The sequence below is a fragment of the Rhodopseudomonas sp. BR0G17 genome (assembly GCF_010907025.1).
GTDB lineage: Bacteria > Pseudomonadota > Alphaproteobacteria > Rhizobiales > Xanthobacteraceae > Rhodopseudomonas > Rhodopseudomonas palustris_H.
In genome coordinates, this window is sequence record NZ_QUML01000006.1 from 115,344 (window position 1) to 172,777 (window position 57,434).

Genomic DNA, 57,434 nt, shown 5'->3' on the forward strand with positions numbered 1-57,434 from the left:
CTGGTGGTGTTCTTCCGCAACCGCGGCACCATCGCGGTGCAAGATATCAACTTGATGAAGGGCTAGGGCATGATCGGCAATCGTTTGCGGATTGACGGCATGTCCGGGGGGCTGAAGGCGCGCGCATGATCCAGGCTATCGTATTCCTGCCGCTTGTCGGCGCGCTGATCGCGGCCGTCATTGCGCTGGTGGGCGCCCACGCCCGCAACCCGAGCGGCGACACCGTCGAGCATCACGATGATCACGGCCACGACGCCCATGGCCACGCGGCGCACGGTCATGACGCTCACGCGCATGAGGCTCACGGTCACGACGACCACGCGCACGACGATCACGCTCACGGTCCGGTCGAACCGGCCGCCGCCGGCTCGCGTCTCGCCGAGATCGTCACCACGACGCTGCTGCTGATTTCCTGCGCGCTGTCCTGGGTGACGCTGGTCGAAGTCGGCTTCATGCACCACGATTCACGCGTGGCGTTGTTGCCGTGGATCAATTCCGGCGAGCTGCAGGTCGCCTGGGCGCTGCGTGTCGACACGCTCACCGCAGTAATGCTGGTGGTGGTGACGACGGTGTCGTCGCTCGTCCACCTGTATTCGATCGGCTACATGCACGAAGATCCGCATCGGCCGCGGTTCTTCGGCTATCTGTCGCTGTTCACCTTCGCGATGCTGATGCTGGTGACCGCCGACAACCTGCTGCAGCTGTTCTTCGGCTGGGAAGGCGTCGGTCTGGCGAGCTACCTGCTGATCGGGTTCTGGTACCAGAAGCCGTCGGCCAACGCCGCCGCCATCAAGGCCTTCGTGGTCAACCGCGTCGGCGACTTCGGGTTCCTGCTCGGCATCTTCACGGTGTTCGTGTTGGTCGGCTCGACCGATTTCGACACCATCTTCTCGGCGGCGCCGGGCCTCACCGGCAAGACCATCAACTTCTTCGGCTGGCACGCCGACGCGCTGACGCTGGCCTGCCTGATGCTGTTCATGGGTGCGATGGGCAAGTCGGCGCAGTTCTTGCTGCACACCTGGCTGCCGGACGCGATGGAAGGCCCGACTCCGGTGTCGGCGCTGATCCACGCCGCGACCATGGTCACCGCCGGCGTGTTCATGGTGGCGCGGATGTCGCCGCTGTTCGAACTCGCCCCGAACGCCCAGGCCGTGGTGATGTTCTTCGGCGCCACCACCGCATTCTTCGCGGCGACGATTGGTCTCGTCCAGAACGACATCAAGCGGATCGTTGCGTATTCGACCTGTTCGCAGCTCGGCTACATGTTCGTGGCGATGGGGGCGGGCGCTTACTCGGTCGGCATGTTCCACCTGTTCACGCACGCCTTCTTCAAGGCGCTGCTGTTCTTGGGCGCCGGCTCGGTGATCCACGCGATGCATCACGAGCAGGACATCCGCAACATGGGTGGCCTGAAGGACCGCATCCCGTTCACCTACGGCGTAATGCTGATCGGCACCCTGGCGCTGACCGGCTTCCCGCTGACCGCCGGCTACTTCTCGAAGGACGCGATCATCGAGGCGGCGTTCGTCTCGAAGAACCCGCTGGCGTTCTACGGCTTCCTGATGACCGTGGTCGCTGCGTTGCTGACCTCGTTCTATTCGTGGCGCCTGGTGTTCAAGACGTTCCACGGCGAGCCGCATGATCGGAAGCATTACGAGGCGGCGCATGAGAGCCCGCTGGTGATGACGATCCCGCTGTTCGTGCTCGCTTTCGGCGCGCTGGCGGCCGGCTATCCGTTCAAGGAGCTGTTCGCCGGTCACGGCATCGAGGAGTTCTTCCGCTCGTCGCTGAAGATGCACCCGCACATCATCGAAGAGATGCACCACATCCCGGCCTGGATTGCGCTGCTGCCGACGGTGATGATGGTGGTGGGCTTCCTGGTGTCCTGGTTCTTCTACATCCGGCGCCCGGATATCCCGATGGAGCTCGCCAGCCAGCATCGGCTGCTCTACCAGTTCCTGCTCAACAAGTGGTACTTCGACGAATTGTACGAGATCATCTTCGTGCGTCCGGCGAAGTGGATTGGCCGCCAGCTCTGGAAGAAGGGCGATGGCATGCTGATCGACGGCTTCGGCCCCGACGGCATCTCCGCCCGGGTGCTCGACGTCACCCGCGGGGTGGTCCGGATGCAGACCGGCTACCTCTACCACTACGCATTCGCGATGCTGATCGGCGTGGCCGGTCTGATCACCTGGTTCATCCTCGGCTTGGGGGGCCGGTAAATGTCGGCTTCGATCATGACCTGGCCGGTGCTGTCGGTCGTTACGTTCCTGCCGGTGCTCGGTGCGGCACTGGTCTATCTCGCCCGCGGCGAGGACGAGGCGGCGCGACGTAACGCCCGCTGGATCTCGCTGTGGACCACGCTGATCACCTTCGCGGTGTCGCTGCTGCTGGTGTGGCACTTCGATCCCGCCAACCCGGGCTTCCAGTTCGTCGAAAAGGCGCCCTGGCTCGGCAACACCATCACCTATCACATGGGGGTCGACGGCATATCGCTGCCGCTGGTGATCCTGACCACCGCGATCATGCCGTTCTGCATCATCGCGAGCTGGCGCTCGGTGACAGTGCGGGTGCGCGAATACATGATCGCGTTCCTGATCCTCGAAACGCTGATGATCGGCACCTTCTCGGCGCTGGATCTGGTGCTGTTCTATCTGTTCTTCGAAGGCGGCCTGATCCCGATGTTCCTGATCATCGGCATCTGGGGTGGTCCGCGCCGGGTGTATGCTTCGTTCAAGTTCTTCCTGTACACGCTGCTCGGCTCGGTGCTGATGCTGCTGGCGATCATGGCGCTGTACTGGAACGCCGGCACCACCGACATTCCGACCCTGATGCGCACCTCGGTGCCGAGCGGACTGCAGACCTGGGCGTGGCTGGCGTTCTTCGCTTCGTTCGCGGTGAAGATGCCGATGTGGCCGGTGCACACTTGGCTGCCGGACGCGCACGTCGAAGCGCCGACAGCAGGTTCGGTCGTGCTGGCCGCGATCCTGCTGAAGATGGGTGGCTACGGCTTCCTGCGGTTCTCGCTGCCGATGTTCCCCGACGCCTCGGTGTATTTCGCGCCGCTGATCTACACCCTGTCGGTGATCGCGATCATCTACACCTCGCTGGTCGCGCTGATGCAGGAGGACATCAAGAAGCTGATTGCGTACTCCTCAGTCGCGCATATGGGCTTCGTCACCATGGGCATCTTCTCCGGCACCACCCAGGGCGTTGCCGGCGCGGTGTTCCAGATGATCAGCCACGGCATCGTGTCGGGCGCGCTGTTCCTCTGCGTCGGCGTCGTCTACGACCGGATGCACACCCGCGAGATCGCCGCCTATGGCGGCTTGGTCAACCGGATGCCGCTGTACGCGCTGGTGTTCATGGTGTTCACCATGGCCAATGTCGGTCTGCCCGGCACCTCCGGGTTCATCGGTGAATTCCTGACGCTGCTCGGTACCTTCCGCGTCAACATCCCGACCGCGACGCTGGCGACCACCGGCGTGATCCTGTCGGCCGGCTACGCGCTGTGGCTGTATCGCAAGGTGGTGTTCGGGGCGATGACCAAGCCGGCGCTCGCCAGCATCAAGGATCTGACCTGGCGCGAAGGTCTGATGATGGCGCCGCTGGTGGTTCTGACGATCCTGTTCGGCTTCTATCCGAAGCCGGTTCTCGACATTTCGGCCGCCTCCGTTCAGCAACTCGTCAACAACTACGCCGCCGCCGTGACTGCCGTGAAGGCAGCGGCGCTGCCTTGACCGGCAAGGACTGATCCAGATGAACTTTGAAACAGCCGGTTACCCGCTGCTTCCGATCCTGCCGGAACTGGTTCTGGTGGTGGGGGCGATGCTGCTCCTGATGCTCGGCGCCTATCGTGGGCCGAAGGCCACCGGCACCGTCACGGTGCTGGCGATCCTGCTGCTGGTCGCCACCGGCGCGCTGGAACTGTTCGCGCTGCCGGCCGGCAAGCTGGTCACCTTCGGAGGCAGCTTCATCGTCGACGACTTCGCCCGCTTCCTGAAGGTGCTGGCGCTTATCGGCTCGGCCGTGACGCTGATCCTGTCGCTCGAAGTGCTGACTCATCCGACGCGGCGGATGTTCGAATACGCCATCCTGGTGTTGCTGTCGTCCGCCGGCATGCTGCTGCTGATCTCGGCCGGCGACCTGATCATGCTGTATCTCGGCCTCGAGCTGATGAGCCTTGCGCTCTACGTGGTTGCGGCCAGCAACCGTCAGGATGCCAAGTCGAACGAAGCCGGCATGAAGTACTTCGTGCTCGGCGCGCTGTCGTCGGGCATGCTGCTGTACGGCGCCTCGCTGATCTACGGCTTCACCGGCACGGTGCAGTTTTCGGGCATTGCGGCTGCGGCCAAGGACGGCAATGTCGGCCTGGTGTTCGGCCTCGTGTTCTTGCTCGCCGGGCTGTGCTTCAAGGTCTCGGCGGTGCCGTTCCACATGTGGACGCCGGACGTTTATGAAGGTGCGCCGACCCCGGTCACTGCGTTCTTCGCCTCGGCGCCGAAGGTGGCGGGCATCGCGATCTTCACCCGCGTCACGCTGACGGCGTTCCCGAGCATCGCGCCGCAGTGGCAGCAGATCGTGATCTTCGTGGCGATCGCTTCGATGGCGCTAGGCTCGTTCGCGGCGATCGGCCAGAAGAACATCAAGCGCCTGATGGCGTATTCGGCGATTGCCAATATCGGCTTCGCGCTGGTCGGCCTGTCGGCTGGCACGGTCGAAGGCGCGCAGGGCGTGATCGTCTACATCTCGATCTATGTGGCGATGACGCTGGGCGCGTTCGCGGTGATCCTGGCGATGCGTCGCAACGGCATGCACGTCGAGAACATCAGCGACTTCGCTGGCCTGTCGCGGACCAATCCTCCGCTGGCGTTCTTCTTCGCGATGCTGCTGTTCTCGTTCGCCGGCATCCCGCCGCTCGCCGGGTTCTTCGCCAAGTTCTACGTGTTCATGGCCGCGATCAAGGCTGGCATGTTCGTGCTGGCTGTGGTCGGCGTCGTCACCAGCGTGGTGGGTGCCTACTACTATCTCGCCATCGTCAAGGTGATGTACTTCGACGAGCCGGCGCCGGGCGTCGATCCGGTGCGGCCGGAGCTGCGCGGCGTCCTGATGGTCGCCGGCCTGTTCAATATGCTGTTCTTCGTCTACCCGGCACCGCTGGTGAACGCAGCAACAGCGGCAGCCAAGTCGCTGTTCTAAATGACAGCGCTGCATCTCGGATCAAAGGCGGCAGCGGCGGGCTATAGGCTCGCCGCTTTCGATTCCACGGGCTCGACCAATGCCGAGGCGCTGACCAGCGCGCGAGCAGGCGAGGTGGGCCCGATGTGGTTCGTCACCACCGAGCAGACCGCCGGCCGTGGCCGCCGCCAGCGCGCCTGGATCGCGCCGCGGGGCAATCTCGCCAGCAGCGTTCTCGAAGTCATGCGAGTGCCGCCCGGCACCGCGGCGACGCTCGGCTTCGCTGCCGGGCTGGCGCTCGAAGCCGCGCTGCAGCAGGTCAGTCTGGAAGCGCGGGCGCGCTCAGGGATCGATTTTGGTTTCCGGCTGAAATGGCCGAACGACGTGCTGGCGTCGGGCAAGAAGCTCGCCGGCATTCTGCTCGAAGCCGAGAACGTCGGTGATCGCCTCGCTGTGGTGGTCGGCATCGGCACCAACGTCATCGCGGCGCCGACCGATACGCCGTATCCGGCGGCCTCGCTGCACGACCTCGGCATCTCGGTGAGCGCCGAGGATCTGTTCGCGGCGCTGTCCGACGCCTGGATCGAGCTGCGCGGCATCTGGGACGACGGCCGCGGCTTTCCCGAGATTCGTCGGCGCTGGCTGGAGCGCGCCGCCGGTCTCGGCGAACCGGTGTCGATCCGGTCGGGCGACAGCGCGCTCGAGGGCGTGTTCGACAGCATCGACGACACCGGCTGTCTGATCGTGCGCACCACCGACGGAAGAAGGGTGCCGGTTTCGGCCGGTGACGTGTATTTCAAAGGCGTCGCATCAATGGGAGCGGCGTGATGGCCCGTCCGGACGAGTTTACATTTGCGCCGCTCGGCGGCGTTGGCGAGATCGGCATGAACCTGTCGATCTACGGTCTCGGCAATCGCGCTCAGCGGAGCTGGCTGGCGGTCGACCTCGGCGTGTCGTTCGGCGACGAGGAGCATCTGCCCGGCATTGATTTGATCATGCCGGACATCCGCTTCCTGGAAAAAGAGAAGAAGAACCTCGTCGGCCTGGTGCTGACCCATGCGCACGAGGATCATTTCGGCGCGATCATCGATCTGTGGCCGAAGCTCGGCTGCCCGATCTACGCCACCAAATTCAGCGCCTCGCTGTTCGCCGCCAAGCTGGCGGCTGAACGCACCACGCTGAAGATCCCGATCACCGAAGTGCCGTCGGGCGGCACCATCGATCTCGGTCCGTTCAGCGTCGAGTTCATCCCGGTGGCGCATTCGATTCCGGAAAGCCACGCGCTGGCGATCCGCACCTCGGTCGGCACCGTGCTGCATACCGGCGACTGGAAGATCGATCCGACGCCCGTCGTCGGTCCGCCGACCGACGAAGCACGACTGCGTCAGCTCGGCGACGAAGGCGTGCTCGCGCTGATCGGCGACTCCACCAATGCGGTGCGCGACGGCCGCTCGCCGTCCGAAGCTGAAGTTGCAGTTTCGCTCGCCGGCCTGATCAAGTCGGCGAAGGGCCGCGTCGCGGTGACGACCTTCGCATCCAATGTCGGTCGCATCCGTGCCGTCGCCGATGCGGCGAAGGCGGCCGGGCGCGAGGTTGTTCTGGTCGGACGCGCGATGGACCGCGTTGCGCAGGTCGCGCGCGAGACCGGGCATCTCGACGGCGTGCAGAGTTTCCGCGGGCCCGAGTATTACGGGCACTTTCCGCCCGACAAGGTGCTGGCGCTGTGCACCGGCAGCCAGGGCGAGCCGCGCGCCGCGCTGGCGCGGATCGCCAGAGACGACCATCCCGAAATCACCCTCAACAAGGGCGACTGCGTGATCTTCTCGTCGCGCACGATTCCGGGCAACGAGAAGGCGGTCGGCAGCATCATCAACGGGCTGGTGACGCAGGGCATCGAAGTGATCACCGATCGCGATCACCTCGTCCATGTCTCGGGCCATCCGCGCCGTGACGAACTGCGCGAGATGATCTCCTGGGTGCGGCCGCAGCTCTTGATCCCGGTGCACGGCGAAGCGCTGCATCTGAACGCACACGCCAAGCTGGCGCGGCAGATGGGCGTGCCCAAGGTGATGACCTGCCGCAACGGCGACCTGATCCGTCTCGGACCGGGCGATCCGGCGGTGATCGATCAACTGCCGTCGGGCCGGCTGTACAAAGACGGCACCATCCTCGAGCAGGACACCTCTCGCGCCGTGGTCGAGCGCCGCAAGATGGCGTTCGCCGGCTGTGCCTTCGTGGCGCTGGCGCTGACCGAGGCCGGCGAACTGGCCGACGATCCCGAGGTCGATCTGGTGGGCATGCCGGAGAACAACACCGCGGGCGAGCCGCTCGAAGACATCGTGTTCGATGCCGTGGTTGCCACCGTCGAGGGGCTGCCGCGAGCGCGGCGACGCGACCCGGACTCGGTGGCGGAATCGGTGCGACGCACGGTCCGCTCGATCGTTCAGGCAGAATGGGGCAAGAAACCTTTGTGCACGGTGCACGTGCTGACGGTTTGAGATAAACACCAACAAGAACACGACAACGAAAGAGGGTGACCATGCTCGGGCGGCTCAACCACGTGGCGATCGCGGTGAAGGATGCGGTGCAGGCCGCCAAGGTCTATGGCGCCGGCTTCGACGCGGCGATCTCGGAAGCGGTGCCGCTGCCGGAGCACGGCGTCATCACCGTGTTCGTGACCCTGCCGAACACCAAGATCGAGTTCATCCAGCCGCTCGGCGAAGCCTCGCCGATCGCCAAGTTTCTCGAGCGCAACGCGGACGGCGGCATTCACCACGTCTGCTACGAAGTGCCGGACATCATCGAAGCGCGCGACCGCCTGACCAAGGAAGGCGCGCGGGTGCTCGGCGACGGCAATCCGAAGATCGGCGCGCACGGCAAGCCGGTGCTGTTCTTCCATCCGAAGGATTTCTCCGGCGCGCTGGTCGAGATCGAACAAGCCTGATCGATGGCCTCCACCATCGCCGGGCTGCTCGCGATCTACTTCGTCTTATGGTGGATCGTGTTGTTCGTGACGCTGCCGTTCGGCGTGCGCAGTCACGCCGAGAGCGAAGGTGAGGGGCCGTCTCCCGGCACCGATCCCGGCGCCCCAGTGGCAACGCTGCTGGCGCGCAAGGCGCTGTGGACCACGCTGATCTCAGCGGTGATCTTCGCCGTCGCACTTTACGCGTATCGTTCCGGCTGGCTCGGTATCGATCGTCTCGCCAAGCTGATGAATCTGCCTCTGTAGGGCCGCACACCGCGTTAATCGCTGTCGTGGCGACATGCTGTGGTTCGGCGCTGCGTGTTGAGCGCAGCGAGCCTCACGGGCGCATGCACGATTCGCGGCGATGAATTTCGCTGCGTTCAATCGATCCTACGAGTCGCGGACGCGCAGCGGCTCTTTTTGCCAAATGTATCTGGGTTGGATTCGCCCGCGAGCGGTGTCGGCTGCTTGGCGATTCGTCGAATGAAAAATAGTGCCGAAATGGCGCTGAAAAAGAAAAAGCAGGGCGCGGCGCCCTGCTAAAAAACTTGTCGACCCTATAATTTCCCCGAATAGTTGTTCGTATTGTTTGGCCGGGCGACGTTCGTTGGTGAACGTCAGGGTTCCTCCCGAGACTTGGACCACTCAGACCTTCGCCGCAAGGCTCAGCCTGTAGCCACATTGGTAGCCTATTCTAAGCGTCTTGTCATCATTCACGGCAACGAATGTTCAAATTTAAGGCAAGACGTGAAATGAACGAGAACTCGCCAGCTGCACGCGGTTTGCAGTTTCGTTTGGCGCGGTTGCCGAGCTGTGCGATGCTGCGTTGGTCAACCGAACGCAACCGACCTGCATGATAATTCACTCGCCCAAAGGACTGTCTGCGCTGCGCCGACGCCTCGGGCGGCTGATTCCGTTGGTTGCTGTGGTGGTGCTGGTGCAGCTTTTGGCGCCAATCGGCGCGGTGCGGTTCATTGCCAGCACGATCGCCGATCCGGTCGGCGTCGCGCCGCTGTGCGCCGAGATGGCGAAGCCGGGGCAGGCGTCACATGCCGCTTTACCGTCGGCGCACGACTCCGGCTGCTGCGCGATCTGCGCCGTCGGCCTCAGCGGTGCGCCGGTGCCGGCTCTGCCGCCGCAGGATTTCGTGGTGGCGCGGTTTGCCGAAGTGGTGGTCTGGCACCTTGCCGATTCGGCGCCGGCCGACCGTCGCTCGTTCGCTCACGCCCAGGCGCGCGGGCCGCCGGTTCTGGTCTCAGCCTCTGCCTGACCGCGGCGTCCGCCGCTCTTTTCAATGTTCGACAATCGCCGGACGGCGCGTGCCCCGCAATCGCCGGGAACGCGCCTGACGTGGCTTTCGTTCTGACTTCCTCAACTGACAGAAAGACCCACCCATGAAGATGTTCATCCGCAGCGTTGCGTCCGTCGCCGTCGCCACTTTGCTGTCGACCGCCGCCGTGCAGGCCGCCGAGGTCAAGGCCGGCGATCTGGTGATCAGCCAGTCGTGGAGCCGCGCCACCCCGGGCGGCGCCAAGGTTGCCGGCGGCTTCCTCACCATCGAGAACAAGGGCAGCAGCGCCGACCGTCTGGTGTCCGGCACCGCCGACATCGCCGGCAAGGTCGAGATCCACGAGATGTCGATGGACAACGGGGTGATGAAGATGCGCCCGCTCGACAAGGGGCTGCCGATCGAGCCCGGCAAGACCGTGACGCTGATGCCGGGCAGCTACCACATCATGCTGATGGATCTGAAAGGCCCGCTGAAGCAGGGCGACAAGGTGCCGATGACGCTGCAGTTCGAAAAGGCCGGCAAGGTGCAGGTGACGCTCGACGTCGAAGGCGTCGGTGCCAAGGCGCCGGGCGATGCCGGCGGCAGCATGATGAAGATGGACCATGGCACGATGGATCACAGCGGCCACGGGATGAAGAAGTGATGCGGTTGCGATCCGTATCGGCAGCGGCGGCCCTCGCGGCCGCCGCGCTCGGCGCCGCGCCGGCGCTGGCTCACGTTACGCTGCAGCCGAACGAGGCCACGGCGGGCAATTACTTCCAGGCGGCGTTCAGCGTGCCGCATGGCTGCGACGGCAGCGCAACGCTTGCGGTCCGGGTCAAGATTCCGGACGGCGTGCTGTCGGTGAAGCCGCAGATGAAGCCGGGCTGGTCGGTCGACATCAAGACCCGCAAGATTGAGGGCGAACAGCCGAAGCTGCACGGCAAGACCATCACCGAGACCGTCGACGAGGTGACCTGGCGCGGCGGGCCGCTCCCGGACAACCTCTACGACACCTTCGGTCTGGTGATGAAACTGCCCGACGCTGCCGGGAAGACGCTGTACTTCCCGGTGGTGCAGGAATGCGAAAAGGGCGTTTCGCGCTGGATCGAGATTCCTGCCTCGGGACAGAAGTCCGACGCCCTGCATGAGCCGGCCCCGGCGCTGCGGCTGAAGCCGAAGGCGCCGTGACGGCGGGCTATATTCACACGCGCCGCCGCGGGCGCTGGCTGGCCTGGATCACGGCGATCGCCGTGCTGCTGTGGCCGGCGCTCGCGGCCGCGCATGCCAGCCTCGTCGCCAGCGATCCCGCTTCTGAAGCGGTGCTGGCAACGCCGCCCAACACTTTCTCGCTGACCTTCAACGAACCGGTCATCGCGCTGCTGCTGCAACTGATCGACGCGCGCGGCCGCAGCCAGGCGATCACGGCGATCGACCAGGATGGCGCGACCCTTCGGTTTGCGCCGCCGGCCGCGCTCGGCGAGGGCGCCCATGTGCTGAGCTGGCGGGTGGTCTCCGCCGATGGCCACCCGATTGGCGGCGCGCTGACGTTCTGGATCGGCACGCCCGGCCAAAGGCTGCCGCCGATCATCGTGCCGGACGACCCGGCGCGCCGCACCGCGATTTGGGCGACGCGCATCCTGGTCGGCTTCACGCTGCTCACCGCCGTCGGCGGCGCGGCGTTCCTGGCCTGGATCGCAGCGGCACCGGTCGCGGGCGCAGCGATGCTGACCACTGGACTCGCGCTGCTCGGCTTGGCCACCGTCGTGTTGTCGGCCGGCCTGCAAGGGCTGGACGCGCTCGATCTGCCGCTGGCCCGGCTCGGCGAGGCCGCGGTGTGGCGCGCCGGTGCTTCGGGTTCGTTCGGCGATGCGGCCGCGCTGTCCGGGATGGCCTTCGTCCTGACACTGTTGGCGCTGCGCTGGCGCGGCTGGAACGCGCGGCTGTTGTCGCTCGGCGCCGTGGTGAGCCTCGGCACAGCGTTCGCCGTCAGCGGACATGCGGCCACAGCCGAGCCGCGCGCGCTCTCCGGTGCCGCCGTCTGGCTGCATGGCGTCAGTCTGGCGCTATGGATCGGCGCACTGTTGCCGTTGGCGATTGCGGTCGGTGGGCGCGATGCGGCGCCGGCGACGCTGCGGCGGTTTTCCAAGGCCATCCCGCTGGCGATCGTAATGCTGCTGATCAGCGGCATCGCTTTGGCGGCGATCGAACTCGGCCGGATCGATGTGCTGTGGCAGAGCGATTATGGCCGCGTGCTGATCGCCAAGCTGGCGCTGGTTGGCGTCCTGCTCGCTCTGGCGCTGTGGAACCGGGTGCGGCTGACGCCGCTGCTGCTGGCCGGCGAGGTGTCGGCGGTGCGGAGAATGCGGGCCAGCATCGTGGCCGAGCTGGTGCTGGTGATTGCCATCCTGGGCGTGGTCGGGCTGTGGCGGTTCACGCCGCCGCCGCGCAGCGCTGCACCTCAGTCGGTGGCAGCCTCGGAGATGGTGCATCTCCACGCTGAGCGGGCGATGGCCACGGTGACGCTGGCGCCCGCCCGAGCCGGGCCTGTCGAGATCGAGGTGCTGCTGCAGACGGCCGAGGAGGCGCCGCTTGCCGCGCAGGCGCTGACCGTGACGCTGGCTAAGCCTGATGCCGGGATCGAGCCGCTCAGCGCCGAGGCGCGGAGGACGGCGGACGGACCCTGGCGAGCACGGCTGACGGCGCCCGTGCCTGGAAAATGGACGCTGACGCTCGGCATCCTGATCTCGGATTTCGAGAAGGTGAACCTCGAAACCCCGATCGTGATTCGATAGTCGGGTGCCGAGCACCCGGTCGCCGTGCTAGACCGCAAGTGTCCCGCACCGACCTGAGCACCGGCCAATCCGGCCCGAATTGCAGAGTTGCGCGGCTCCCGCCCTTGTGTTTTCGCGTCCGATCCGGTTTCACTGGCGCAAAATTAGCTTCCACCCGATTCTCCGAGCAAATCCCATGCGTTTGTCGCGATTCTTCCTGCCGATCCTGAAGGAAAACCCGAAGGAGGCCGAGATCGTCTCGCACCGGCTGATGCTGCGTGCCGGCATGCTGCGGCAGGAGGCGGCCGGCATCTACGCCTGGCTGCCGCTCGGCCATCGGGTGTTGAAGAAGATCGAGCAGATCGTCCGCGAGGAGCAGAACCGCGCCGGCGCGATCGAACTGCTGATGCCGACCCTGCAGCTCGCCGACCTGTGGCGCGAAAGCGGCCGCTACGATGCCTACGGTCCGGAGATGCTGCGGATCGCCGACCGGCATAAGCGGGAATTGCTGTACGGCCCGACCAACGAGGAAATGATCACCGAGATCTTCCGGGCCTACATCAAGTCCTACAAGAGCCTGCCGCTGAATCTCTATCATATTCAATGGAAATTCCGCGACGAGCAGCGTCCGCGTTTCGGCGTGATGCGCGGCCGCGAATTCCTGATGAAGGACGCGTACTCGTTCGACGTCGACGAAGCCGGCGCGCGCAAGTCCTACAACAAGATGTTCGTCGCTTACCTGCGCACCTTCGCGCGGATGGGCCTGAAAGCGATCCCGATGCGCGCCGAGACCGGCCCGATCGGCGGTGATCTCAGCCACGAATTCATCGTGCTGGCCGAGACCGGCGAGTCTGGCGTCTACATCGACCGCGACGTGCTGAACCTGCCGGTGCCGGACGAGAACGTCGACTACGACGGCGACCTGACCCCGATCATCAAGCAGTGGACCTCGGTCTATGCGGCGACCGAGGACGTTCACGAGGCGGCGCGCTATGAGAGCGAAGTGCCGGAGGCCAACCGCCTCAACACCCGTGGCATCGAGGTCGGCCAGATCTTCTACTTCGGCACCAAGTATTCCGACTCGATGAAGGCGAACGTCACCGGTCCGGACGGGACCGATGCGCCGATCCACGGCGGCTCCTACGGCGTCGGCGTGTCGCGGCTGGTCGGCGCGATCATCGAGGCCTGCCACGACGACAACGGCATCATCTGGCCGGAGGCAGTGGCGCCGTTCCGCGTGACGATCCTCAATCTGAAGCAGGGCGACGCCGCGACCGACGCGGCCTGCGACCAGCTGTATCGCGAGCTGTCGGCCAAGGGCGTCGACGTTCTGTACGACGACACCGATCAGCGCGCTGGCGCCAAGTTCGCGACTGCGGACCTGATCGGCATTCCGTGGCAGATCCACGTCGGTCCGCGCGGGCTCGCCGAAGGCAAGGTCGAACTCAAACGCCGCAGCGACGGGTCGCGCGAAAATCTCGCGCTCGCCGATGTGGTCGCACGTCTGACGTAATAGGCACTTATCCACCGCGGGCCTGAACGGCGAGGGCGGCGTCGGCCAGATAAAGCCCGAATCGTGTGAAATTCGGACTATGGATCACGCCATGAACGAGCCAGTTCGAACTCCTCCTTTTGCGCCATTCGAATGGCTCATTTCCGGGCGCTATCTGCGCGCGCGCCGGCGTGAGGGGTTCATCTCGGTGATCGCCGGGTTCTCGTTCCTCGGCATCATGCTCGGGGTGGCGACGCTGATCATCGTCATGGCGGTGATGAACGGCTTCCGCAAAGAGCTGCTCGACAAGATCCTCGGCCTCAACGGCCACCTCCTGGTGCAGCCGCTGGAAAGCCCGCTGACGGACTGGAAGGATGTTGCCGACCGGCTCAGCGGCGTGCAGGGCATCAAGCTCGCAGCTCCGGTGGTGGACGGCCAGGCGCTGGCATCGTCGCCGTTCAACGCCTCGGGCGTGTTCGTGCGCGGCATCCGCGCCGACGACCTCAATCATCTGTCGTCGATCGCCAATCACCTCAAGCAGGGCACGCTGGAAGGCTTCGACGACAGCCAGGGCGTCGCAATCGGACGCCGGCTCGCCGATCAGCTGTCGCTGCACGCCGGCGACAGCATCACGCTGGTGGCGCCGCGCGGCGCCGTGACGCCGATGGGCACCACGCCGCGGATCAAGCCCTATAAGGTGGCGGCGGTGTTCGAGATCGGCATGTCCGAATACGACTCGACCTTCGTGTTCATGCCGCTGAAGGAAGCGCAGGCGTATTTCAACCGCGCCAACGACGTCACCGCGATCGAGGTCTATACCGACATTCCCGACCGCATCGACGTCTTCCGCAAGGCGGTGACCGAAGCCGCCGGGCGGCCGGTGTTCCTGGTCGACTGGCGCCAGCGCAATTCGACGTTCTTCAACGCGCTCCAGGTCGAGCGCAACGTCATGTTCCTGATCCTGACGCTGATCGTGCTGGTGGCGGCGCTCAACATCATCTCCGGCCTGATCATGCTGGTGAAGGACAAGGGCGCCGATATCGCAATCCTGCGCACCATGGGCGCGAGCCAGGGCTCGATCATGCGGGTGTTCCTGATCACCGGCGCGGCGATCGGCGTGGTCGGCACGCTGACCGGGTTCTTCGTCGGCGTGCTGGTGTGCATGAACATCGAGTCGATCCGGCAGTTCCTGTCCTGGGTCACCAACACCGAGCTGTTCTCGCCGGAGCTGTATTTCCTGTCGAAGCTGCCGGCTGAGATCGATTTCGCCGAGACCAGCGCGGTGGTGATCATGGCGCTGACGCTGTCGTTCCTCGCCACGCTGTACCCGTCTTGGCGCGCCGCGCGCCTCGATCCGGTCGACGCGCTGCGCTACGAGTAAGGCGAAACACGATGGAGCAGGGCGCCGAAGACATCCCGGTCGTGTACCTTCACGACATCAAGCGCCAGTATTCGCAAGGCGAGGCGACGCTCACAATCCTCGACGGCGCCAGGCTGGCGCTCTGGGCGGGGCAGTCGGTGGCGCTGGTGGCGCCGTCCGGTTCGGGCAAGTCGACGCTGCTGCATATCGCCGGGCTGCTCGAGCATCCCGATGAGGGCGAGGTCTATGTCAGCGGCGCGGCGACGTCGGCGCTGACCGATGCCGAGCGCACCCAGATCCGCCGCACCGACATCGGCTTCGTTTACCAGTCGCACCGGCTCTTGCCGGAATTCACCGCGCTGGAAAACGTCATGCTGCCGCAGATGATCCGCGGCCTGAAGCGCAAAGAGACGATCAGCCGCTCCAAGGAAATCCTGTCCTATCTGGGGCTCGCCGACCGCATCACCCATCGGCCGTCGGAATTGTCGGGCGGTGAGCAACAGCGCGTCGCGATCGCCCGCGCGGTGGCCAATGCGCCCCGCGTGCTGTTCGCCGACGAGCCGACCGGCAATCTCGATCCGCACACCGCTGATTACGTGTTCAACGCGCTGATGCAGCTGGTCAAGGCGACCCAGGTGGCGATGCTGATCGCCACCCACAACATGGAGCTCGCCGCCCGCATGGACCGCCGCGTCTCGCTGCAGGACGGCGTCGTGGTCGAGCTGGAATAGGGCGCTCGGCTTCAGCCCATTATTAGCACGTCATTCCGGGCGCTCGCGTTAGCGAGCGGACCCGGAATCTCGCGGTGCGGGGTGAAGCGCCTCAACGCAGAACATCTCGGGATTCCGGGTTCGCGCTTGCGCGCGCCCGGAATGACAGGGCATGGGAAGAGCCGCGCTCGTCCTCAGTTCTGACGGCGATGCTTGCGCTTCTTCTTGGTCGGCTGCTGCTGGGGCGCGGTGTACCACGGGTTGGTCATGCAATCGGCGCTGCGGCCCGAGGCCGACATCCGGCACTGCGCCATGGTGTCGTAGCTGCACTCGTCGTACCAGTCGTGATAGCTCTGATACACCCGCAGGCAGACCGGATAATCCCGCGCCTCGGCGGTGGTGGTCAGGCCGAGGCCGGCGAGCATCGCGATCAGGAGCAGCTTGCGCATCTTCGTTCGGATCCTTGTTGAGCAGCCGGTCGCGGTGGCGGCGACTCGGCGCACCCGAGAGTGTGACAGAAATCTATGACGGCGCAGGGTCGGCGCACATGCGCCGGCTCAATGCCGCCGGGCGCGGCGCGAACCGGCCCCCGCCGGCGGCTGATACCACGGATTGGTCAGACACTGAGCGGCGATCCCGGATGCGGCCGGTTTGCACTGGTCGATCGATGTGTAGCGGCACTCGTCGTAGCGCACCGGGCCATACACCCGCAGGCATACCGGGTAGTTGTCGTAAGGCTGTGCCGAAGCTGCTCCCGGCAGCGCCAGCCCGGCCAGCAGCACCATCGCTCCAATCCGCATCGTCGCCTCCGCTGCTGCGCGGTTCATAAGCCGCGCGCCTTTCGTTCCGTGCGCCAATCCCGAATGACCGTCAATGCGGGGCCGGGCCGGTGAATTCCGGGGATAGTAACGTCTCATTAACGGTCCAGGTTGCTGCGCCGGCCGCTTGCTTGACTCTAGAACGAAATGAGAACATTGTTCTTGTTATGTTCACAAGGTCAGGGAGGCGGACGATGTTGAAGATCTTCATCCAAGAAGCTGCGGCGCTGACGTCGATTGCACTGTTCATCGGCATGGTGGCGGTGTGGGCTCAGGTGTTGGCGCAGGCCTAAGCGCGGGCAAGCGTTGCGACCGCTTCGGCATAGCGGGGATAAGGTCGCCGCCGATGCTTGCGGTGAAGGGTGAGGGAGCCCACCATTGGGCTTCCGAGTCGGTTGCCGTGACGGCGACCGGTTCCGCAAACCACTCGTCCCAACCCGCACGTTTGTCTGAAGAGCCGCCGCGCCGATGAGCAACGCCGGATTCGTCCATCTGCACGTCCACTCGGCCTATTCGTTGCTGAAAGGCTCGATGAAAGTCGCCAAGCTGGCCGAGCTGGCGAAGGCCGACCGGCAACCGGCGCTGGCCCTGACCGACACCGACAACATGTTCGGCGGTCTGGAATTCTCCGACAAGCTGTCGGGCTATGGCATTCAGCCGATCGTCGGCCTCGAACTCGGCATCGACTTCGGCGACCAGGATCCGAACTCGCGCCATGGCGCCTTGGCGACGCCGGCGCGGATCGTGCTGCTGGCAGCGCGCGAGCAGGGCTATCGCAGCCTGATGCGGCTGAACTCACGGGCGTTCCTGGAGACGCCGGTCAATCAGGTGCCGCACGTCAAGCTCGAATGGTTGGCGGGCGAAACCGACGGCGTGATCGCGCTGACCGGCGGCCCGGACGGGCCGATCTCGCTGGCGATGCTGACCGATCCGGCGCTCGCCGCGCAGCGCTGCGAGCGGCTGCAGCAGGCGTTCGGCGATCGGCTGTATGTCGAACTGCAGCGTCATGGCACCGAGGCCGAGCGCCGCGCCGAAGGCGGCCTGATCGATCTCGCTTACGACAAGGGCCTGCCGCTGGTCGCGACCAACGAGCCGCATTTCGCCAGCACCGAGGATTACGAGGCGCACGATGCGCTGCTGTGTATCGCCTCCGGCAAGCTGATCGCCGAGACCGATCGGCTCCAGCTTACTCCTGACCACCGCTTCAAGACCCGCGCCGAGATGGCGGTGCTGTTCGCCGATCTGCCCGAGGCACTCGCCTCGACGGTGGAGATCGCGCAGCGCTGCGCCTATCGGCCGCTGACCCGCAAGCCGATCCTGCCGCTGTTCACCGTCGGCGCCAGCGTCAGCGACGCGGCGGAAGCGGCCGCCGCCGAAGCGGCCGAACTGCGCCGCCAGGCCGAGCAGGGCCTCGCCAAGCGGCTCAGCGTTCACGGCCTGTCGCCGGGGACGACCGAAGAGGACTACAACAAGCGGCTCGCCTTCGAGCTCGACGTCATCACCCGCATGAAATACGCGGGCTACTTCCTGATCGTGTCGGACTTCATCAAATGGGCCAAGGCTCACGGCATTCCGGTCGGTCCGGGCCGTGGTTCGGGCGCAGGCTCGCTGGTGGCGTATTCGCTGACGATTACCGACCTCGACCCGATCCGGTTCGGCCTGCTGTTCGAGCGCTTCCTCAATCCCGAACGCGTCTCGATGCCGGACTTCGATATCGACTTCTGCCAGGATCGCCGCGGCGAAGTGATCGAATACGTGCAGCATCGCTATGGCCGCGATCAGGTGGCGCAGATCATCACCTTCGGTACGCTGCAGGCTCGCGGCGTGCTGCGCGACGTCGGCCGCGTGCTGCAGATGCCGTACGGTCAGGTCGACAAGCTGACCAAGCTGGTGCCGCAGAATCCCGCGGCGCCGATCACGCTGAAGCAGGCGATCGAAGGCGAGCCGAAGCTGCAGGCGGCGCGCGACGAAGACCCGATCGTGGCGCGCGCATTCGACATCGCGCAGAAGCTCGAAGGTCTGACCCGTCACGCCTCGACCCACGCGGCCGGCATCGTGATCGGCGATCGCCCGCTCAGCGACCTGGTGCCGCTGTATCGCGATCCGAAATCCGACATGCCGGTGACTCAGTTCAACATGAAATGGGTCGAACCGGCGGGCCTGGTGAAGTTCGACTTCCTCGGCCTGAAGACGCTGACCACGCTCGACGTGGCGGTGAAGCTGCTCAAGCAGCGCGACATCCATGTCGACCTGCACACGCTGCCGATCGACGACGCGCCGAGTTATCAGATGCTGGCCCGCGGCGACGTCGTCGGCGTGTTCCAGGTGGAAAGCGCGGGCATGCGGCGGGCGCTGATCGACATGCGCCCCGACCGGTTCGAAGACATCATCGCGCTGGTGGCGCTGTATCGCCCGGGCCCGATGGCCAACATCCCGACCTATTGCGCCCGCAAACACGGCGACGAGGAGCCCCAATATCTGCATCCGATGCTGGAGCCGATCCTGAAGGAGACGTTCGGCGTCATCATCTACCAGGAACAGGTGATGCAGATCGCGCAGGTGATGGCCGGCTACTCGCTCGGCGACGCCGACCTGCTGCGCCGCGCGATGGGTAAGAAGATCCGCGCCGAGATGGACAAGCAGCGCGCCATCTTCGTCGAAGGCGCGGTGAAGAATGGCGTCGCCAAGGACGCTGCAGACACCATCTTCGACCTGCTCGCCAAGTTCGCCGACTACGGCTTCAACAAGAGCCACGCGGCCGCCTATGCGCTGGTGTCGTACCACACCGCGTATATGAAGGCGCACTATCCGGTGGAATTCCTCGCCGCGTCGATGACGCTGGAAATCCACAACACCGACAAGCTGTCGGAATTCCGCGCCGAGGCGCAGCGGCTCGGCATCAAGGTCGAAGCGCCGTCGGTCAACCGCTCCGGTGCCACCTTCGAGGTCGGTCCGAACACGATCTACTACGCACTCGCCGGCCTGAAGGGCGTCGGCATGCAGGCGGTGCAACAGATTGTCGAGGCGAGGGGCGATCGGCCGTTTGCCTCGCTCGCCGACTTCGCCGCACGGGTCAATCCGCGCGCCATCAACAAGCGCGTCATCGAATGTCTTGCGGCGGCCGGTGCGTTCGATTGCCTCAACTCGAACCGTGCGGCAGTGTTTGCGGGTGCCGACGCCATCGTCGCGGCCTGCCAGCGCAATCATGAAGCCGCCACCAGCGGTCAGAACGACATGTTCGGCGGTCTGTCGGATGCGCCGTCGATCATTCTGCCGCAGCTCGAGCCGTGGCTGCCGGCGGAGCGGCTGCGCCGTGAATACGATGCGATCGGCTTCTTCCTGTCCGGCCATCCGCTCGATGACTACGCCACCGCCTTGAAGCGGTTGCGGGTGCAGTCCTGGACCGAGTTCTGCAAGGCGGTGAAATCCGGCGCCACCGCCGGCAAGGTCGCCGCCACCGTGGTGTCGCGGATGGAGCGGCGGACCAAGACCGGCAACAAGATGGGCATCATGGGCCTGTCCGACCCAACCGGGCATTTCGAGGCGGTGCTGTTCTCCGAAGGTCTCGCACAGTATCGCGAGGTGCTGGAGCCGGGGGCTGCGGTGCTGATGCAGCTCGGCGCCGAACTCCAGGGTGAGGATGTGCGCGCCCGGGTGCTGCACGCCGAGCCGCTCGACGCCGCGGCGGCGAAGACTCAGAAGGGCCTGCGTATCTTTCTGCGCGATACCAAATTCCTCGACTCGGTCGCCAAGCGGCTGCAGCCGCCGGAGACCAAGGTGGCGGGCGGCAACATCGCGCTGGTGCTGCGGCTCGATCCGCAGACCGAGGTCGAGTTCGATATTCCCGGGCGCTACCATGTGTCGCCGCAGATCGCCGGCGCGATCAAGGCCGTGACCGGCGTCGAGCACGTCGAAACGCTTTGACCATCGCCTTGTTCTCGCGTCACGGAAAACGGACGGCGAGGGCGGTATTTGTCCGCGAACCGGTCGCGGATTGTTCAATCGCCGTTCAGATTGGGACGCGCTGAAATGCGATCCGCGGCGCTGCGCCGGTTCCGGCTGCGCCCTTGCAATGGGTCCCGGCCATGCGTCTCAATCATCTTTTTTCGGTCGTCTCCACCATCCTCGTTGTGCTGATCGCCGGGCCGGTTGGTCCCGCGGCTGCGCAGCAGCAGGAAAAACGCATCGCGCTGGTGATCGGCAATGGCGCCTATGCCAAGGCGCCGCTCTCCACCGCCGCCAATGATGGCGGCCTGATCGCGCAGACCTTGCAGGCGGCCGGCTTCGACGTCAGCGGCGCGCGGGACCTCGACGGCGACACGCTGCGGGGCGCGTTTCGCGACTTTGTGAAGAAGGCCGAGGACGCCGGTCCCGACACGGTCGCAGCGGTGTATCTCGCCGGCTACGGCGTGCAATACGCCGGCGAGAATTACTTCATCCCGGTCGACTCGCGGCTGTCGCGCGATACGGAAATTCCCACTGAAGGCCTGCGCATCAGCGACTATCTACGCCAGCTTGCGGCGCTGCCGCTGAAGACCAGCGTCGTGGTGCTCGATCTGGCGCGCGAGCAGCCGTTCGTGCCCGGCGGATCGATCGCCTCGGGGCTGGCGATGGTCGAGCCGAACCCGAAGATGCTGATCGCCTTCAACGCCGCGCCCGGCACGGTGGCGCCGGAGGAGCGGGGCGCTTACGGCGTCTATGCGCAAGCACTGGCCGAGATGATCCGCACCGGCGGCCTGACGCTGCCGCAGCTTTTTGATCGTGTGCGGCTGCGCGTCAATGAAACGACCAAGGGCGCGCAGGTGCCGTGGGATACGCAGAGCGTGGAGTCGAACTTCATGTTCTTCGATCGCGCGCCCGATGCGCCGCCGCTGCCGGCGCCGGATCAGGCGCTGCGCAGCAAGCCGATCCGCGACATGGGCGCCGCAGAAGCTTATGCGGCTGCGCTCGATCGCGACACGCTGCAGGCTTACGAAGACTTTCTCGCGGCCTATCCCAATGATCCGCTGGCCAAGCGGGTGAGGGCGATCGTCGCCGCGCGGCGTGAGGCGATTACTTGGCGGCGGACGTATCGCGTCGATACGCCGGACGCCTATTGGTCGTATCTGCGCCGCTATCCGCGCGGCCCGCACGCCGCGGACGCCCGGCGCCGGCTGGAAATCCTCTCCGCTGCGCTGGAGCCGCCGCCGAGCTTCACGGTGATCGACTACGACGTGCCGCCGCCGCCGCCGGACGAGATCGTCTATGTCGACCGGCCGGTGCTGATGTTCAGCGATCCGGTGTTCGACTTCGCGCCGCCGCCACCGCCGCCGGTGTTCTTCCTGCCGCCACCGCCGCCGGACTTCGTGGTGCTGCCGCCACCGCCGCCGCCGATCGGCCTGTTCTATCTGCCGCGGCCGTTGTTCGTGCCGATCCCGGCCTATGTCCGGCCGCCGGTCTATGTGCAGCCGCCGCCGAACAACATCATCTTCGCCAACATCCACAACACCACGGTCATCAATCAGGTGATCAACCAGCCGCCGGCTGCTCCCGCTAACCCGGCCGCGCCGGTGGTGAGCCCGCCGGCGACCGGGCCTGCAATCGCAACGCCCGGCGCGCCGGCAGCGACGGCGGCTGCTGTGGCCACCGGCGCTGTGCTGGGCGCGGCGCTGCCGGCCGCCGCGCTGCATCGCGCCACGCTGATCCAGCAAGGCAAAGCGCCGGTGCCGCAGAGCGCGTCGATCGCCACGACGCCGCCCGGCGGGTTTGCACAACGTCCGGGCGTTCAGCCGCAGGGCCCGCGGCTGGCGCAGCCCGCCGCCGCACCGACACAGGCTCCGACTGCGACCGCGCCGAACTCCGCTTCCACGCCCGCTCCTGGCACGCCGCCGAGCCAACCGACCGGACCAGCCGTTGCGCCGCCGACGGTGCAGGGCCGGCCGGGGTCAGGCGCGCCCGGCGGCGCAGCACCGGCCGGCCAGGAGCTGCCGGTCCCTGGAACCAAGGGATTGCCACCCGCGCCGAGTGTCGCTGCTCGCCCGGGGGCTTCGTCGGGCGCTCAGCCGCAACCTCCTGGTCGGCCAGTGCTCGGTCCAGGCGGACCGGCCGCCGCCAAAAACGGGGCCATCGCGCCACCGGCCGGACCGGCGCCGAAGCCGACCGCAGCTCAGCCGCCAGCCGGTGCAGGTCCGGCCGTGCGTCCGGAAGCCGTTCGCCCGCAGCAGGCTCCCGCCCGGCTGCGGCCGACCCCGCCGGTGACGGCGCCCGCCAGACCGGCGGGACCGCCGCCCGGCGCAGCCGTCGACCGTCGCCCGCCGCCTGCGGCTCCCCGGATCCAGCGGCCAGCGCCACCGACGGTGTCCCGTCCGGTGCCGCCGCCGATGCACGTGGCTCCTCGGGTTGCTCCGCCGCCGCCGCCCCAGCATGCGGCTCCGCGGATGGCGCCGCCGCCGGCTCCGGTTCGCGCGGCACCGCCGCCGCCCCATGTGGCTCCGCCGCGGCCGCCGGCACCGCCAAGAGCTGCCCCGCCGCCGCGGCCGCCGGGCCCCGCCAAACGGTGCCCGCCGGGCGTGAAGGAGTGCTGATAAGGGCGAGGGCAGGTCAAACTGGCGGATCGCGGCCATCGCGGTCCGCTACTCCCAGGCGCGATCTCGGCCGCTCCGCCTTGCGTTATCGGGGAATCCCGCTATAACGCGCGCCATCTCACACGGAAACATGGCTCACAAGGCCGTCCGGTGGCACCGGGCCGCGCAGGGATTCGTCCCCAGTTCGGCACGGTTGCCCACACGTTTCCGGAGGAACCAACCGGAGAAGATACAATGGCGCTTCCTGAATTCTCTATGCGTCAGCTGCTCGAAGCTGGCGTGCATTTCGGTCACCAGTCGCATCGCTGGAACCCGAAGATGGCGGACTACATTTTCGGCGTCCGCAACAACATCCACATCGTCGACCTGACCCAGACCGTTCCGCTGTTGCATCGCGCGCTGCAAGCGATCAGCGACACCGTCGCCAAGGGCGGCCGCGTGCTGTTCGTCGGCACCAAGCGCCAGGCGCAGGACGCCGTGGCTGACGCCGCCAAGCGTTCGGCACAGTACTTCGTCAACTCGCGCTGGCTCGGCGGCACGCTGACCAACTGGAAGACGATCTCGGGCTCGATCCGCCGCCTGCGTCACCTCGAAGACGTGCTGAGCTCGGCCGACGCCAATGCCTACACCAAGAAGGAGCGTCTGGAGCTGCAGCGCGAGCGCGACAAGCTCAATCGCTCGCTCGGCGGCATCAAGGACATGGGCGGTCTGCCCGACCTGATCTTCGTGATCGATACCAACAAGGAAGACATCGCGATCCAGGAAGCCCAGCGTCTCGGCATCCCGGTCGCTGCGATCGTCGATACCAACTGCGATCCGAAGGGCATCACCTATCTGGTGCCGGGCAACGACGACGCCGGCCGCGCGATCGCGCTGTACTGCGACCTAGTCGCTCGTGCGGTGATCGACGGCATTTCGCGCGCGCAGGGCGACATGGGTGTCGACATCGGAGCGGCGTCGCAGCCGCTGCGTGAAGACCTGCCGGCGGCGCAGGCGACCACCTTCCAGGGCCTGCCGGGTCCGCGTGGTACCCCGGACGACCTCAAGAAGCTGCCGGGCGTGTCCGGCGCGATCGAAAAGAAGTTCAACGACCTCGGCATCTTCCACTACTGGCAGCTCGCCGAGCTCGATCAGGCCACCGCGCATCAGATCGGCGAAGAGCTCGGTCTGCCGAGCCGGGCCGATGCCTGGGTGGCGCAGGCCAAGTCGCTGACCGCCGAGGCGGAGTAATACGAGGCGATGTGGCCGGCTTCCGGCCGCATCGTTCCGTCGTCAAAATCTGAGATGTGTTCCTGATTGCGAACCGCGGGCTTCGGCTGCGCGGTCGCACTCACAGGCAGAGGGCTTATTAGCGATGGCAACGATTACTGCAGCAATGGTCAAGGAGCTGCGCGAGACCACCGGCGTCGGCATGATGGATTGCAAGCAGGCGCTCGCCGAGACCGACGGCAACATCGACGCCGCGATCGATTGGCTGCGCAAGAAGGGCCTGTCGAAGGCCGCCAAGAAGGCCGGCCGCGTCGCCGCGGAAGGTCTGATCGGCGCGCTGACCGACGGCACCAAGGGCGTTGTCATCGAGGTCAATTCCGAGACCGACTTCGTCGCGCGCAACGAGCAGTTCCAGGGCCTGGTCAAGATGATCGCCCAGGTCGCGCTCAAGGTCGGCGCCGATATCGACGCGATCAACGCAGCTCCGGTCGGCTCGACCAACGTGGCCGGCGCGATTGCCGACGCGATCGCCACCATCGGCGAGAACATGACGCTGCGCCGCGCCGCTGCGCTGAGCGTGTCGCAGGGCGTGGTCGCCAGCTACATCCACAACGCGGTGATCGACGGCGCCGGCAAGATGGGCGTGATCGTCGCGCTCGAATCCGCCGGCAAGGCCGACGAGCTTGCGACCCTCGGCCGCCAGCTCGCGATGCATGTCGCCGCTGCGAACCCGCAAGCGCTCGATCCGACCAGCCTCGATCCGGCTGTCGTGCAGCGCGAGCGCGAGGTGATGGCCGACAAGTATCGTCAGCAGGGCAAGCCGGAGAACATGATCGAGAAGATCGTCGAGAACGGCCTGAAGACCTACTACAAGGAAGTCTGCCTGCTCGAGCAGGCCTACATCCACGACGAGAAGGGCAAGTCGGTCGCGCAGGCGGTCAAGGAAGCCGAAGGCAAGGTCGGTGCGCCGATCAAGATCACCGGCTTCGTGCGCTACGCGCTCGGCGAAGGCATCGAGAAGCAGACCTCCGACTTCGCCGCCGAAGTCGCTGCCGCTTCCGGCCAGAAGTAATCGCGGCTCACGCGAAATCCTCCCGGCCTTCGGGCCGGGAGCCAATCTTCAAGGGAGCGACCGCAACATGGCTGAGCCAATCTATCGTCGTGTGCTGGTCAAGCTGTCGGGCGAATACTTCGCCGGTCCCCAGGACTACGGTATCGATCAGGCCACCATCGATCGCGTCGCCGGCGAACTGATCGCCGCACGCGGCCTCGGCATCGAAATCGCCGTCGTGATCGGCGGCGGCAACATCTTCCGCGGCGTCGAAGTTTCCGCCCGCGGCGTGTCCCGGACCACCGGCGACACCATGGGCATGCTGGCCACCGTGATGAACTGCCTGGCGCTCACCGAAGCGCTGCAGCGTCACGGCCAGAAGGCGCGCACGCTGGCCGCATTGATGATGCCGGAAGTCTGCGAGCTTTATACCCGCGCTGCCGCCGAACAGACGCTTGCCGAGGGCGGCATCGCGCTGCTCGCCGCCGGCACCGGCAATCCGTATTTCACCACTGATACTGCCGCCGTGCTTCGGGCCGCTGAAATCGGCGCCGGAGCGGTGCTCAAGGCGACCAATGTCGACGGCGTTTACAGCGCCGATCCGAAGCTCGATCCGAATGCGAAGCGGTTCGAGAAACTCACTCATTCCGAAGCGCTTGCCGGCGGCTACAAGGTGATGGATGCGACGGCTTTCGCGCTTGCCCGTGAAACCTCGCTGCCTATCATCGTGTTCTCGATCGCCGAACCCGGTTCGATCGGCGCGGTGCTCAGCGGCGCGGGACGGGCCACTGTAGTCGCGGGCTGATAAGCGATCACGCGCGTATCGCGCGCCGATGTTGATATGAGATTCGAGAAACCAGAGAGGCGGGTATGTCCGACAAGTTCGACGTCAACGAATTGAAGCGGCGTATGCAGGGTGCTGCGCAGTCCCTGAAGCACGAGCTCGGCGGTCTGCGCACGGGGCGCGCCTCGGCCTCGATGCTCGAGCCGGTGCAGGTCGACGCCTATGGCAGCCACATGCCGCTCAACCAGGTCGCCACCGTATCGGTGCCGGAGCCGCGACTGATCTCGGTGCAGGTCTGGGACAAGTCGATGGTGAAGGCGGTCGAGAAGGGGATCGTCGATTCGAACCTCGGCCTGTCGCCGGCGACTGAAGGGCAGGTGATCCGGCTGCGGATCCCCGAACTCAACGAGGAGCGCCGCAAGGAGCTGGTCAAGGTCGCACACAAATACGCCGAAGCTGCTCGCGTCGCCGTCCGCCATGTCCGCCGTGACGGCCTCGACACCATCAAGAAGCTGGAGAAGGCCCACGAGATCTCCGAGGACGATCAGAAGCGCCTCGACCAGGAGGTGCAGAAGGCGACCGACGCCACGATCGCTGAGATCGATCAGTTGCTCGCGAACAAGGAAAAGGAAATCCTTACGGTCTAATCTTTCGGCCGTGCGTGCGGGACGTGGTCGCCCGGCCGCGTCCCGGCGGTGGTCCGGCCAAACGGATCGCCGCCCAGTTCGGGACCCGGGCGGTTTTGCAGCGACCGCGGGCACATCTCGGGCCTTGTCGTCGTGGCGACTATAACTTACTGATCTCGAATAATTTCTGGCAGCGAGCCGGTGACCTTCTCGCGGGATGACGCTTCGGGAATGAGCTATGTCGAAAGCTGCCGCGCCTCTGCCTGATCCGTCCGATCCACCGAGCGCGCCCGCGCACGTGGCAATCATCATGGACGGCAACGGTCGCTGGGCCGCCGCGCGAGGGCTTCCGCGTGCCGAAGGCCATCGCCGCGGCGTCGAAGCGCTCCGCCGGGTCGTCCGCGCCTCCAGCGAACTCGGTATCCGTTATCTGACCATCTTCTCGTTCAGCTCGGAAAACTGGGCACGGCCGGCGACCGAAATCGTCGACCTGTTCGGGCTGCTGCGCCGCTTCATCCGTAACGATCTCGCATCGCTTCACCGCGACGGCGTCCGCATCCGGGTGATCGGCGAGCGCGATCGGCTCGACCGCGACCTGTGCGCGATGCTCGACGAGGCGCAGGAGCTGACCCGCAACAACACCAAGCTCAATCTGGTGGTGGCGTTCAACTACGGCTCGCGACAGGAAATCGCCAACGCCGCCCAACGCCTGGCGCGCGAAGTCGCCGAAGGCAAGCGCGACCCGGCGACGATCGATATCGAGACTCTCGGCCGTTATCTCGACGCCCCCGATATTCCGGATCCCGACCTGATCATCCGCACCAGCGGAGAACAACGATTGTCGAATTTCCTGATGTGGCAGGCGGCGTACAGTGAATTAGTATTCGTGCCCATTCACTGGCCGGATTTCGACAAGGCCGCGCTGGAAGGCGCGATCGCCGAATATTCGCGGCGCGAGCGCCGGTTCGGCGGGTTGGCCGCCAAAACAGGATCGTGACACGCGTGAGCCAGGACAAGGCGGCGCCGGCGCCGGCGGCCGAGCAGGGGTCCCGGAATCTGATTTTGCGAATCGCAGCCGCGCTGGTGCTGGCGCCGGGCGCGATCGCGATCGCTTATCTCGGGGGCTGGCCGTGGGCGGTGCTCGCGACCGCCGTTGCGGTCGGCTTGTGGTTGGAATGGCTGAGCATCGTCGGCCTCGGCCGTAACTGGCCGGTCGTCGGGGTAGGTGGCCTCGGCCTTGTGGTCTGCGGTGCCGCGCTGGGAGCCGGCGTACCGTGGTTGGCTGCCGCCGCGATCGTGCTTGCGCTGGCCGTTTTGGCGCTGCTCGGCGGCGGGCAGCGCCGTTGGGCGACGTCTGGCTTCGGCTACGCCGCGGCTGCCCTGGTCGCCTCGGTCCTGATCCGCGCTGATCCGGACTATGGCTTCGCCGCCTTGATGCTGATTCTGTTGATCGTCTGGGTCACCGACATCGGCGGCTATTTCGCCGGTCGCGGGATTGGCGGGCCGAAGCTGTGGCCGCGGGTCAGCCCGAAGAAGACCTGGGCGGGAGCGATCGGCGGCTTCGTTCTGAGCCTCGTGATCGCGGCTGGCTTTGCCTTGTTCGGTCTCGGAAAAATGCTGCCGCTGCTTGTGCTTGCAGCGATCCTTTCAACTGTTTCTCAGCTCGGTGATCTGTTCGAATCCGCAGTCAAGCGCCGCTTCGGTGTGAAGGACTCAAGCCACATCATTCCCGGCCACGGCGGGTTGATGGATCGGCTCGACGGCTATGTGGCGGCCGTGGTGGTAGCGGTATTGATCGGGCTGACGCGCGGACCGCTGGATGGTATTGGCCGCGGATTGATGGTGTGGTGACGCAATGAGCCCTGTTCCTTTGAAAAACGCCGAGCGTGCCCATAGCGGCGTCCGCACTGTGAGTGTGCTCGGCGCCACCGGTTCGATCGGCGACAGCACGATGGACCTGATCCGCGCCGAGCCCGAGCGCTACCGGGTCGAGGCGCTCACCGGCAACGCCAACGTGGCCGGCCTCGCAAAGCTGGCCAAGGAGTTCAACGCCCGCTTTGTCGCCGTTGCCGATCCGGCGCGACTCGGCGAATTGCGCGCGGCGCTTGCCGGGACCGACGTCGCCTGCGGTGCGGGCGAGAGCGCCGTGATCGAAGCGGCGGCCCGGCCGGCCGATTGGGTGATGGCAGCAATTTCGGGGGCGGCCGGTCTGAAGCCGGCGCTGGCGGCAGTCGACCGCGGTACTACCGTGGCGCTCGCCAACAAAGAGTGCCTGGTGTGCGCCGGCGACTTCTTCATGAGCCGGGCGACCGCTGCCGGGGCGCAGATCCTGCCGGCGGATTCGGAGCACAACGCGCTTTTCCAGGCGCTCGCCTCCGGCAACCGCCATGAACTGACCCGCGTCATTATTACCGCCTCGGGCGGTCCGTTCCGCACCTGGGCTGCCGCCGACATCGAGCAGGCGACCCTGGCGCAGGCTCTGAAGCATCCGAATTGGAGCATGGGCCAGAAGATCACCATCGATTCGGCATCGATGATGAACAAGGGGCTCGAGGTGATCGAAGCCTCGTATCTGTTCGCGTTGTCGCCGGACGAGATCGACGTGCTGGTGCATCCGCAGTCGATCGTTCACGGCCTTGTCGAGTTTGCCGACCGCTCGGTCGTGGCTCAGCTCGGTGCGCCCGACATGCGGATTCCGATCGCGCATTGTCTCGGCTTCCCGGATCGCATTACCGGGCGTGCGGCGAAGCTCGATCTCGCCAAGATTGGTCAGTTGACCTTCGAAGCTCCTGATTTCGCGCGCTTTCCCGGTCTGCGGCTGGCTTATGACGCGCTCCGCATCGGCAATGGCGCCACCACGGTGTATAACGCCGCCAATGAGGTGGCGGTCGCGGCCTTCATCGCGCAGAAGATCCGGTTCGGGGCGATCGCGCGGCTGGTCGAAGACACGCTCAACAGCTGGGTCCGCGCCGGCAACCAGGCGCCGCTCGGCTCCGCCGACGACGCCATCGCGCTTGACCAACAGGCGCGAAACCTCGCTGCCACCCTATTGCCTCAAATTGCCGCAAAGGCATCCTAGAGGAGATAGGGAACAGGGCCGTCGGTTCTGCTCGAAGGGAATGGGATGGCCGATCTTTTTCTGAATAGTTTCCACACGTTGAGCCACGGACTGGTGGGGTATGTGGTGCCCTTCTTGTTCGTGTTGACCATCGTGGTGTTCTTCCACGAACTCGGCCATTTCCTGGTGGCGCGCTGGAATGGCGTGAAAGTTCTGACCTTCTCGATCGGTTTCGGTCCGGAGATCGTCGGCTTCAACGACCGCTACGGCACCCGCTGGAAGCTGTCGGCCGTGCCGCTCGGCGGCTACGTGAAGTTCTTTGGTGACGACAGCGAGGCCAGCACGCCGTCCGGCGATGCGTTGTCGCAGATGTCGGCGTCCGAGCGGGCGGTCAGTTTCCACCACAAGCCGGTCGGGCCGCGCGCCGCGATCGTGGTCGCCGGCCCGTTGGCCAATTTTATCCTGGCCGTGGTGCTGTTCACCTTCCTGTTCAGCGTGTTTGGGGTGCCGAATACCTCCGCGCGTGTTGATGGCGTGCAGCCGGGCAGTGCCGCCGAGACAGCTGGCTTCAAGCCGGGCGACGTGGTGACGTCAATCAACGGTAGCGCGATCAGCAATTTCCTCGAGATGCAGCGCTTCGTCGGCGCCGAAGCCGGCAACCAGCTCAAATTTACCGTCAAGCGTGGCGATTCGACCGTCGATCTGGTGGCCACCCCCCAGCTCAAGGAGATCAAGGACCGCTTCGGTAACGTCCAGCGCCTTGGCATCCTCGGCATCAGCCGCTCGACCGCTGCGGGTGAGGTGACCACCGAGCAGGTCAATCCGGCGGTGGCGTTCTGGATGGGGATCAAGGAGACCTGGTTCGTCGTCGACCGGACGTTCTCCTATATCGGCGGTATTTTCACCGGCCGGGAAGCGGCCGACCAGCTTGGTGGCCCGTTGCGGATCGCTCAGGTGTCGGGGCAGGTGGCCACGATCGGCTTTACCCCGCTGCTGCATCTGGCGGCGGTGCTGTCGATCTCGATCGGCCTGTTGAACCTGTTCCCGGTTCCATTGCTGGATGGCGGGCACCTGTTGTTCTATGGAATCGAAGCCGCGCGCGGCCGGCCGCTGTCGGAGCGGGCGCAGGAGGTCGGGTTCCGGATCGGGCTCGCCTTGGTGCTGATGTTGATGATGTTTGCGACCTACAACGACATCCTGCACCTGGCGTCGTCGTGAGTCTCCCATTTGTCAAACGTGGCGGATGGGCAACGTGTTGGAATGAAATTGAAATCGCAGCGCTAAAGGACGTTTGCCGGGGCGGCAAAATTGTCTACAAGCGAGGCAACCTGGGGATTCTGTCGGTGCGGGGGCTCCGTGCCGGCATCGGAATGACAAGGGCGCGTTGCGCATGAAAGTTGGAATGCGAGTGTTGCGGGGGGTAGTCGGTGCCGCCCTGGTGTTTTTCGCCGTACCGGTCGCCACGACGGCGGTCGGGGTGGTGATGGCGTCTCCTGCCGCCGCCCAATCCGCTTCGTCGATCGCGGTCGAGGGCAACCGGCGGGTCGAGGCTGAGACCATTCGCTCCTATTTCAAGCCGGGTCCGGGCGGGCGGCTCGACCAGGGCTCGATCGATGACGGCCTCAAGGCGCTGATCGAGACCGGCCTGTTCCAGGACGTGCGCATCAATCAAGCGGGCGGGCGGCTGGTCGTCAGCGTCGTCGAAAACCCGGTGATTGGTCGCCTCGCGTTCGAGGGCAACAAGAAGATCAAGGACGAGCAGCTCTCGGCTGAAATCCAGTCGAAGCCGCGCGGCACGCTGTCCCGCCCGATGGTGCAGGGCGACGCGCTGCGGATCGCCGAAATCTATCGCCGTTCGGGTCGCTACGACGTTCGCGTCGACCCGCAGATCATCGAGCAGCCGAACAACCGCGTCGACCTGGTGTTCGTGATCACCGAAGGTCCGAAGACCGGCGTCAAGTCGATCGAGTTCGTCGGCAACAAGGCCTATTCGTCCTATCGCCTGAAGGACGTGATCAAGACCCGCGAGAGCAATCTGCTCAGCTTCCTCGGCAACGGTGACGTCTACGATCCGGACCGGGTCGAGGCCGACCGCGATCTGATCCGCCGCTTCTACCTGAAGCACGGTTTCGCCGACGTGCAGGTGGTTGCCGCGCTGACCGAATACGATCCGGAGCGCAAGGGCTTCCTGGTCACCTTCAAGATCGAGGAAGGCCAGCAGTACCGCGTCGGTTCGGTGACCTTCGAATCCGCCATTCCGACCCTCGACGGCAACTCGATGCGCAGCTTCTCGCGTGTCAATGTCGGCTCGCTCTACAACGCCGAGGCGCTGGAGAAGTCGGTCGAAGAGATGCAGATCGAGCTGTCGCGCCGCGGCTATGCGTTCGCGACCGTGCGTCCGCGCGGCGACCGTAACTTCGACGAGCACACCGTCTCGATCGTGTTCTCGATCGAAGAGGGGCCGCGCGTCTACATCGAGCGCATCAACGTCGTCGGCAACACCCGGACCCGCGATTACGTGATCCGGCGTGAGTTCGACATCTCTGAAGGCGACGCCTACAACCGTGCGCTGGTTGACCGCGCCGAGCGCCGCCTGAAGAACCTCGACTTCTTCAAGACCGTGAAGATCACCACGGAGCCGGGCTCTTCGAGCGACCGCGTCATCCTGGTGGTCAACCTCGAAGAAAAGTCGACCGGCGACTTCTCGGTGTCGGGCGGTTACTCGACCAGCGACGGTGCGCTGGGTGAAGTCTCGGTCTCGGAACGTAACTTCCTCGGCCGCGGCATCTTCGCCAAGGCGTCGGTGCAGTACGGTCAGTACGCCCGCGGCTACTCGCTGTCGTTCGTCGAGCCGTATCTGCTCGACTACCGCGTCGCGCTCGGTCTCGACCTGTATCAGCGCGAACAGCTCGCCAACCGTTACATCTCGTACTCGACCAAGACGCTCGGCTTCAGCCCGCGCCTCGGCTTCGCGCTGCGGGAAGATCTGTCGCTGCAGATCCGTTACTCGCTGTACCGGCAGGAAATCACGCTGCCGTCGTACCTGAACAACTGTAACAACATCCCGGGCGCTGGCTTCTTCCCGACGCCGCAGTATATCGCCGCCAACAACCTGCAAGCCACCTACGGCGTGCTGGGCTGCTACGGCGACGGCGAAGCCTCCCTGCCGGTCCGCATCGGTCTGGCTGGCGGTGCCTACTGGACCTCGTCGCTCGGCTATACGCTGACCTACAACACCCTCGACAACATCAAGAACCCGACTGACGGTCTGCTCGTCGACCTGCGTCAGGACTTCGCTGGTGTCGGCGGCGACGTGAAGTTCATCAAGACCGCGTTCGACGCCAAGTACTACACTTCTCTGGTGTCGGATCTGGTCGGTTTGGTTCACCTGCAGGCTGGTAACCTGAGCACCTATGGCGGCAACCAGCTGCGGATGCTCGACCACTTCCAGATGGGTTCGAACCTGGTTCGCGGCTTCGCTCCGAACGGTATCGGTCCGCGTGATATCGGCCAGTATGCCCTGTACGGCTACGGCGGCGACGCGCTCGGCGGCACCAACTACTGGGGTGCGTCGGTCGAGTTGCAGATGCCGTTCTGGTTCCTGCCGAAGGAAGTCGGGCTCAAGGGCGCCGTCTATGCCGACGCCGGTTCGCTGTTCGACTACAAGGGCCCGACGTCGTGGTCGGTCACCGGCGAAGTCAACACCCCCGGCTGTATCCCGGCGAGCCAGACCACGATCGGTACCTGCTCGGGTCTGAACTACGACGACACCAACCTCGTCCGTACCTCGGTCGGTGTCGGCCTGATCTGGGCGTCTCCGTTCGGTCCGCTGCGCTTCGACTACGCGATCCCGATCACCAAGGGTAAGTACGACCGCGTTCAGGAGTTCAAGTTCGGCGGCGGGACCTCGTTCTAAGTCCCGCACTCCGGACCACGACCGAAGGAATGGCATCCACGTCGTTTTTCCCGCCGCGTCCTTCGTCGACCCTGGCCGAGATCGCCAGCCTGACGAAAGCAACGCTGGTTGATGCTTCGCACGCGGAGCATCGCATCACCGGACTGGCCTCGCTCGACGAGGCCGGCCCCATGCACTTGAGCTTCTTCGAGAACCTCCGCTATTCGGATGAGCTCGCGAACACGCGCGCGGGCGCGTGCCTCGTCAGCGAGCGGTTTGAGGGCAGGGTGCCGTCGCACGTCGCTGTGCTGCGCGCCCGGCGTCCGTTTCATGCCTTCGTGGCCTACGCCCGCCATCTATATTCCGATGCGTTGCGTCCGCACACCGGCATCGGAGCGCCCGGCATCGCGCCGACGGCGGTCATCCATGAGAGCGCCAAGCTCGAAGACGAGGTTACGGTCGAGCCGCTGGCAGTGATCGGGCCCGACGTCGAGATCGGCTCGGGAACGGTGATTGGCGCCGGAGCGGTGATCGCCGCCGGCGTCAAGATCGGCCGCGATTGCGACATCGGTGCCGGCAGCCACCTGCAGCACGCGCTGATCGGCAACAATGTGCTGATGCATCCGGGCTGCCATATCGGCCAGGACGGCTTCGGCTTTATCTTCGCAGGCCAGCACACCAAGGTGCCGCAGACTGGCCGCGTGATCATCCAGCACGATGTCGAGCTCGGCGCCGGGACGACGATCGACCGCGGCTCGCTGCGTGACACGGTGATCGGCGAGGGCACCAAGATCGACAATCAGGTTCAGATCGGCCACAACGTAACAATTGGTCGACATTGCGTGATCGCCGCCAAATGCGGTCTTGCCGGCAGCCTGACGCTGGGCGACAACGTCGCGCTCGGCGCCATGGTCGGCATCAACAATCATGTGGTGATTGGCGACGGCGCCCAGGTGGCGGCGATGTCCGGGGTGAAGGACAGTATTCCCGCAGGTGAGCGCTGGGGCGGTATCTTCGCACGGCCGACCCGAACATGGTTCCGGGAGATGCTCGCGGTGCGGCGGCTCGCTGAAGGCAGCGGAGCCGACACGGCGGCAAGACCCGATGACGACAGGGATGAAGGACGGGGGTGATGGAATCGCCGATTCGCTTTGAGAAAGTTGACATCAACACCATCCTCAAGACGCTGCCGCACCGCTTCCCTTTTCTGCTGATCGATCGCGTGATCAACATCCGCGAGGACTACAGCGGCATTGGCATCAAGAACGTCACCGTCAACGAGCCGGCGTTCCAGGGCCACTTTCCGGAGCGGCCGGTTTATCCCGGCGTGCTGATGATCGAGGGCATGGCCCAGACCGCGGGCGTGATCGGCATCCTGTCTGTGACTGGCACCGAGAAGCCGCGCGCGGTGTATTTCCTGACCATCGACAAGTGCAAGTTCCGCAAGCCGGTGATGCCTGGCGATACCGTCGAGTATCACCTGACCCGCACCGGGCGGCGCAAGACGATGTGGTGGTTTCACGGCGAGGCCAAGGTCGACGGACAGATCGTGGCGGAAGCCGATGTCGGCGCGATGCTGGCAGATTGACGGGCTGAATGAGCACAATTGATCCGACTGCGCGTATCGAAGACGGCGCCGTCATCGGCGACGACGTGACCATCGGGCCCTTCTGCACCATCGGTCCGCACGTCAGCATCGGCGCCGGTACGACGCTGATCGGCCACGTCAACGTCACCGGTCACACCACGATCGGCGAAGGCTGCACCATCCATCCGTTCGCCTCGCTGGGCGGCGCGCCGCAGTCGACCGGCTATAAGGGCGAGCCGACGACCCTGATCATCGGCAATGCCTGTACCATCCGCGAAAACGTGACGATGAACACCGGCACGGTCGGCGGCGGCGGCGTCACCCGCGTCGGCGACCGCGGGTTCTTCATGGCGGCGAGCCATGTCGGCCACGACTGCATCGTCGGCAACGACGTGATCTTCGCCAATGCTGCGACCCTCGGCGGTCACTGCGAGATCGGCGATTTCACCTTCATCGGTGGCATGACGGTGCTGCAGCAGTTCACCCGGGTCGGCCCACAGGTGATGATCGGCGGCATGAGCGGACTGCGCACCCACGTCATTCCGTATGCGCTCGCTAACGGCATCTATGCGAAGCTCGCCGGGTTGAATATCGTCGGCATGCGCCGGCGGAAGTTCACCAAGGAGCGGCTCGCGATTGTGCGCTCGTTCTTCAACGACCTGTTCTACAGCAGCGGTCCGCTCGCCGAACGGCTCGAACGGGTGCGTCCGCGCACGGCGGAGGATCCGGCGATCGCCGAGATCGTCACATTCATCGACGACATCAAAGGCCGCGGCGGTCGCGGCCAGCGTGTCGCGCTGTGCATGGCGCGTGAGGGCGGTGCGGCCGTCAATGACGGCGACGACGCCTGACCTGCGGTCGGCGCGGCCATGACTGGTCCATCACTGCAGATTGGCGCGCCCGTCGGCATCATCGCCGGCGGCGGCTCGCTGCCATTCGCGGTTGCCGACTCGCTCGCCGCGCGCGGCCTGACGCCGGTGCTGTTCGCGTTGAAGGGAAGCTGCGAGGCCGAACGCGTCGCCGCCTACCGGCATCATTGGCTCCGGATGGGGGCTTTCGGCAGGCTGCTGCGGCTGCTCCGCGCCGAAGGATGCCGCGACCTGGTGTTCATCGGCTCGCTGGTGCGGCCGGCGCTGTCGGATATGCGGCTCGACTGGGGCGCGATCAAAGTGTTGCCGGCGGTGCTCGCGGCCTATCGGGGCGGTGACGACCACCTCCTGACGGGTGTCGGCCGGCTGTTCGAGCGTCACGGCTTCAGGCTGCTTGGTCTGAAAGACGTCGCGACCGACGTGCTGATGCCTGAAGGCTGTCTCACCCGTGCCGTCCCCGATGCCGGCGTTCAGGCCGATATCGCCAAAGGGCGGGCGGTGCTGGCGGCGCTCAGCCCGTTCGACATCGGCCAGGGCTGTGTGGTGATCGACGGTCACATCGTTGCTGTCGAGGACACCGGCGGGACCGACGAGCTGCTGCGGCGCGTGGCGCAGCTTCGCGACGCCAGGCGGATCCGCGCCAAGCCTGGACACGGGGTGCTGGTGAAGGCGCCGAAGACCGGTCAGGACCTGCGCTTCGACCTGCCTGCGCTCGGGCCGAAAACCATCGAAGGACTGATCGCCGCGCAGCTCGGCGGCGTCGCCGTGGTGGCCGGGCACACCGTCGTCGCCGAGCCGCAAGAGATGATTGCGGCCGCCGACAGGGCCGGTGTGTTCGCGATTGGGATGCCGGCATGAGCTGCGCTGCCACGGCCGGGGATCGGGTTCGCACGGTCTATCTGATCGCGACCGAGGAGTCGGGGGATCGGCTCGGCGCTGCGCTGATGCGCGAACTCAGGGCGCGGCTCGGATCGAACGTTCAGTTCGCCGGCGTCGGCGGCCACAGCATGGCCGGCGAGGGGCTCGCCTCGCTGTTTCCGATCGAGGAGCTGTCGATCATCGGCTTCGCCGCCGTAGTGCAGCGGCTACCGCTGATCCTGAAGCTGATCCGCCGCGCGGTCGACGCGGTGCTGGCGGCCAAGCCCGACATCCTGGTGATCATCGACAGCCCCGACTTCACTCACCGCGTGGCGCGCCGGGTGCGGAAGCGTGATCCGTCGATTCCGATCGTCGACTACGTCTCGCCGACGGTGTGGGCGTGGCGGCCTGGACGGGCGCGGACGATGCTCGGCTACGTCGATCACGTGCTGGCGTTGCTGCCGTTCGAGCCGGCCGAGTATCGAAGGTTGCAGGGCCCGCCGTGCAGCTATGTGGGTCATCCGCTCACCGAGCAGTTCGGTTCGCTACGCCCCGACACCGCCGAGCAGGCGCGCCGCGAGGCGTCCCCGCCGGTGCTCCTGGTGTTGCCGGGCAGCCGGCGCAGCGAAGTCCGCCACCACGCTGCTGCGTTTGGCGACACGCTGGCGCAGCTGAAGCGCGACGGTGTCGCATTCGAAGCGGTGTTGCCGACCACGCCGCATCTGGAGAGCCTGGTCCGTGCCGCGGTCGCATCCTGGGAGGTGCAGCCGCGGATCGTCGTCGGCGAACAGGACAAACGTGCGGCGTTCCGGATCGCCCATGCGGCGCTGGCCAAGTCGGGCACGGTGACGCTCGAGCTCGCGATCGCCGGCGTGCCGATGGTGACGGCCTATCGAGCCGGCAGCGTCGAGATCTGGATCGCGCGGCGCGTCGTCCGTCCGGGCACCGTGATCCTCGCCAATCTGGTGATTGGGGACGACGTGATCCCGGAGTTCATCCAGGAAGATTGCGTACCCGACAGGCTCGCCCCGGCGGTGCGCGAGCTGCTCGGCGATACCCCGGCGCGGCAGCGTCAGCTCGCGGGCTTTGCGAAGATCGACGACATCTTGTCGACCGGCGAGCAGACGCCGAGCGGACGTGCGGCCGACATCGTGCTGGACGTGATGCGCCGCGCCTGATTGCCGCCTGCCGCTGCGATTGAAGAAGGTGTTGTTGCAATCAATTCTCAATAGATTGGAACTAGCCTGCCGGCGCGTCGAAGCTCCAGTTTGCGCGTCCATGGACCGGAGAGGACGCGGACCGTCTCAACCGGGAGCTCTCCATCTATGAAGAAAACCAAAATCGAGTCTGCCACGGCGCTTGATGCGCTGTTCGCGTCGGTGAACGTCGTTCACCGCAGGAATTTCCTCGCAACCGGCGCTGCCGCCTTCGGTGCGGCTGTGTTGCCTGCGGGGGCGACGGTTGCGGATGCTAAGCCTGCACTGGCCACGGCGCCGACGGAGCAAGATCGTCGCTACATGACGCAGGCCATCGAATTGATGCGCAAGGCAGGTGTCGTCGAAAAGACGGGTGGCGCTTTCGGCGCCGTCATCGTGCGCGACGGTGAAGTTCTCGCGGCGACTGGTAATAGCGTGCTGCGTGATAACGATCCCTCGGCACACGCCGAAGTCAATGCGATCCGCGCGGCGTGCAAGAAGGTCGGGGCGCCGAACCTGCGCGGCGCCACGATGTACACGAGCTGCGAGTGCTGTCCGATGTGTTACGCCACCGCCTATTGGGCGCGGCTCGATCGGATCTTCTACGCGGCGTCGTGGACCGACTACGCGGATCTGTTCGACGATTCCAATATCGGCGCCGATATGAAGAAGCCCTACGCCAAACGCCAGGTTAAGATCGCGCAGATGATGCGAAGCGACGCGCAGAAGGTGTGGCAGGAATTCCGCACCCTTCCGGATCGCGCTCGCTACTGAGGCTTCGATCCGGCATAGTCACAAAGCAAAACGGCGAACCGCTTGGCGGTTCGCCGTTTCTGTTTTCAGAGAGCTGGAGCGATCAGCCGCGCTTGCTCATCTCGACGTAGTTGCGGGTGGTCGCGCCGGTGAAGAGCTGGCGCGGACGGCCGATCTTCTGATGCGGATCTTCGATCATCTCGCTCCACTGGCTGATCCAGCCGACGGTGCGGGCGACCGCGAACAGCACGGTGAACATGTCGGTCGGGAAGCCCATCGCCTTCAGCGTGATGCCCGAATAGAAGTCGACGTTCGGGTACAGCTTGCGGTCGATGAAGTACTGATCGCTGAGCGCGATCTTCTCGAGCTCCATCGCCACCTTCAGCAGCGGGTCGCCGTGGTGACCGGTTTCGGCCAGCACTTCGTGGCAGACCTGCTGCATGATCTTGGCGCGCGGATCGTAGTTCTTATAGACGCGGTGGCCGAAGCCCATCAGCCGCACCGACGAGTTCTTGTCCTTCACCTTGGCGATGAAGTCCGGAATGTTGGAGACGTCGCCGATCTCCTTGAGCATCGCCAGCGCCGCCTCGTTGGCGCCGCCATGCGCCGGGCCCCACAGGCAGGCGATGCCGGCGGCGATACAGGCGAACGGGTTGGCGCCCGACGAGCCGGCGATACGGACGGTCGAAGTCGACGCGTTCTGCTCGTGGTCGGCGTGCAGCGTGAAGATCTTGTCGAGCGCGTTCGCCAGCACCGGGTTGACGACGTATTCCTCGCACGGCGTGGCGAAGCACATCCGCATGAAGTTGGCGGCGTAGGACAACGAGTTCTTCGGATACACGAACGGCTGACCGACCGAGTATTTGTAGGCCATCGCCGCCAGCGTCGGGACCTTGGCGATCATCCGGATCGAGGCGATCATCCGCTGGGTCGGATCGTTGATGTCAGTGGAGTCGTGATAGAACGCGGCCAGCGCGCCGACCGAAGCCACCATCACCGCCATCGGATGCGCGTCACGACGGAAGCCCTGGAAGAACCGGGCCATCTGCTCGTGAACCATGTTGTGGCGGGTGACGCGGTAGTCGAAGTCTTCCTTCTGCGCCTTGGTCGGCAGTTCGCCGTACAGCAAGAGATAGCAGGTTTCGAGGAAGTCGCCTTTTTCAGCGAGCTGTTCGATCGGGTAACCGCGATACTCGAGAACGCCTGCGTCGCCGTCGATGTAAGTGATTTTGGACTGGCAGCTCGCCGTCGACGTGAAACCCGGATCGTAGGTGAACATCCCGGTCTGCGCGTAGAGCTTGCCGATGTCGATGACGTCGGGACCGACTGTCCCGGTGAGCACCGGAAGATCGAAGTTCTTGTTTCCAACCGTCAGCGTTGCCGTTTTGTTGTTGGTCGTTGCGTCCATCGTGTGGTCCCCGATGTTCGTTGGCGAAACCAGCCGTATGCGCAGCGCTCTTGCGAGCGAGACTGGTTGTCTTGAAGCGCTGGCGGAAAGGCGTAGCTCATTGCAGTGTGCACTGCAAGGCGGCCGGACGCGAGCCGTTTCCCGGGTTTTTTACGCGGCCTGATCGGCGAGGCGGGACAGGCACTCGTCGCGCCCCAGCACCGCCAAAACGTCGAAGATTCCCGGCGATGTGGTTCGTCCCGTGAGTGCCACGCGGAGCGGTTGCGCCACCGCACCCAGCTTCAGCCCAGCCTGCTCGGCGAACGTCCGCATCGCGGCCTCGGTCGTCGCCGCCGTCCACGGCGTGACGTCCTCTAGCGCGGCGCGCAGCCGGCCGATCAGCTGTCGGGTTTCGGGCGTCAACACCGCCTGCGCCTTGGGATCCAGGGCCAGCGGCCGGTCGGCGAAGATGAAGCCGGCATTATCGAGCAGCTCGATCAGCGTCTTGGCGCGTTCCTTCAGCCCCGGCATGGCCTGGGTGAGCTTGGCACGGATGCTGTCGTCGAACTTCGCCGCAATCGCCGGGCCCTGCGGGATGTATTTCAGCAGGTCCTCGAGCAGGGTCACGAGAGAGTGATCATCGCTCTGACGGATGTAGTGACCGTTGAGGCTCTCGAGCTTGGCGAAATCGAACCGCGCCGCCGACCGGCCGATCGCCGGCAGGTCGAACGCATCGATCATTTCCTGCGTGGTAAAGATTTCCTGATCGCCGTGGCTCCAGCCGAGTCGGACCAGATAGTTGCGCAGCGCAGCCGGCAGGTATCCCATCGCGCGGTAGGCGTCGACGCCGAGCGCACCGTGGCGCTTCGACAGTTTCGAGCCGTCGGGACCGTGGATCAGCGGGATGTGCGCCATCACCGGCAGCTCCCACTCCATCGCGTCGTAGATCTGCTTCTGGCGCGCCGCGTTGATCAGATGGTCGTCGCCACGGATGACGTGGGTGACGCCCATGTCGTGGTCGTCGACCACCACCGCCAGCATGTAGGTCGGGGTGCCGTCGCCGCGCAGCAGCACTAGATCGTCGAGGTTCTCGTTCTGCCAGGCGACGCGGCCCTGCACCTGATCCTCGATCACAGTCTCGCCGGTCAGCGGTGCCTTGAGGCGGATGGTCGGCTTGACGCCTTCCGGGGCCTCGGAGGGATCGCGGTCGCGCCAGCTACCGTCGTACAGCTTGGCACGGCCCTCGGCGCGGGCCTTGTCGCGCATCGCCGCCAGCTCCTCGGTGGTGGCGTAACAGCGGTAGGCCTTGCCGGCCGCCAGCAGCTGCTCGGCAACCTCGCGGTGCCGCGCCGCGCGCGCAAACTGGTAAACGGTGTCGCCGTCCCAATCGATCCCGAGCCATTTCAGCCCGTCGAGGATGGCGTCGATCGCCTCCTGGGTCGAACGCTGGCGGTCGGTGTCCTCGATTCGCAGCAGCATCGTGCCGCCGTGCTTGCGCGCATACAGCCAATTGAACAGCGCGGTGCGGCCTCCGCCGATGTGCAGAAAACCAGTGGGCGAGGGCGCGAAGCGGGTGACGACGGGACGGGTCATTCGAACCAAATGCAGGGAAGGGAACGCGCCGGAGCGGCGCGCAGGGTGTATAGCAGGATCGGCGCATAACTAAAGTGGTCCGCGCAGCCCCTGGGGGTTGGCGCGGGGCGGCGGATTTGGCAGATACCCCTTTCGGTTCCGACCAGTAGGACGATTGACGCATGACGACGGCAGATACAGCGGCGGGCGAGGCAGGGCGCGACTTCATTCGCGACATCGTCCAGGCCGATCTCGACAGCGGGAAGCACCGGACCATCGTGACCAGGTTCCCGCCGGAGCCCAACGGCTATCTGCATATCGGCCATGCCAAGTCGATCGCGCTGAATTTCGGCATCGCGCAGGAATTCGGCGGCCGCTGCCATCTGCGGTTCGACGACACCAATCCGACCAAAGAAGAACAGGAATACATCGACTCGATCCAGGCCGACGTCCACTGGCTCGGCTTCGACTGGGGCGAGCACATGTTCTACGCCTCGGACTATTTCGAGCAGCTCTACGCCTGGGCGGAGCTGATGATCAAAAATGGCGACGCCTATGTCGACGATCAGTCGCAGGATGAGATCCGCGCCAGCCGTGGAACGCTGACCGAGCCGGGCAAGAACAGCCCGTTCCGCGACCGTTCGGTCGAGGAGAATCTCGACCTGTTCCGGCGGATGAAGGCGGGCGAATTCCCGAACGGCACGCGGGTGCTGCGCGCCAAGATCGACATGGCGTCGGGCAACATCAACCTGCGCGATCCGGTGCTGTACCGCATCCTGCATGCGCACCATCCGCGCACCGGCGACAAATGGTCGATCTATCCGAGCTACGACTACGCGCACGGCCAGTCGGATGCGATCGAGGGCATCACCCACTCGATTTGTACGCTGGAGTTCGAGGATCATCGGCCGCTGTACGAATGGCTGCTGTCGAAGCTGCCGGTGCCGTCGCAGCCGCGGCAGTACGAATTCGCGCGGCTCAACATCACCTACACGCTGCTGTCGAAGCGCGTGCTGACCGAACTGGTGCGCGGCGGCCATGTCGCCGGCTGGGACGATCCGCGGATGCCGACGATGGCCGGGATGCGGCGTCGCGGCGTGCCGCCGGCGGCGCTGCGCGATTTCGTCAAGCGGATCGGCGTCGCCAAGGCCAACAGCGTGGTCGATCTCGGCATGCTGGAGTTCTGCATCCGCGAGGAATTGAATCGCACCGCGCAGCGGCGGATGGCGGTGCTGAAGCCGCTGAAGGTGGTGATCGAGAACTACCCGGAAGGCCAGACCGAAGAACTCGAGGCGATCAACCATCCGGACGATCCGAGCCTCGGCACGCGCAAGATCGCATTCGGCCGCGAGATCTACATCGAGCAGGACGACTTCATGGAGAACCCGCCGAAGAAGTTCTTCCGGCTGTCTCCGGGCAATGAGGTGCGGCTGCGCTATGCTTACTTCATCAAGTGCCGTGAGGTGATCAAGAACGACGCCGGCGAGATCGTGGAGCTGCGCTGCACCTATGATCCGGAAACCCGCGGCGGCAACGCGCCCGACGGACGCAAGGTCAAGGCGACGATGCACTGGCTGCCGGCGGCGCAGTCGGTGAAGGCCGAGATCCGGATCTACAATCAGCTGTTCGCCAATCCGGCGCCGAGCGCTGCGAGCTTTGCCGATGACCTCAATCCGCAGTCGCTCGAAGTGCTGACCGAGGCGCGGATCGAGCCGGAGACGGCGGCGAGCAACTCGACCGAGCCGCTGCAGTTCGAGCGTCAGGGTTACTTCGTCCGCGATCGGGACTCGACGCCGGATAAGCCGGTGTTCAATCGAACCATCGGGTTGCGCGATACCTTCGCCAAGGAAGTCGCGAAGGGCTGAACTACCACCGATCCTGATTGCGCTCCGCCGGTGATTGCCGGCGGAGGCATTCTGCTCCACTGTTCCGCTCGCGGCGGACGGGGGCGGGTGCCGTGGAGCGGCGCGATCGGACCAGAGCACGGACATGGCCGACCGGGGCGCCGGCGGGCGCCGGTTCGTTGCTGCCGTCCGGCCTGTCGTGGGGACCGGCCTTTCTTGATCTGTTACGCGACTGGGCGCGGGCCGAGGTGGGGCCGGGCCGGTTGCTGCCGTGGACGCCGGTGGCATTCGGCGCCGGTATTGCCGTGTACTTCGCCGCCGATCACGAGCCGGTTGCCTGGGTGGCGGCAGCGACCGCGTCGGTGTTCGGAATCGCGGCCATCCTGCTGCGGCGCAGCCAGGCCTTCGCACCGGTCCTGTTGCTGGCGGCTCTCGTGGCAGGCTTTGCGACCGCGTCGCTGAAAGCTGCGCGGATCGCGCATCCGGTGCTGGCCGCGCCGGTGTTCGCAGCGGAGCTGCGGGGCTTCGTCGAAATCCGCGAGGAGCGCGAGCGCACCGATCGCTTCGTTCTCCGCGTGACGCAAATGCAGGCGGCGCGGGCACCATCGCTGGAGCGGGTGCGGCTGTCGGTGAAGAAAGGGACGGCGCCTGCGGTCGGCAGCTTCGTGACACTGAAGGCGCGGCTTCAGCCACCGCTTCAGCCGCTGCGACCGGGCAGCTACGACTTCGCGCGCGATTTGTACTTCCAGGGAATCGCTGCGTCCGGCTTCGTACTCGGCGCGATCACCACCGCCGAGCCGCCGCAGGATGGCGGCTGGCGCTTGCGCTACGCCGCGGTGATGCAGGGCCTGCGCGATGCGATCGATGCCCGGATCCGCGCGTCGCTGGGCGGCGATCCGCGCGCGATCGCCACCGCGCTGCTCACAGGTAAGCGAGACGCGATCTCGACCCCGGTGAACGACGCGATGTTCATCTCCGGTCTCGGTCACGTGCTGTCGATCTCCGGCTATCACATGGCGGTGGTGGCCGGCGTGGTGTTCTTCGCGCTGCGCGCACTGCTGGCGCTGATCCCGCGGCTGACCGTGACGTTTCCAATCAAGAAGGTTGCGGCCGCGGTCGCGCTGCTCGCCGCGGCGTTCTATCTGGCGCTGTCGGGTGCGGAAGTCGCGACCCAGCGCAGCTTTCTGATGACCGCGGTGGTGCTAATCGCCGTGATGGTCGACCGCCGCGCAATCACGTTTCGGACGCTGGCGCTGGCTGCACTGGTCGTGCTGTTGATCGCGCCGGAAGCGTTGGTGCATCCGAGCTTCCAGATGTCGTTCGCGGCCACACTCGGCCTGGTCGCGCTGGTACAGATCGGCATGCCGGCGGTGTTCGCGCAGGCCGATAGTTCGACTGCTGCGCGGGTGGCGCTGTGGGGCGGGCGGGAAATTGCGCTGCTGGCGCTGGCTTCGCTGGTCGCCGGCTTCGCGACGATGCCGTACGCAGCCTATCACTTCCACCGCATCACCCCCTATGGTGTACTCAGCAATCTGGCGGCCATGCCGGTGGTGTCGGCGATCGTGATGCCGGCGGGGCTGCTCGGGCTCGCGGCGATGCCGTTCGGGCTCGATGCGCCGTTCTGGCGGATCATGGAACTCGGGATCGACTGGATGATCCTGGTCGCCCGATGGGTGGCGTCGCTGCCCGGCGCGGTCGGCCGCGTCACCGCGTTCGGCACCGGCCCCTTGCTCGTCGCCTCGCTCGGTATCGTGATGCTCGGTCTGCTCCGCTCGCCGCTGCGCTGGGCCGGGGCGCTCGGCGTTGGCGTCGCCATCGCCTGGGCGGCGCTGACGCCGCAGCCGGAGGTGCTGATTGCCGGCGACGGCAGGCAGGTCGCGGTACGCGGCGCCGACGGCCGGCTGCGCCTGATGCAGGGCGGCGGGGATAGCTTTCGGCTGAAGGAGTGGCTCGCTTCCGATGCCGATTCCCGTGCCCCGGATGCAGCGTCGCTGCGTGCCGGCGTCTCCTGCGATCCGGACGGCTGTGTCACGCCGCTCGCCGACGGACGGCTGGTGGCGCTGTCGCTCCGCCCCGACGGGCTCGCCGACGATTGCGCCCGTGCCGTGCTGATCGTCACGGCCGGCCAGCCACCGCCGGATTGCGCCGCACGGGTGATCGGCCGGGACGAATTGCAGGCGAATGGCGCGCTGGCGCTGCGGCGGAGCGCAAACGATCCAGGGCTGTTCGTGGCGGAGGCCGCCCGACCTCGCGGCCAGAGCCGGCCCTGGGCTCCAGCGGCCGCGGAGGCGACGGACGCGTCTATCTCGACCGAACCTTCAAGTCGCCGCCGTGCGCCGATCGACGCCACGCCGGCTCCGCAGGACCAAGTGGGCGACGAGTAGGGCGCAAAGGCCCGCACGCCGACGACAGAGCGGGCGACCAGCTCTGTCCACTGCACGCCTCAATACTTGCGGTACAGCCCGATCAGCTTGCCCTGGATGCGGACGCGGTTCGGCGGCAGGATCCGCACCTCGTAGGCGGCGTTGGCCGGCTCCAGCGCGATCGAGGCGCCGCGGCGGCGGAAGCGTTTCAGCGTAGCTTCCTCTTCGTCGATCAGCGCCACCACGATGTCGCCGGTGTCGGCGATGTCGTTCTTCTGGATCAGCGCCATGTCGCCATCGAGGATGCCTGCTTCGACCATCGAGTCGCCGCGCACTTCCAGCGCGTAGTGTTCGCCGCTGCCGAGCATGTCGGCTGGAACGCTGATGGTGTGGCTGCGGCTTTGCAGGGCTTCGATCGGCGTACCGGCTGCGATCCGTCCCATCACCGGCACCGCGACGCTGCCGCGATCGTTGTCATCCTCGGCCGGCGCCGGGCTTGGCGGCCGCACCTTGCCGAGATTGCCTTCGATCACGCTCGGGGTGAAACCGCGCCGGCTGTTGCCGGGCATCCCGCCGGTGTCGGGCAGCTTGATGACTTCGATCGCGCGGGCGCGATTGGGCAGCCGCCGGATGAAGCCGCGCTCTTCCAGCGCGGTGATCAGGCGATGAATGCCGGACTTGGAACGGAGGTCGAGCGCATCCTTCATCTCGTCGAAGGACGGCGGCACGCCGGCTTCCTTCAGTCGCTCGTTGATGAATTTCAACAGCTCAAACTGCTTGCGCGTCAGCATCGGCAAATCCCCAGTCGGCGATGATGTGCCGGTTCGAGGTGCGTTTCGGTTCGGGCCACGAGCCCTTGTGAGAGCGTCATCGTCGCCGAATCTCGAAAACAAATCATGAACGGACACTATCTGTTCGGGGTGTGTTCCGCAACCTCTTAATCGAAATCTAGGATTTTCACGGGTCGCTATAGCGGGAGCTTAAGGATGACGCAGGGTGAACCGGCCGGTGCGGCCGGCGCGAAAGCCGGGCGCACGATCAGCGCTTCCGCCGACGCCAGCCGCGCCAGCAGCGACGAATCCTGGCTGTCGACCGGAGTGGCGATCTGCCGTCCGGTTTGGTCGTGCGACAGCGTGGCGCGCAGATAGTCTTCGCGCTGATCGTTGGCAGAAAGGTCCGCGCCGAGCAGCGCCGGCTCGCGGACATGCCTTGGCTCGCTCATGCCGCACAGCGCGCGGATCAGCGGCACCATGAACAGCACCGCGCAGACGTAGGACGACACCGGATTGCCGGGCAGGCCGATCACCCGCATCGGGCCGAGATGGCCGTGCATCATCGGCTTGCCCGGCCGCATCGCGATCTTCCAGAACGCGATCGTGGTGCCTTCGGCCTCCAGCGCGCCTTTGACCAGATCATGGTCGCCGGCCGATGCGCCGCCGGTGGTGACGAGCAGATCGACGCCGAGATCGCGAGCCTGCCGGATCGCGGCCTGGGTCGCGTCCAGCGTGTCGGCGGCGATGCCGAGGTCGATCACGTCGGCGCCCTCGGCGCGCGCCAGCGCACGCAGCGCGTAGCCGTTGGAATAGACGATCTGGCCGGGCGCGGGCGTGGTGCCCGGCATCACCAGCTCATCGCCGGTGGCGAGCATCGCCAGCCGCGGGCGGCGATGCACCGGCAGCGCCGCGTGGTTCATGCCGGCCGCAAGCGCGAGGTCGCGGTCGCTGAGCCGGTGGCCCTGGCGCAGCAGCACCTGGGCTTCCTTGAAATCGATTCCGGCCGGGCGGATGTGACGGCCGGGTTTGACGGCTTCATTGACAGTGACGCGGTCGCCGTCGCGCACGGTGTCTTCCTGGATCACCACGGCGTCCGAACCCTCCGGCACCACGCCGCCGGTGAAGATGCGCAGCGCCTCGCCTGGGCCGATGCCTATCGTCGCCGGGCGGCCGGCTGCGATCTCGCCGATCACCCGGAGCGTTGCCGGTGTCGCCGCCACGTCCGCCGCGCGCACGGCGTAGCCGTCCATTGCCGACATCGCCTGCGGCGGCTGGGTCCGCAGCGCGGCGAGATCGCGCGCCAGCACGCGGCGGTGAGCGTCCTCGATCGCGACCAGCTCGGTGTCGAGCCCATGCGCACCAGCCAGCACCGCGGCCAGCGCGTCGTCGACCGGCATCAGAGCCATCGGGCTTCTCCCTCGCAGGCAAGTTGAAATCGAACCGTCACGATCCGGCTTTAGGTGGCGCGCGGCGCCTGCGCAAGATGCGCCCGGCGTCGGCTGTGAGCGCGGCGTCCCGCCGCGTCGGCCTAAATCATTATTGTCGAACCGTCGTCTTCGCCTGTACGACCGGTTCCAGGCATCGAGCGGACGTGGAGCGCGCAGATGGAAGATTTCCCGAAATGGTTCCTGCGGATCATGGTCGTGGTCGGCATCATCGCGTTCGGCTCGGTGTATTGGATGCGCCACGACTGGAGCAAAGGCTGGGCGCCGTCGTTCAACGCCGGCGATTACGGCCCGCCGTCCGCATCCGCGCCTGAGCCTGCAGCGGCTCCGGCGGCTGCGCCGGCCGCAGCTCCGAGCGAAGCCGCACGCCCTGCGGCAGCGCCGAGCGCACAGCCGAGCCGTGCGTCCACGCCGTGCCAGCCGATCGGCCGCACCGCCAAGGGCGAGCTGGTGTACTCGATGGATTGCCGGGCGCTGCCGGCGCAGTAACGAGCGCACGCCGCCGTGCTTTTGAAGCGCTAATCGATGATCTCGGCGCCTTCGGCGCTGAGGCGGGCGAGACCGTCCTTCATCTGCTGCACGCGCTCGGGCGGGTGGCCCTGCCACTTGGTCACTTCGGCGACGATGCGCAGCGGATGCTTCGAGCGATAGGACAGCGTCGGATTGCCGGGAAACTTCTTGTCGGTGAGATTGGGATCGTCTTCGAACGGGCCGGTCGGCTCGACCACATAGATCCGCTGCGGCGCATCGCCGGCGGCGAGCTCGGCGCCCCAGATCGCAGCGTCCAGCGTGCCGGAGAAATACACCCAGGACAGCGGCGCTACGGTAGTGAAGTTAGACTGGTAGCCGACCACGATCAGCTCGCCGGGAGCGAGATCGGCCCGCGTGCCGTGGAAGAACTGACGCACGAACATGCTGGCCGCTGCGGACATGAGGGGCGCGCTCCGGTGTGACTGAACCGACGACAACGACGTCGGTGCGTGTCGGGTTCATCAGCCTCGAGGCTGATACCGAGCGCGTCGCGGTTTCCTTCGCCCGGCTCAAGACGCAGTGAGATCCGAGTGGAAGAGGCCGGTCCTAAGCGGTGGCCGGCGCTGGGCCGCCGTCATCGGCCTTGATCATCACCGGCAGATAGACGCTGACGAATTCCGGCGGCAGGCGGCGCGGGCGGCCGCTGCTCAGTTCGATGCACACCAGTTGCCAGCGTCCGCGCATGATGGTGGCGCCGTCGCGCAGGCGGATCAGCTGGAAGCGGCGTTCCATCACCAGCTTGCCGTCGCTGCCATAGATCCAAGTTCCCAGCAGCAGCTCGTCGCCCAAATGGCTCGGCAGCAGGTAGTCGTATTCGCCGCGCCGGATCGCCATCGCCCGATCGATCCGCTGCCAGTCGGCGAGCGACAGCCCGAGCGCTTCTGAATGCGCCCAGCCGACGCTGTCGCACCAGCGCACATAGACGGAGTTGTTGGTGTGGTTGAGGCCGTCGATATCGGCCGGCGCGGGCGTCATCGGCAGCGTGAACGGGGCGGGATGATCCCAGGCAAGATCGGCAGAAGCGTCGGTCATCATCGCGTCTCGTCGGTCGGTCGTTTCGCGCGCTTACAGCCCGAGCTGATCGAGCGTGCGGGCGACGTCGTCGCTGGAATGCACCTGGACGGCGTGCAGCCCGCGCTCGCGCGCGGCTTCGATGTTTTCCGCCAGATCGTCGAAGAACACAATGCGCTGCGGCGCAACCCCGATCGCCTTGACGACGTAATCGTAGGTCTCGCCGTGCGGCTTGCGCATGCCGATCTGCGACGACAGAAACAGTTCGCGGAAGTGCACCAGCAGCTCGGCATAGTGCTCGGAGAAATGCGCGATATGCGCATCGTTGGTGTTGGACAGCGCGTAGAGCGGAAGCTGCTTGGCGGCGCGGTCGAGCAGCGGCGCGATGCCCGGCATTTCGCCGATGAAGATCGCGTTCCAGCCTTCGCGCAATTGCTCGTCGGTCAGCGTCAGCCCGAGCGCGCTGCGCACGGCGGCGAAGAACTGCGCATCGGTAACGTGGCCGGTCTCATAGCGATGAAAGGTGTCGTCCTGCGCCAGCTTGGCCATCAGCGCATGCGGATCGCTGCCGAGCTCGACGGCCCACGCCTTTAAGGTGCGGCGCAGGTCGTAGTCGATCACCACGCGGCCGAGATCGAACAGCAGCGCATCGGCGGCGCCGGGGGCGAGGGCGGTGGTCATGCTGAGAACCTTGTCGATGAGAAGATGCGAGTCATGCGGCGGCGACACATACGCATTTTGGTTAAAGAATGTTATAGACTGACGAAACCGTTTGGTAATCCGCAGCCGCTACAAGAAATGCCGCTGCGAAGCGCATCTTGCTGCAATCACCTTGCACCGTATGCGGGGTCGCGGCGCCGGTTTTGACCAGCGGCGATCCGCTCATGCGCTTCGGACTTCCCATCTTGCTGCCGTCGTCGACCGCATCGGATCCAAGCCGATGAAGGGTGGTGGTGGACGCCTGTCCTCGGGCAACAACAAGAAGAAGGCCGAGGAAGCTCACGCCACCCACGGCTGGTTCGTCACCTTCGCAGACCTGATGGGCCTTCTGGTCAGCTTCTTCGTCATGCTGGTGTCGTTCTCGACTCAGGACTTGCGCAAGATGCAGATCGTAGCCGGCTCGATGCGCGACGCGTTCGGCGTGCAGCAGAACTCGCGGTTCGCCGGCGTGATCGAGACCGACGGCGTGCCGGTGCAGGGTCACGTCAAGAGCAAGCGCAACGTCGCGCCCGATCAGGCCAGCAACACGCCGCATCTCGAAGAGGCCGGCGGTTCGGGGAGCGCCGCTTCTCATGCCAAGGCCGAGCGCGAATTCGCGCTGGCTTCGGCGTCGCTGCGCCAGGCGCTGCAGGACGTGCCGGAACTGGCCGAGATGTCCAAGAACGTCGTGTTCGAAGAGACGCCAGTCGGGCTCAATCTCGAACTGACCGATCAGGACGGCCGGCCGATGTTTCCGGACGGCTCGGCGGTGCCGTACGAACGCACCCGCAAGCTGGTCGCCCGGCTTGCTGCGCCGCTGCGCGCGACCTCGCTGCGCGTGATCATCGTGGGCCACACCGCGGCGACCGTGGTACAAGCTGGCGATGACGATCCGCTCAGCCTGTCGGTGAACCGCGCCAATGCGGTGCGCGAGGTCCTGAAGCAGGAGGGCCTGCCCACCAGCCAGGTGCTGTCGCTGGTCGGCAAGGGCGACGGCGAACCGCTGTTCCCGGATGCGCCGACACTCGCCGCCAACCGCCGCGTCACCATCACCTTGATGCGCGAGAACCCGCCGCTGCCGCCGGATCTGCAGCGCTGACAACCGGTTGAGCTGACGACTTCGATTGGCGGCTCAAGCTCAGAAGCACAATCCGACGCGGCGGCCGCGCTTCCACACCATCCGGCATTTCTTCTTGGTAGCGCCGTGCAGCATCTCGAAGCGCTGCGGCAGATTGGCGTCGGCATTGAGCTCGACGCAGGCGCCGCCCGCCGAGTAGTCGACGACGCGGCACGGGATCACCGGCAGCTTCGGGCCGACGATCAGATTGGCATTCCCAGAGACGAGCCCGCTGGGGCGGACGCGTGCAAACCGTCGCGGCTGAGTCATACAAGTGGCTCCCGGCTGGCTGGATAAGGGATCAGCCCGATTGCAACCGAGACTTGTTAAATTCGAGTTGTTGTCGACTCTAAACCGGCGCTACTTCCTCGCAACTAAGCCGCGCCCCGGACCGCTTCGTGGAAGCCGGGGCGCGGATGCTTAATGCGCGGTTATGAGTTCGCAGGCCGGATCTCGATCCGCTTCGCCGTCGAGGGTGACGGTTCCACCTTCGGCAGCGTCACGGTCAGTACGCCGTTCTTGAAGCTGGCGCTGACCTGGTCGGCGGCGACTGCGACGTCCAGCGGAATCCGGCGTTCGAACTTGCCGTAGAAGTGCTCGCTGAACTGCTTGTCCTTGGCCTCGTTCGACGCCGTCTTTTCACCGCGGATCGTCAGCGTACCGTCGTCCAGCAGCACCTCGATATCTTTCTCCTCGAGGCCCGGCACTTCGGCAGCGATCTTCAGCTCCTTGTCGCCATCAGTGATTTCGAGTTTCGGCCAACCGGTACTGAACGGCGTCAGGGCGCCGGCACGGGCCGGCACGTCGAAGCCGCGGAATACGTCGTCGAACAGCCGATTCATCTCGCGGTGCAGCGACAGGAACGGGTCGCCTTCGAACGAGCGGGTCGCGGGTTGATTGGTCCGGCCCCAGGGGATGATGTCGCGCATGTTCATGGATGCCTCCTCGTACTCAGTCTTGAAGTCCTTGATACTGTTAGTTGTGATCTGGAAGTCGCCCGCGTATCGCGGGTGCGCTTCGATTTGGGCGCGGTTGCGCCGCCGTCAAGGGGCAGGGTGGTAGTCCCGTGGAGGGAGTACGAAGATTTTTTTCGCGCACCGTCTTGAAAACGGTAACGCCGTGTCCAAGTCATCGGCCGTCCCGGTTTGGAAGGAGGAATTCGGGAGGACCACAGATGCGATCTACCAATTTCGAACACAGCTACGCGCCTGGCGCCGCGAGCGTCACGGCCTTGCGCCCCTCGGCAACGGTCTATGATCATCCCGACCAGGTGCTGCGCGACGACGCGCTTTGCACCGCCGAAAAGCGCGCCATCCTCTCCTCATGGGCGTCCGACGCCAACGCCGTCGAGCAGCAGCCGTGGCTGCGTCTCGCGCCGGGGCACCGCAATCCGGTGCCGCTACGCGCGATCCTCGACGCGCTGAAGCGGCTCGATGACGACGATCCGCCGCCGAAAGGCGGGGCCTCGATCCGGCTGAGCGGCGACCGCGCCGCTCAGCATGATCCGTCCGACGACTACCGGCCATCATGGAGGAGGCATTATGGTCTGGCGCCACGTATCAACCAGTTTCGACCCGTCCCGCTGCCCGGAGTGCGGCGCGATCATGCGGCTCGTGCGCGTCGAGCCACGACCGGTCGGACACAAGGTTGAGTTCGAGCGCCACATCTATCGCTGTGAAGACTGCGCCAACACCAGCCGGTTCGTGATCGACCGGCAGGCCGCGGACTACGCGTTCGCATAACGACGCCGTTCCGCGTCCCGCGATGCGGCGGCCGGGCTACCCCGGTTGCCGCATCATTCTTCGCCACAGCGGCTTGACCAGTTCCAGCACGATCAGCACCACCAACGCCGCAGACGCAGTGAGGCCGAGATCGTCCGGATGCAGCGGACCGAACCGGAACAGATCGCGCAGCCAGGGCCATGCCAGGCTGGCAACCAGCACCACCGCGACGATGCCAAGCATCCCCGCCAGCATCGCGTTCGGCCGCCGCAGCGCCGTCAGCAGCGAGGCGCTGAACGAGCGATTGACGAAGATCAGTCCGACGAAACTCAGCACCAGCGCGAAGAACGTCAGCGCGCGCAGCTCGGTGTCCGGCATCGCGCGCATCTGGCCGATCACGAACACGCCGGCGACCAGTACGAACACCAACAGGCCCTGCAACATGCCCCACACGATCAGCGCCCGGCTGAACAGCGGCTGCTCCGGATCACGGGGCGGGCGGCGCATCGCGTCGTCCTCGGCGGTCTCCGCCTCGAACACGATCGAGCACACCGGATCGATGATCATCTCCAGGAACGCGATGTGGATCGGTCCGAGCAGGATCGGCAATCCGAACAGCAGCGGCAGCAGCGCCAGCCCGGCGATCGGCACATGGACGGCGAAAATGAAGCCCATCGCCTTGACGAGGTTATCGTAGATCCGCCGCCCCAGTCGGATCGCCTTGACGATCGAGGCGAAGTCGTCGTCGAGCAGCACGATCGCCGAAGCCTCGCGTGCGACGTCGGTGCCGCGGCCGCCCATCGCGATGCCGATATGAGCCGCTTTCAGCGATGGCGCGTCGTTGACGCCATCGCCGGTCATCGCCACGACTTCGCCGTCGGCTTTCAGCGCTTCGACGATCCGCAGCTTCTGTTCGGGCATGATCCGCGCGAACACGGTGGCGCGGCGCAGCCGCTCGGCGAGCGCGGCGTCGTCGAGCGTGGCGATCTCCTCTCCGGTGACGCAACTGTCCGCATCGATCCCGGCCTGGCGCGCGATCGCCTGCGCGGTCGCCGGATAGTCGCCGGTGATCATCACCACGCGGATGCCGGCGGCACGGCAGTCGGCGACGGCGGCCGGCACCGACGCGCGCAGCGGGTCGGCGAGGCCGACGAGGCCGAGGAAGTCGAAGCGGAAGCCGAGCTGGGTCTCCGGCCAATCCTCGTCCGGGTGCGATGCGCGCGCGACGCCGAGCACCCGCAGCCCCTCGGCCGCCATCGCATCGACGGTGCGCGAGACGTTGCCGAGGGCGGCGGCATCGAGGCCGCACATCCGCGCGATCGCCTCCGGCGCACCTTTCGCCGCCACCACATAGTTGCTGGCATCGTCCGGGTCGCGCCAGACCTGGGTGATCGCCAGCAGGTCGCGGCGCAGCCCGTAAGCGTGGACGAGGCTGCGGGCGCCATTGCCGTTGGGCAGATGGTCGCCGGCGAGCCGGTGCAGCGCGAGGTCCATCGGGTCGAACGGATCGGGTGCGGCCGCGAGCAGACCGGTCTCCAGCAGCGGCGCGAAGCCGTGCGGCAGCGCGCCGTCCGCGCGCGGCCGGAACACCTCGCCGGAAGGAAGCCGCAGTTCGGCGACCGACATCCGGTTCTCGGTCAGCGTTCCGGTTTTGTCGGTACACAGCACGGTGGCGGAGCCGAGCGCTTCGATGGCAGCGGCGCGCCGGGTCAACACCCGGGCCTGCGAGATCCGCCAGGCGCCCATTGCCATGAACACCGTCAGCACCACCGGGAATTCTTCCGGCAGCATCGACATGCCGACGGTGATGCCGGCCAGCACCGCGTCGAGCCATCCGTCGCGCAATGCGCCGTAGAGGATCACGACCAGCGCGGTGAAGGCGGCGGCGATGATGCCGAAGGTGCGGACCAGCGCGCGGGTCTGCTGCTGCAGCCGCGGCGCTTCGGTCTGCATCGAGCCGAGGGCCTGACCGATCTTGCCGATCTCGCTGCGTGCGCCCGTCGCGGTCACTTCGGCAAGGCCGCCGCCGCGCACCACCAGCGAGCCGGAATACACATTGGGCTGATCGTCGCCGCCGGGACGATGCGACGCGGTGGTGTCCGCTTCGTCCCGGCTGAGCTTGCGGACCGGCACCGACTCGCCGGTCAGCAGCGACTCGTCGACGAGCAGATCGTCGGCCTGTAGCAACACCGCGTCGGCGGCGATGCGGTCGCCCTCGGACAGTACGATCACGTCGCCGCGCGCTACCTCGCGCCCCGCAATGCGTTTGCGGACACCGTCGCGGATCACAAGCGCGCGCGGGCTGGTGAGATCGCGCAGCGTCTCCAGCACGCGCTCGGTGCGCGCTTCCTGCACCACCGTGATCACCACCGACAGGGTGGCGAAGATCAGCAGGATGATCGCTTCCTTGAGATCGCCGAGCGCCATGTAAACCACGCCGCCGCCGAGCAGCAGCGCCAGCATCGGCTCGCGCACCACCTCGAACACGATGCCGAGCAGCGTGCGACGATCAGGGCTTGGCAGCTCGTTGTAGCCCTCGCTGGCGAGCCGTTCCGCAGCCTCGCGCTCGCTGAGGCCGGAGATGCTGTCGGAGGGAGAGGCGAGGTCGGGCATCGGGAAACCTGACGTTCGAGAGCCCGCCGATGTTAGCCTATTTTCGGCTCGCGCTCGCGACGTAGTCGCCCGACTTGCCGCCGGTCTTGGCGATCAGATGGATGCCTTCGATCCGGACGCCGCGTTCGGCCGCCTTGATCATGTCGTAGATCGTCAGGCACGCCACCGACACGGCGGTCAGCGCTTCCATTTCGACGCCGGTCGGGCCGGTGACCTTGACGGTGGCGCGGACGATGCAGCCGGGCAGCTTGGCATCCGGCGTGATGTCGAGCGTGACCTTCGACAGCGCCAGCGGATGGCACAGCGGGATCAATTCGGCGGTGCGCTTGGCCGCCATGATGCCGGCGACGCGCGCGGTGCCGAGCACGTCGCCCTTCTTGGCGTCGCCGCTGAGGATCAGCTCCAGCGTCGCTTTCTTCATCACCACGCGGCCTTCCGCGACTGCGACGCGTTCGGTGGCCGGTTTCTCCGACACGTCCACCATCCGCGCCTCGCCGCTGGCGCCGATATGGGTGAGGGCGGGACGCAAATCGACTAGCTTCTTAATCACCGACGAATCCTACGGTTGGTCACTAAATCTCGAAAGGCGCTTACGGAGGACGTCTGCTTCTGCGCTTGCTACATCTAGCATGCCTTGGTCAATTCCGAGTTGTATCTCTCGACTCTGATACCGTGCGGCAGATCTTTCTGCAGAGAGTTTGTTGAAGAGGTCAACGAATCCGCTGTCTACATTTCCCGATTTGCGCCATCGATTGATTCCAAATGAAATGGCTTTGTGGCTGTTCAATTTCTTTTCTGCCGCTTGCACTATCAGTCTTGCTTTGGCCAATAGTTCGCAGCAGCTAAATAGATTGTCTATTAAGGGCGCGGGCTTCAAGTTGTCGAGGGCAAATTGCGCCACCATCAGATAATCATCTGCTAGACTAACTAGATCTGACGCTTTCTTCTTGTTGCGCTGGAAATCGAAAAATATCCGCCAACCGCCCTTCCAGGAGATAATCGTAAAATGACCAGCGTCCGCCTCTGCAGCATCGAGTTCGAAGCTCTCCACTACGTCAAGGTCGGACTCATATACGGGGTCACCTTTTTCTACAGCGCGGTTTGCTCTTACCACCAGAGAGATTCTTACCTCCTCATTGATCCGCACAATGGGAGCTGAGGAGTCGGTGAATATAACTTGGGCTCTTTCAAGTACTATGGGGGCAACGCTTTGTTTGGTGGCAATTCTGCGTTCGAGCTCCGGAGTGATCCACAAGCGAAACGCTTCCGTTAGCATCCGTTCGGGGCCGGTCAAATCTTTCGAGGTTGGATCAGGAGGGCATTCCATTCATGGAACTCCTC

General features: G+C 65.7%; 51 protein-coding genes (1 of these 51 only partly in view). 37 read left to right on the top strand and 14 right to left on the bottom strand.

The window, feature by feature from the left end; all coding sequences use genetic code 11:
* The 15 genes from nuoK to DY467_RS07185 all read left to right on the top strand — a co-directional run.
* Positions 1 to 66: the 3' portion of an NADH-quinone oxidoreductase subunit NuoK gene (gene nuoK, locus DY467_RS07115; RefSeq protein ID WP_107344838.1), read on the top strand. It extends 246 nt beyond the left edge of the window; 66 of the gene's 312 nt are visible here — the last part of the coding sequence; its start codon lies beyond the left edge, outside the window; it ends in the stop codon at positions 64 to 66.
* Positions 67 to 125: 59 nt separating this feature from the next.
* Complete coding sequence (gene nuoL, locus DY467_RS07120; protein ID WP_164634867.1) at positions 126 to 2,222, top strand: NADH-quinone oxidoreductase subunit L; 2,097 nt, start codon at positions 126 to 128, stop codon at positions 2,220 to 2,222.
* Entirely contained in the window at positions 2,223 to 3,740 is a 1,518-nt protein-coding gene (locus tag DY467_RS07125) for an NADH-quinone oxidoreductase subunit M (RefSeq protein WP_164634868.1), read from the top strand.
* 19 nt (positions 3,741 to 3,759) lie between these two features.
* Positions 3,760 to 5,199, top strand: a complete 1,440-nt coding sequence (nuoN, locus tag DY467_RS07130) for an NADH-quinone oxidoreductase subunit NuoN (RefSeq protein ID WP_107344836.1) — start codon at positions 3,760 to 3,762, stop codon at positions 5,197 to 5,199.
* The gene (locus DY467_RS07135) at positions 5,200 to 6,006 is read left to right on the top strand and encodes a biotin--[acetyl-CoA-carboxylase] ligase (protein ID WP_164634870.1); all 807 of its coding nucleotides are present in this window, start codon (positions 5,200 to 5,202) and stop codon (positions 6,004 to 6,006) included. It abuts the gene before it with no gap.
* Positions 6,006 to 7,676 carry a ribonuclease J gene (locus DY467_RS07140; protein WP_107344834.1) on the top strand — a complete coding sequence of 557 codons (1,671 nt, stop codon included), beginning with the start codon at positions 6,006 to 6,008 and terminating at the stop codon, positions 7,674 to 7,676. The genes DY467_RS07135 and DY467_RS07140 overlap by 1 nt, the downstream gene beginning before the upstream one ends.
* A gap of 41 nt (positions 7,677 to 7,717) precedes the next feature.
* The gene (gene mce, locus DY467_RS07145; RefSeq protein ID WP_011158483.1) at positions 7,718 to 8,122 is read left to right on the top strand and encodes a methylmalonyl-CoA epimerase; all 405 of its coding nucleotides are present in this window, start codon (positions 7,718 to 7,720) and stop codon (positions 8,120 to 8,122) included.
* Between the two features lie 3 nt (positions 8,123 to 8,125).
* Positions 8,126 to 8,407 (top strand): DUF1467 family protein, encoded by a 282-nt coding sequence (locus DY467_RS07150; RefSeq protein WP_107355913.1) that lies wholly within the window; start codon positions 8,126 to 8,128, stop codon positions 8,405 to 8,407.
* 589 nt (positions 8,408 to 8,996) lie between these two features.
* On the top strand, positions 8,997 to 9,413 hold the full coding sequence (locus tag DY467_RS07155) for a hypothetical protein (protein WP_164634872.1): 417 nt from the start codon (positions 8,997 to 8,999) through the stop codon (positions 9,411 to 9,413).
* 124 nt (positions 9,414 to 9,537) lie between these two features.
* Entirely contained in the window at positions 9,538 to 10,077 is a 540-nt protein-coding gene (locus DY467_RS07160; protein WP_107344831.1) for a copper chaperone PCu(A)C, read from the top strand.
* Entirely contained in the window at positions 10,077 to 10,604 is a 528-nt protein-coding gene (locus DY467_RS07165; protein WP_164634874.1) for a YcnI family protein, read from the top strand. Before DY467_RS07160 ends, DY467_RS07165 begins: the two co-directional genes overlap by 1 nt.
* On the top strand, positions 10,601 to 12,208 hold the full coding sequence (locus tag DY467_RS07170; protein WP_164634876.1) for a copper resistance CopC/CopD family protein: 1,608 nt from the start codon (positions 10,601 to 10,603) through the stop codon (positions 12,206 to 12,208). Before DY467_RS07165 ends, DY467_RS07170 begins: the two co-directional genes overlap by 4 nt.
* Positions 12,209 to 12,383: 175 nt before the next feature.
* Positions 12,384 to 13,700 (top strand): proline--tRNA ligase, encoded by a 1,317-nt coding sequence (proS, locus tag DY467_RS07175; RefSeq protein WP_164571098.1) that lies wholly within the window; start codon positions 12,384 to 12,386, stop codon positions 13,698 to 13,700.
* A 79-nt stretch (positions 13,701 to 13,779) separates the two neighbouring features.
* Positions 13,780 to 15,060: a lipoprotein-releasing ABC transporter permease subunit gene (locus tag DY467_RS07180; RefSeq protein WP_164634878.1), complete on the top strand. Its 1,281-nt coding sequence runs from the start codon at positions 13,780 to 13,782 to the stop codon at positions 15,058 to 15,060.
* An 11-nt stretch (positions 15,061 to 15,071) separates the two neighbouring features.
* Positions 15,072 to 15,770, top strand: a complete 699-nt coding sequence (locus DY467_RS07185; RefSeq protein ID WP_107344826.1) for an ABC transporter ATP-binding protein — start codon at positions 15,072 to 15,074, stop codon at positions 15,768 to 15,770.
* A gap of 173 nt (positions 15,771 to 15,943) precedes the next feature.
* Here DY467_RS07185 and DY467_RS07190 read toward each other — a convergent pair whose 3' ends face one another.
* Positions 15,944 to 16,198: a DUF3551 domain-containing protein gene (locus tag DY467_RS07190; RefSeq protein WP_164634880.1), complete on the bottom strand. Its 255-nt coding sequence runs from the start codon at positions 16,196 to 16,198 to the stop codon at positions 15,944 to 15,946.
* A gap of 108 nt (positions 16,199 to 16,306) precedes the next feature.
* Positions 16,307 to 16,549: a DUF3551 domain-containing protein gene (locus DY467_RS07195; RefSeq protein WP_164634881.1), complete on the bottom strand. Its 243-nt coding sequence runs from the start codon at positions 16,547 to 16,549 to the stop codon at positions 16,307 to 16,309.
* Positions 16,550 to 17,035: 486 nt separating this feature from the next.
* Between DY467_RS07195 and dnaE the strand changes: the two genes are divergently transcribed.
* The 17 genes from dnaE (at position 17,036) to DY467_RS07280 (ending at position 39,038) form a co-directional block, all read left to right on the top strand.
* On the top strand, positions 17,036 to 20,491 hold the full coding sequence (gene dnaE, locus DY467_RS07200) for a DNA polymerase III subunit alpha (protein ID WP_164634883.1): 3,456 nt from the start codon (positions 17,036 to 17,038) through the stop codon (positions 20,489 to 20,491).
* A gap of 161 nt (positions 20,492 to 20,652) precedes the next feature.
* Positions 20,653 to 23,130 (top strand): caspase family protein, encoded by a 2,478-nt coding sequence (locus DY467_RS07205; RefSeq protein ID WP_164634885.1) that lies wholly within the window; start codon positions 20,653 to 20,655, stop codon positions 23,128 to 23,130.
* A gap of 234 nt (positions 23,131 to 23,364) precedes the next feature.
* Entirely contained in the window at positions 23,365 to 24,360 is a 996-nt protein-coding gene (locus tag DY467_RS07210) for a 30S ribosomal protein S2 (RefSeq protein ID WP_107344822.1), read from the top strand.
* Positions 24,361 to 24,484: 124 nt separating this feature from the next.
* Positions 24,485 to 25,411, top strand: a complete 927-nt coding sequence (gene tsf, locus DY467_RS07215) for a translation elongation factor Ts (RefSeq protein ID WP_107344821.1) — start codon at positions 24,485 to 24,487, stop codon at positions 25,409 to 25,411.
* Between the two features lie 67 nt (positions 25,412 to 25,478).
* Positions 25,479 to 26,195, top strand: coding sequence for a UMP kinase (gene pyrH / locus DY467_RS07220; RefSeq protein ID WP_164634887.1), 717 nt, complete (start codon positions 25,479 to 25,481; stop codon positions 26,193 to 26,195).
* 65 nt (positions 26,196 to 26,260) lie between these two features.
* Entirely contained in the window at positions 26,261 to 26,821 is a 561-nt protein-coding gene (frr, locus tag DY467_RS07225; protein WP_107344819.1) for a ribosome recycling factor, read from the top strand.
* Between the two features lie 217 nt (positions 26,822 to 27,038).
* Positions 27,039 to 27,797, top strand: coding sequence for an isoprenyl transferase (locus tag DY467_RS07230; RefSeq protein WP_107344818.1), 759 nt, complete (start codon positions 27,039 to 27,041; stop codon positions 27,795 to 27,797).
* Positions 27,798 to 27,802: 5 nt separating this feature from the next.
* Positions 27,803 to 28,651, top strand: coding sequence for a phosphatidate cytidylyltransferase (locus tag DY467_RS07235; RefSeq protein ID WP_164634889.1), 849 nt, complete (start codon positions 27,803 to 27,805; stop codon positions 28,649 to 28,651).
* 4 nt (positions 28,652 to 28,655) lie between these two features.
* Positions 28,656 to 29,879, top strand: coding sequence for a 1-deoxy-D-xylulose-5-phosphate reductoisomerase (gene dxr / locus DY467_RS07240; RefSeq protein ID WP_164634891.1), 1,224 nt, complete (start codon positions 28,656 to 28,658; stop codon positions 29,877 to 29,879).
* A gap of 45 nt (positions 29,880 to 29,924) precedes the next feature.
* Positions 29,925 to 31,076, top strand: a complete 1,152-nt coding sequence (gene rseP, locus DY467_RS07245) for an RIP metalloprotease RseP (RefSeq protein WP_164634893.1) — start codon at positions 29,925 to 29,927, stop codon at positions 31,074 to 31,076.
* A 172-nt stretch (positions 31,077 to 31,248) separates the two neighbouring features.
* On the top strand, positions 31,249 to 33,774 hold the full coding sequence (gene bamA, locus DY467_RS07250; protein WP_164573170.1) for an outer membrane protein assembly factor BamA: 2,526 nt from the start codon (positions 31,249 to 31,251) through the stop codon (positions 33,772 to 33,774).
* A 29-nt stretch (positions 33,775 to 33,803) separates the two neighbouring features.
* Positions 33,804 to 34,886 carry a UDP-3-O-(3-hydroxymyristoyl)glucosamine N-acyltransferase gene (gene lpxD, locus DY467_RS07255; protein ID WP_164634895.1) on the top strand — a complete coding sequence of 361 codons (1,083 nt, stop codon included), beginning with the start codon at positions 33,804 to 33,806 and terminating at the stop codon, positions 34,884 to 34,886.
* Positions 34,886 to 35,341 (top strand): 3-hydroxyacyl-ACP dehydratase FabZ, encoded by a 456-nt coding sequence (gene fabZ / locus DY467_RS07260; protein ID WP_107344812.1) that lies wholly within the window; start codon positions 34,886 to 34,888, stop codon positions 35,339 to 35,341. The genes lpxD and fabZ overlap by 1 nt, the downstream gene beginning before the upstream one ends.
* Before the next feature lie 8 nt (positions 35,342 to 35,349).
* Positions 35,350 to 36,192 carry an acyl-ACP--UDP-N-acetylglucosamine O-acyltransferase gene (gene lpxA / locus DY467_RS07265; protein WP_107344811.1) on the top strand — a complete coding sequence of 281 codons (843 nt, stop codon included), beginning with the start codon at positions 35,350 to 35,352 and terminating at the stop codon, positions 36,190 to 36,192.
* A gap of 18 nt (positions 36,193 to 36,210) precedes the next feature.
* Positions 36,211 to 37,068 carry an LpxI family protein gene (locus tag DY467_RS07270; RefSeq protein WP_164634897.1) on the top strand — a complete coding sequence of 286 codons (858 nt, stop codon included), beginning with the start codon at positions 36,211 to 36,213 and terminating at the stop codon, positions 37,066 to 37,068.
* Positions 37,065 to 38,246, top strand: a complete 1,182-nt coding sequence (gene lpxB / locus DY467_RS07275) for a lipid-A-disaccharide synthase (protein WP_164634899.1) — start codon at positions 37,065 to 37,067, stop codon at positions 38,244 to 38,246. Before DY467_RS07270 ends, lpxB begins: the two co-directional genes overlap by 4 nt.
* Positions 38,247 to 38,393: 147 nt before the next feature.
* Positions 38,394 to 39,038, top strand: a complete 645-nt coding sequence (locus DY467_RS07280) for a nucleoside deaminase (protein ID WP_164634907.1) — start codon at positions 38,394 to 38,396, stop codon at positions 39,036 to 39,038.
* Between the two features lie 82 nt (positions 39,039 to 39,120).
* On the opposite strand, the gene gltA is transcribed toward DY467_RS07280, so the two are convergent.
* Positions 39,121 to 40,425: a citrate synthase gene (gltA, locus tag DY467_RS07285; RefSeq protein ID WP_164634909.1), complete on the bottom strand. Its 1,305-nt coding sequence runs from the start codon at positions 40,423 to 40,425 to the stop codon at positions 39,121 to 39,123.
* A 150-nt stretch (positions 40,426 to 40,575) separates the two neighbouring features.
* Positions 40,576 to 41,997 carry a glutamate--tRNA ligase gene (gene gltX / locus DY467_RS07290; RefSeq protein WP_164634911.1) on the bottom strand — a complete coding sequence of 474 codons (1,422 nt, stop codon included), beginning with the start codon at positions 41,995 to 41,997 and terminating at the stop codon, positions 40,576 to 40,578.
* A 161-nt stretch (positions 41,998 to 42,158) separates the two neighbouring features.
* Between gltX and DY467_RS07295 the strand changes: the two genes are divergently transcribed.
* Entirely contained in the window at positions 42,159 to 43,841 is a 1,683-nt protein-coding gene (locus DY467_RS07295) for a glutamine--tRNA ligase/YqeY domain fusion protein (protein WP_164634913.1), read from the top strand.
* 92 nt (positions 43,842 to 43,933) lie between these two features.
* Positions 43,934 to 46,204, top strand: a complete 2,271-nt coding sequence (locus DY467_RS07300) for a ComEC/Rec2 family competence protein (protein ID WP_164634915.1) — start codon at positions 43,934 to 43,936, stop codon at positions 46,202 to 46,204.
* A gap of 59 nt (positions 46,205 to 46,263) precedes the next feature.
* On the opposite strand, the gene lexA is transcribed toward DY467_RS07300, so the two are convergent.
* Positions 46,264 to 46,974, bottom strand: a complete 711-nt coding sequence (gene lexA, locus DY467_RS07305; protein WP_164634917.1) for a transcriptional repressor LexA — start codon at positions 46,972 to 46,974, stop codon at positions 46,264 to 46,266.
* Positions 46,975 to 47,150: 176 nt separating this feature from the next.
* Entirely contained in the window at positions 47,151 to 48,362 is a 1,212-nt protein-coding gene (locus DY467_RS07310) for a molybdopterin molybdotransferase MoeA (protein WP_164634919.1), read from the bottom strand.
* 198 nt (positions 48,363 to 48,560) lie between these two features.
* Between DY467_RS07310 and DY467_RS07315 the strand changes: the two genes are divergently transcribed.
* Entirely contained in the window at positions 48,561 to 48,890 is a 330-nt protein-coding gene (locus DY467_RS07315) for a hypothetical protein (RefSeq protein ID WP_164573837.1), read from the top strand.
* Between the two features lie 29 nt (positions 48,891 to 48,919).
* On the opposite strand, the gene arr is transcribed toward DY467_RS07315, so the two are convergent.
* The 3 genes from arr to DY467_RS07330 all read right to left on the bottom strand — a co-directional run bounded on the left by arr (position 48,920) and on the right by DY467_RS07330 (position 50,624).
* On the bottom strand, positions 48,920 to 49,333 hold the full coding sequence (gene arr, locus DY467_RS07320; RefSeq protein WP_164634921.1) for an NAD(+)--rifampin ADP-ribosyltransferase: 414 nt from the start codon (positions 49,331 to 49,333) through the stop codon (positions 48,920 to 48,922).
* 145 nt (positions 49,334 to 49,478) lie between these two features.
* Complete coding sequence (locus DY467_RS07325; protein WP_164634924.1) at positions 49,479 to 49,967, bottom strand: acyl-CoA thioesterase; 489 nt, start codon at positions 49,965 to 49,967, stop codon at positions 49,479 to 49,481.
* A gap of 30 nt (positions 49,968 to 49,997) precedes the next feature.
* On the bottom strand, positions 49,998 to 50,624 hold the full coding sequence (locus DY467_RS07330; protein ID WP_164634926.1) for an HAD family hydrolase: 627 nt from the start codon (positions 50,622 to 50,624) through the stop codon (positions 49,998 to 50,000).
* A 259-nt stretch (positions 50,625 to 50,883) separates the two neighbouring features.
* On the opposite strand from DY467_RS07330, the gene DY467_RS07335 reads away from it, so the two are divergent.
* A complete protein-coding gene (locus DY467_RS07335; protein WP_164573840.1) occupies positions 50,884 to 51,741 on the top strand; it encodes an OmpA/MotB family protein in 858 nt (285 codons plus the stop codon).
* Positions 51,742 to 51,780: 39 nt separating this feature from the next.
* Here the strand turns inward: DY467_RS07335 and DY467_RS07340 are convergent, their stop codons facing one another.
* Both DY467_RS07340 and DY467_RS07345 read right to left on the bottom strand, forming a co-directional pair.
* A complete protein-coding gene (locus DY467_RS07340; protein ID WP_013502316.1) occupies positions 51,781 to 52,029 on the bottom strand; it encodes a PilZ domain-containing protein in 249 nt (82 codons plus the stop codon).
* A 161-nt stretch (positions 52,030 to 52,190) separates the two neighbouring features.
* Positions 52,191 to 52,694: an Hsp20/alpha crystallin family protein gene (locus DY467_RS07345; protein WP_164634928.1), complete on the bottom strand. Its 504-nt coding sequence runs from the start codon at positions 52,692 to 52,694 to the stop codon at positions 52,191 to 52,193.
* Between the two features lie 239 nt (positions 52,695 to 52,933).
* Here DY467_RS07345 and DY467_RS07350 point away from each other — a divergent pair, with 239 nt between their 5' ends.
* Entirely contained in the window at positions 52,934 to 53,410 is a 477-nt protein-coding gene (locus tag DY467_RS07350; RefSeq protein ID WP_164634930.1) for a hypothetical protein, read from the top strand.
* A gap of 127 nt (positions 53,411 to 53,537) precedes the next feature.
* Here DY467_RS07350 and DY467_RS07355 read toward each other — a convergent pair whose 3' ends face one another.
* From DY467_RS07355 to DY467_RS07365, 3 genes are read right to left on the bottom strand one after another with little or no spacing between them, the layout of a single operon-like run.
* Positions 53,538 to 56,093, bottom strand: coding sequence for a cation-translocating P-type ATPase (locus tag DY467_RS07355; protein WP_164634932.1), 2,556 nt, complete (start codon positions 56,091 to 56,093; stop codon positions 53,538 to 53,540).
* A gap of 37 nt (positions 56,094 to 56,130) precedes the next feature.
* Positions 56,131 to 56,643 (bottom strand): cyclic pyranopterin monophosphate synthase MoaC, encoded by a 513-nt coding sequence (moaC, locus tag DY467_RS07360; RefSeq protein WP_349627617.1) that lies wholly within the window; start codon positions 56,641 to 56,643, stop codon positions 56,131 to 56,133.
* A 9-nt stretch (positions 56,644 to 56,652) separates the two neighbouring features.
* A complete protein-coding gene (locus DY467_RS07365) occupies positions 56,653 to 57,420 on the bottom strand; it encodes a hypothetical protein (RefSeq protein ID WP_164634934.1) in 768 nt (255 codons plus the stop codon).
* Positions 57,421 to 57,434: the final 14 nt, after the last annotated feature.

Excerpts from the sequence above, each read along its gene's own strand:
- proS (WP_164571098.1), top strand. The coding sequence starts at position 12,384 with ATGCGTTTGTCGCGATTCTTCCTGCCGATCCTGAAGGAAAACCCGAAG.
- DY467_RS07195 (WP_164634881.1), bottom strand. The coding sequence starts at position 16,549 with ATGCGGATTGGAGCGATGGTGCTGCTGGCCGGGCTGGCGCTGCCGGGA.
- pyrH (WP_164634887.1), top strand. The coding sequence starts at position 25,479 with ATGGCTGAGCCAATCTATCGTCGTGTGCTGGTCAAGCTGTCGGGCGAA.
- dxr (WP_164634891.1), top strand. The coding sequence starts at position 28,656 with ATGAGCCCTGTTCCTTTGAAAAACGCCGAGCGTGCCCATAGCGGCGTC.
- DY467_RS07310 (WP_164634919.1), bottom strand. The coding sequence starts at position 48,362 with ATGGCTCTGATGCCGGTCGACGACGCGCTGGCCGCGGTGCTGGCTGGT.
- lexA (WP_164634917.1), bottom strand. The coding sequence starts at position 46,974 with ATGCTGACGCGCAAGCAGTTTGAGCTGTTGAAATTCATCAACGAGCGA.
- nuoN (WP_107344836.1), top strand. The coding sequence starts at position 3,760 with ATGAACTTTGAAACAGCCGGTTACCCGCTGCTTCCGATCCTGCCGGAA.
- DY467_RS07210 (WP_107344822.1), top strand. The coding sequence starts at position 23,365 with ATGGCGCTTCCTGAATTCTCTATGCGTCAGCTGCTCGAAGCTGGCGTG.
- DY467_RS07315 (WP_164573837.1), top strand. The coding sequence starts at position 48,561 with ATGGAAGATTTCCCGAAATGGTTCCTGCGGATCATGGTCGTGGTCGGC.
- gltA (WP_164634909.1), bottom strand. The coding sequence starts at position 40,425 with ATGGACGCAACGACCAACAACAAAACGGCAACGCTGACGGTTGGAAAC.
- DY467_RS07160 (WP_107344831.1), top strand. The coding sequence starts at position 9,538 with ATGAAGATGTTCATCCGCAGCGTTGCGTCCGTCGCCGTCGCCACTTTG.
- frr (WP_107344819.1), top strand. The coding sequence starts at position 26,261 with ATGTCCGACAAGTTCGACGTCAACGAATTGAAGCGGCGTATGCAGGGT.
- DY467_RS07270 (WP_164634897.1), top strand. The coding sequence starts at position 36,211 with ATGACTGGTCCATCACTGCAGATTGGCGCGCCCGTCGGCATCATCGCC.
- DY467_RS07340 (WP_013502316.1), bottom strand. The coding sequence starts at position 52,029 with ATGACTCAGCCGCGACGGTTTGCACGCGTCCGCCCCAGCGGGCTCGTC.
- DY467_RS07140 (WP_107344834.1), top strand. The coding sequence starts at position 6,006 with ATGGCCCGTCCGGACGAGTTTACATTTGCGCCGCTCGGCGGCGTTGGC.
- DY467_RS07165 (WP_164634874.1), top strand. The coding sequence starts at position 10,077 with ATGCGGTTGCGATCCGTATCGGCAGCGGCGGCCCTCGCGGCCGCCGCG.
- lpxA (WP_107344811.1), top strand. The coding sequence starts at position 35,350 with ATGAGCACAATTGATCCGACTGCGCGTATCGAAGACGGCGCCGTCATC.
- DY467_RS07335 (WP_164573840.1), top strand. The coding sequence starts at position 50,884 with ATGAAGGGTGGTGGTGGACGCCTGTCCTCGGGCAACAACAAGAAGAAG.
- DY467_RS07365 (WP_164634934.1), bottom strand. The coding sequence starts at position 57,420 with ATGGAATGCCCTCCTGATCCAACCTCGAAAGATTTGACCGGCCCCGAA.
- DY467_RS07135 (WP_164634870.1), top strand. The coding sequence starts at position 5,200 with ATGACAGCGCTGCATCTCGGATCAAAGGCGGCAGCGGCGGGCTATAGG.
- DY467_RS07280 (WP_164634907.1), top strand. The coding sequence starts at position 38,394 with ATGAAGAAAACCAAAATCGAGTCTGCCACGGCGCTTGATGCGCTGTTC.
- DY467_RS07205 (WP_164634885.1), top strand. The coding sequence starts at position 20,653 with ATGCGTCTCAATCATCTTTTTTCGGTCGTCTCCACCATCCTCGTTGTG.
- DY467_RS07325 (WP_164634924.1), bottom strand. The coding sequence starts at position 49,967 with ATGATGACCGACGCTTCTGCCGATCTTGCCTGGGATCATCCCGCCCCG.
- DY467_RS07355 (WP_164634932.1), bottom strand. The coding sequence starts at position 56,093 with ATGCCCGACCTCGCCTCTCCCTCCGACAGCATCTCCGGCCTCAGCGAG.
- DY467_RS07180 (WP_164634878.1), top strand. The coding sequence starts at position 13,780 with ATGGATCACGCCATGAACGAGCCAGTTCGAACTCCTCCTTTTGCGCCA.
- bamA (WP_164573170.1), top strand. The coding sequence starts at position 31,249 with ATGAAAGTTGGAATGCGAGTGTTGCGGGGGGTAGTCGGTGCCGCCCTG.
- lpxD (WP_164634895.1), top strand. The coding sequence starts at position 33,804 with ATGGCATCCACGTCGTTTTTCCCGCCGCGTCCTTCGTCGACCCTGGCC.
- DY467_RS07330 (WP_164634926.1), bottom strand. The coding sequence starts at position 50,624 with ATGACCACCGCCCTCGCCCCCGGCGCCGCCGATGCGCTGCTGTTCGAT.
- mce (WP_011158483.1), top strand. The coding sequence starts at position 7,718 with ATGCTCGGGCGGCTCAACCACGTGGCGATCGCGGTGAAGGATGCGGTG.
- DY467_RS07150 (WP_107355913.1), top strand. The coding sequence starts at position 8,126 with ATGGCCTCCACCATCGCCGGGCTGCTCGCGATCTACTTCGTCTTATGG.
- DY467_RS07190 (WP_164634880.1), bottom strand. The coding sequence starts at position 16,198 with ATGCGCAAGCTGCTCCTGATCGCGATGCTCGCCGGCCTCGGCCTGACC.
- gltX (WP_164634911.1), bottom strand. The coding sequence starts at position 41,997 with ATGACCCGTCCCGTCGTCACCCGCTTCGCGCCCTCGCCCACTGGTTTT.
- fabZ (WP_107344812.1), top strand. The coding sequence starts at position 34,886 with ATGGAATCGCCGATTCGCTTTGAGAAAGTTGACATCAACACCATCCTC.
- rseP (WP_164634893.1), top strand. The coding sequence starts at position 29,925 with ATGGCCGATCTTTTTCTGAATAGTTTCCACACGTTGAGCCACGGACTG.
- DY467_RS07125 (WP_164634868.1), top strand. The coding sequence starts at position 2,223 with ATGTCGGCTTCGATCATGACCTGGCCGGTGCTGTCGGTCGTTACGTTC.
- DY467_RS07345 (WP_164634928.1), bottom strand. The coding sequence starts at position 52,694 with ATGAACATGCGCGACATCATCCCCTGGGGCCGGACCAATCAACCCGCG.
- DY467_RS07350 (WP_164634930.1), top strand. The coding sequence starts at position 52,934 with ATGCGATCTACCAATTTCGAACACAGCTACGCGCCTGGCGCCGCGAGC.
- DY467_RS07230 (WP_107344818.1), top strand. The coding sequence starts at position 27,039 with ATGTCGAAAGCTGCCGCGCCTCTGCCTGATCCGTCCGATCCACCGAGC.
- nuoL (WP_164634867.1), top strand. The coding sequence starts at position 126 with ATGATCCAGGCTATCGTATTCCTGCCGCTTGTCGGCGCGCTGATCGCG.
- lpxB (WP_164634899.1), top strand. The coding sequence starts at position 37,065 with ATGAGCTGCGCTGCCACGGCCGGGGATCGGGTTCGCACGGTCTATCTG.
- DY467_RS07155 (WP_164634872.1), top strand. The coding sequence starts at position 8,997 with ATGATAATTCACTCGCCCAAAGGACTGTCTGCGCTGCGCCGACGCCTC.
- dnaE (WP_164634883.1), top strand. The coding sequence starts at position 17,036 with ATGAGCAACGCCGGATTCGTCCATCTGCACGTCCACTCGGCCTATTCG.
- tsf (WP_107344821.1), top strand. The coding sequence starts at position 24,485 with ATGGCAACGATTACTGCAGCAATGGTCAAGGAGCTGCGCGAGACCACC.
- DY467_RS07185 (WP_107344826.1), top strand. The coding sequence starts at position 15,072 with ATGGAGCAGGGCGCCGAAGACATCCCGGTCGTGTACCTTCACGACATC.
- DY467_RS07295 (WP_164634913.1), top strand. The coding sequence starts at position 42,159 with ATGACGACGGCAGATACAGCGGCGGGCGAGGCAGGGCGCGACTTCATT.
- arr (WP_164634921.1), bottom strand. The coding sequence starts at position 49,333 with ATGTCCGCAGCGGCCAGCATGTTCGTGCGTCAGTTCTTCCACGGCACG.